Genomic DNA, 53,881 nt, shown 5'->3' with positions numbered 1-53,881 from the left:
GGATCGCCACGATCATCGCGCTGTTCCTGATGGGAGGGTTCGGCTTCGGCACGGTACCCGGCCTGCAGAGCCGCGTCATGCAGTACGCGGGCGGAGCGCCCACTCTCGCGTCCGGTGCCAACATCGGCGCGTTCAACATCGGCAACGCGCTCGGCGCCTGGGCGGGCGGAGTCGGCATCTCGGCCGGTCTCGGCTACACCTCGCCGATCTGGATGGGGGCGATCCTCACCGGCGTCGCACTGGTCGTGATGGTCGTGGCTGCGGCGCGTGCTCGTGCCGCCGGATCGCGGGATGCACAGCCACCGGCCACGGAGCCGACGCCGACCGCGTCGGTCCCCATCGGCTGACCTCAGCGCCTTCTCCGCCTCCTAGGCTGGCCCCATGACACCCGAATCGGCGGACACCGCGTCTCGACGCGTCGTGTTCCGCCGATTCGGCGGTCCGGAGGTGCTCGAGATCGAACGTCGCGCGGTCCCGCAGCCGGCCGACCGCGAAGTGCTCGTGCGGGTCGCCGCAGCGGGCGTGAACCCGGTGGACTGGAAGCTGTTCAGCGGACAGCCGATGCACGACCCCTACGAGCGAAGCCTGCCCTCCGGCAACGGCTACGACTTCTCCGGCACGATCGAGAGCCTGGGCGGCGGCGTGCACGGCCGGCAGATCGGCGTGCACGGCTGGCGAGTCGGCGACCGCGTCTTCGGCGGACTTCGGTACCACGCACAGGCCGACCACCTCGTGATCGACCCCACAGCGCTGGTACGGGTTCCGGACGGACTCTCCCTCGTCGAAGCGGGTGCCCTCAACGTCACCGGCCGCACGGCGGTCGCGAGCGTGGAGTCGCAGAAGATCGCTGCGGGCGATGTCGTGCTCGTCAGCGGCGCGGCCGGCGGCGTCGGCATCCTCACCGCCCAGCTCTGCGTGCTGCGGGGAGCGCGCGTGCTCGGCACGGCGGGCCCGAGCAACCACGCCCTGCTGCGTCGCCTCGGCATCGAGCCGCTCCTCTACGGAGACCTGCTCGCCGACCGGCTCAGGGCAGCCGTGCCCGAGGGGCTCACGGCCGTGCTCGACACGGTCGGCCACGGCACGGTCGACCTGGCACTCGCTCTCGACGTTCCCGCCGACCGGATCAACACGATCGCCGACTACGACGCCCGTGCGCGGTATCCGATCCGCGGCGTGGGTGGCGCCGACGCGGGCGCGCACGAACTCGCGATGATCGCGCAGCTGATCGCGGATGGTCGCATCGAGCTGCCGATCGATTCGGTGCACCCGCTCGATGACGTGCGGGAGGCGTACGCGCGGTCGATCTCCGGCCATGCGACCGGGAAGATCGTGCTGACCACAGCATCCGACTCCCCGCCCCGAGACGGATCCGGCTCCGGAAGCCGCCCCTGACGCCACCACCCCGCGAACGCAGAAGCGCCGCACCCTCCGGAGAGGATGCGGCGCTTCGTGGGTGCGGCGAAGGTTACTCCGCGGCAGCGATCTTCTTGGCGTCGTCCGTGTTGAGCACGCGGAACAGGATCGCCGCGATCACAGCGCCGACCACCGGGGCGACGATGTAGAGCCACAGCGAGCTCCACGCGAAGTGGCCGCTGACCGAGAGGCCGAGCGCGACGGCCGGGTTGAAGCCGCCACCCGAGATCGAGCCGACCGTTGCCGCACCGACGAAAACGGTCGCACCGATCGCGAGACCGTAGAACGAGTTGCCCGCGGTGTCCTTCGACGTGGCGGTGTTGAGCACGACCCACACCAGGATCAGCGTGAAGAGCGCCTCGACGAGGAAGGCCGGGCCGACCTCGATGACCATGGCTTCCTCGCCGACAGGCCATACGGCCATGCTGACGAGCGCGGCCACGGCACCACCGACGAACTGGGCGATGAGGTAGGCGATGAAGTCGGCGACGCTGAGGCCGCCGCGCAGGAACACACCGACCGAGACGGCCGGGTTGAGGTGGGCGCCCGAGATGTGACCCGTCGAGAACACGAGCACCATCAGGGTGAAGCCGATCGCGAGCGGGGTCAGCGGGCTGCCGCTGTTCACCGCCGCGATGATCGCGAGGACGAAGAGGAAGGTGGCGATCGCTTCTGCGAGCGCCTTGCGTGCCGTACCAGTCATGAGAGAGCCCTTTGTCTTGGGGATTCGGTAGAGAGGAAGCCACCCGTTTGCCCGCGCACCCCGGCCGACGCACCCCTCGTGCGGCACCGACGCTATCGCTGCACCTGCCGGAATATCGGGAGCCGCGCGGACTTTCTGTGAATTCGCTGAACTTGCGCGCGAGCGGCGATCGCAATGGCCGACGCCTGACCGCTCCCGGCGATGTCAACCCCGTGGCCCATGCTCCCGCGCACCCGTACCTTTCGAGGATGACCACCGAGACCGCGCCAGCCGCCGAGACCTCCACCCGGTTGCGCAGGGCGATCACCGGTCCACTCCTGTTCGCATTCATCCTCGGCGACGTGCTGGGTGCCGGCATCTACGCGCTGATGGGTGTGCTGTCGGCGAAGGTCGGCGGGATGCTGTGGGCACCGCTGCTCCTCGCCCTGTTGCTCGCCCTGCTCACCGCCGGCTCCTACGCAGAGCTCGTGACGAAGTATCCACGCGCCGGAGGGGCCGCCGTCTTCGCGGAGCGCGCGTTCCACAGTCCGCTGGTCTCGTTCCTGGTGGGCTTCAGCATGCTGGCCGCGGGCGTGACCAGCGCGGCCGGGCTGGCCATCGCGTTCGCGGGCGACTACCTGGGCACCTTCCTCGACCTGCCCACCATCCCGGTCGCGATCGCCTTCCTCGCCCTCGTCGGCCTGCTGAACGCCCGCGGCATCCGCGAGTCGATGGGTGCGAATCTCGTGATGACCGCGATCGAACTCAGCGGCCTGGTCATCGTCGTCGCCGTGGTCGCGATCTTCGTCGGTGGTGGAGGCGGTGACATCTCCCGTGTCACCGAAGCGCCGGAGGGGACGAGCGTCGCCGTCGCCGTGTTGTCCGGCGCGGTCATCGCCTACTACTCCTTCGTGGGGTTCGAGACCTCGGCGAACATGATCGAAGAGGTCAAGGATCCGCGGCGCACCTACCCCCGCGCGCTCTTCGGAGCCCTGTTCACCGCCGGTGCGGTCTACGTCCTGGTGGGCCTGGCGAGCTCGATCGCGCTCCCGCCCGCCGCCCTGCAGGAATCGAGCGGTCCGCTGCTCGCGGTCGTCGAGGCCACCGGTGTCAGCATCCCCTCGTGGCTGTTCAGCCTCATCGCACTCGTCGCCGTCGCCAACGGCGCCCTCCTCACGATGATCATGGTCAGCCGGCTGACCTACGGCATGGCCGAGCAGGGCCTGCTGCCCCGAGCCCTCGGCCGCGTGCTCCCGAAGCGGAAGACCCCGTGGGTCGCGATCCTCACCACCACCCTCGTGGCGATGGGTCTGACGCTGGTCGGCGATCTGGCGACCCTCGCCGAGACGGTCGTGCTGCTGCTGCTCGTCGTCTTCCTCAGCGTCAACGTGTCGGTGCTGGTGCTGCGCCGAGACCGCGTCGAGAACGAGCACTTCCGCGTGTGGACCTTCGTCCCCGTGCTCGGCATCGGCTCCTGCATCCTGCTGCTCACCCAGCAGCGTCCGGCCGTCTGGCTCTTCGGCGGGATCCTGCTCGCCGTCGGCGGCGCGTTGTATGTGCTGGCGCGGTGGGGTCGGAAGCACGCCGCGAAGAAGAACACCCATCCCGACGGCAAACCCGTCGACAACCAGGAGGACACCCATGAGCACGCCTGAGCACACGTCGGATGACGAGATGACGAGCGCCGAGAAGCGACACGACCAGCTGACCGCCGCACCGGATGCCACCGAGGCCGACGCCGCACCCCGCATCGAGGTCAGCGAGCACGACGGCAACACCCGCATCGACATCGCTGCGGAAGCGCCGGTGCGTCCGGGACCCGGCCCGGGCATGCCCGAGGCCGACTCCGAGACCGATCCCGAGACCGAAGACTAACGCGCCGGTCGGGCTCAGAGCGAGACGGGTGCTTCCGCCGCGCCGACGCGTTCCCTCGTACTCGAGATCGTCGCGAACCCTCTGGCGGAGAGGATACTCTCGGTGCGGCGCATGATGTCCTCCCCCGACACGGCGGTCAGCCCGTCCGCCGCCGGGATCGCCGATGTCGTGGTGGCATCCGTGATGAACTCCACGTCGAAACCCAGGTCGGCAGCGACTCGCGTCGTCGTCTCGCAGCACTGCTCGGTGCGGATGCCGCAGACCACGAGTCGACGGATGCCGTCGCGCTGCAGCCGTTCCTGGAGGTCGGTCGAGGTGAAGGCGTTGATGGTCGTCTTCGTGAGCGCCTGCTCCGACGCCAGAGGAGCCAGTTCGGCGATCACGCGCACGAATCCGTTGACCGGGTCGAACACACCACCGGTGCCCGGCTCGGAGTGCGTGATCCAGATCACCCGGTCTCCCACCTCGCGCGCATGCGCCACGAGGAGCGCGATGTTGTCGAGTACCGCAGGATTCGCGGTGCTCGCCCAGTCGTCGACGCGCTGGCGGAACGACTCCTGCGCATCGATGACGAGCAGGGCGGCGGCGGAGTGAGCGTTCATCCGCTCATCGTCGCCGCCGCGGCCAGCCGAGGCAAGGTGTCGAACGGCCGACGACCGCACGATTCCGGACAGTCCTAGAGCCAGCCCTTGCGCTTGAACGCCGCGTACAGGCCGAAGCCCAGCGCGATCATCATGCCGACCGCCATGGGATAGCCGAGCAGCCAGTGCAGCTCCGGCATGTGGTCGAAGTTCATGCCGTAGATGGTGCCGACGAGCGTCGGGGCGAACAGGATCGCCGCCCATCCCGAGATCTTCTTGACCTCGTCGTTCTGGCGGATGCTGAGTTCGGTCATCCGCCGCATCTCTTCGTTCTGGCGGCGCGCGACGATCGTCGACTCGACCGTGAGGGCGTTGTCGAGCACGGTGCGGAAGGTCGTCGCCCGATCGCTCACGCGCAGGGTGTGATCGAGCACGTCGCGGAGGTACCGCAGCAGCTCGTCGCTCACTTTGTACTTGTCCGAGCCCCGCAGCAGGGCCTCCAGCATTCCCGACAGCGGCTGCGTGGCCCGCTGGAAGTCGATGACCTCGCGGCCCAGGTCGTAGATGCGCTGCGTGGCGTCGGCGTCCTCTTCGAACAGCTGGCTCTCGATCTCGTCGATGTCGTTCTCGAGACCTGCGAGGACGGGCGTGTACTCGTCGACGACCTCGTCGAGGATGGCGTACAGCACCGCCTCGGGCCCATGGGCGAGGAGTGCGGGATCCCCCTCCAGCCGCCGACGCACCCGACCGAGGTCGGGGGACTCCGCATGTCTGATCGTCACCACGAAGTCGGGACCGACGAGCACATGCACCTCGCCGAACTCGACCTCTTCGACGTCGTCGAGATAGCGGGCCGGCCTCAGCACCATGAAGAGCACATCGCCGTAGCGTTCGAGCTTGGCGCGCTGATGGCCTGCGAGAGCGTCCTCCACGACGAGCGCGTGGATGCCGAACTCGTCAGCGACCTCGCGGATCTCTTCTTCGCTCGGACGGTAGAGGCCGATCCACCCCATGCCGCCGCGCTCCCGCATGCGCTCGAACGTCTCGCTGAGGGTCACCGGGTTCTCGGTGCGGACGCCGTCCACGTAGATCGCATTGTCGATGATCGCCATCGTCGCCCCTTCGCTCGGCTGCCGGTCAGACCGGATTCACTCCGCAGCGGGGGGAGCAGCGCACGGGATGGCCGCGTCAGTGATCGACTGGTGATACTGCTCTGCCGTGAACGGAAGACCGAACTCCGGGGCTGTCTGTCCTGATGCGGCCGGGGCTTTCGACGCGATCGCCGCGAGCTCCCAGGAGAGCCGCTGGGAGAACACGTCACCCGCCGTCGAGTCGTTGAGCACGACAGCCACGGTGAATCCTGTCGCCGGGTCGGAGTAGGCCGCCGTGGCGTATCCCGGCGTCCAGCCGTGCTGACCGATCATCGAGCCGACGAGGTAGCCGCCGCCGGTGGCCTGGTACCAAGAGGGGGCGCCGTCGGCAGCGGGAAGCGGGGTGCCGAAGCGGTCCGGCTTCTCCTTCTCGTCCTTGCGCAGCGCCTGCGCCGCCTCCGCCTGCGCGTAGCGGCCGAGGTCGGTGATGTTCGACACGACGCCGGAATCGGTGAACCCCGAGCTGGACGACAGCTTCGTGATGTCGACAGGCGCCGCACAGTCGAATCCGCCTTCGACGGAGTTGAGGAAATGACCGTTCAGCACCGGTCCCGTGCCGGGCTCGGCCGGCGTCGGGCCCGGAAGCGAAGTGCTCGAAAGAGCGAGGGGCTCGGTGACATACTCCGCGATCAGCTCCGATGCCGTCATCCCCGAGGCGCGCTCGAGCGCGAGGCCGAGAAGGAGGTACCCGGAATCCGAATCGCGGAACGTCGTGTGCGGTGCCACCCGCTCGCGTGCGAGGCCGTAGCCGGCGAGCTCCAACGGCGCCCACACCCGATCCGGCGTGTTCAGCCACGCCGACTTGACCGTCGGCTCGGAGGAGCCGACGCCGCTCGTGCCGTTGCACAGATCGAGGAGGGTGATGCCCGCTTCTCGCATGTCCGCGACGCCGGATACGTAGTCCGCGACGTTCGCGTCGAGTTCGACGACGTCCCTGTCGGCGAGAGCGTAGAGGACGTCACAGGTCATCAGCCGCGTCACGTCCGCGATACGGAATGACATGTCGGTCGACAGCTCTGCGCCGCCTTCGCGGTCTTGCGTGCCGATGCTCGCCACCCAGCTTCCGCTCCAGGGCGCCCACACACCGACGATGGCGCCGGAGGCCCCGGACGCGGCGATCGCGTTGTCGACCGCGGCCTGCATCGCGGCGACCGTGTCATCCGGGAGCGAGCCCTCCGCCTGGGCGGGTGGCGTGTAGGAGAAAGACTCCTCGGAGGAGCATCCGGTGAGGACAAGAGCGAGCACGGCCGCCGTCGCCGTTGCGGCGCGCCACCGGCGCGACGAGAGAAGCTGCATGGAAGGACCCCCGAAGACGTGTCTCCCGAGTCTAGAGCGCGGATGCTGAAAGTCGGCCCCGGAGCGGCATCCGAGCCGCGCGTAAGGTGGTGAGAGTGCCCCACACCTTCGATGCCGACGTGATCACCGCCGTCCTTCGCCACATGAACGGCGACCACACCGACGACAACATCCTCATCGCCAGGGCCTTCGCCGAGCCGTCGGATGCCGAGATCACGGATTCGGTGATGACCGGGTTCGACGGAGAAGGTGGAGTCTGGCAGGTCACACGCGGCGGCGCCGTCACCGAGCTGCGCGTGCCGTGGCCCGGTGGAGCGATCTCCGACCGGCCATCCGTGCGCCGCGAGGTCGTCGCACTCTACGACGCCGCCTGCGTCCGCCTCGGCGTCGAGCCGCGGCCACACGCCTGAGAGCCGCGGCCGCACGCCTGACGACTCCGACTTCCCTCCGGGGTTAGGCAACCCTTACACTTGCTTCATGCCCGAGATCCTCTCCTTCTCCGCCGCCCTGCGCGAGCGTTCGTCCGGATCGCACTCCCGCAGCGAGACCGCCGGCTTCATGTCCGACCTCCTGAAGGGCGAGGGTTCGCGCGAGGACTACATCTCCCTCGTCGCGCAGCACTACTTCATCTACGAGGCTCTCGAGGGCGCCGGCGAGCGGATGCGCCAAGATCCGGTGGCTGCAGTCTTCATCACCGACAAGCTCACCCGCCTCCCGGCCCTCGAGGCCGACCTCGAGTTCCTGCTCGGCCCGCAGTGGCGCGAGCAGATCGTGGCGCTGCCGACGACGCAGCGCTACGTCGATCGCATCCGCCAGGTCGGCGCCACGTGGGCAGGCGGATTCGTCGCGCACCACTACACGCGCTACCTCGGTGATCTCTCCGGCGGCATCTTCATCGGCCGCGTGATGGCTCGTCGTTTCGGTTTCGAGACCAACGGCATCGGGTTCTACCTGTTCGACGACATCGCCGACCCGTCCGCCTTCAAGGACGTGTACCGCGAGCAGCTCGACGCCGCGCCGTGGGACGACGCCGAGCGTGAGCGTGTGATCGACGAGGTGCTCCTCGCCTACCGCTTCAACACCGAGCTGTTCGAAGACCTCGACCGCGCCCGCGCCGCCGCCTGAGCGCGGGCTGTCACTGCCGGGGGTTCAGCTCTTCGGCAGTTCGGGAGTCGACGCCGCGAGCCACGCGTCGCGCATGAACCGGCGCACGTCTTCGTCCACCCGGATGTCGCGGGGTCGCAGCGCGCGCGACAGGTACAGACCCTCGAGTGAGGTCAGCCGGCTGAGGGCGACGTACGTCTGACCCGGCGCGAAGGCACCCGAACCGAGGTCGATGATCGCGCGTTCGTAGGTCTTTCCCTGCGACTTGTGGATCGTGACCGCCCAGGCCAGCCGCAGCGGGAACTGGGTGAACTCGGCGACCACGTCACGGGAGAGCTTCTTCGTGTTCTGGTCGTATGCGTACCGGAACCGTTCCCACACGGCAGGCTCGACGTCGACCTCCTCGCCGTCGATGTCGACGCGCACAGCTCCCCCGAGGATGCGTGTCACGGTGCCGATGGTGCCGTTCACCCAGCGGGGCGGCTCCCCCGACATCGCCGTGTCGTTGCGCAGGAACATCACCTGCGCGCCCACCTTCAGCTTCAGCTCGGACTCGGCAGGCAGCGAGGCCTCCCCCCGCCCGAAGTCGCCGCTGACCTCGGCGCGGGCGGTCTGCTCCTTACCCGGCAGCGCGACCAGGTGGCGACTGTTGATGCTGTTCACGATGTCGTTGCGAGTGGCGAGCGTGATCATCGGCACCTCGCCGGGCTCCGGCTCCGGAGGCGTGCGCGCACCCTGAGTGTTCAGCACCCCGGCGATCTCGGCGGTCACCCGGCCGTAGCGCACGGCGTTGAGCATCGACTTGAAGCCGTCGTCGGACTGCCGGTGGATCTGCACGAGCTCGCGCACGTGCAGCTCGGCGCGGGTATCGACCTGGAACAGCCCCTCCTGGTCCGAGATGCCGGATCCTCCGGCCCACACCTTCGCGTCGAAGAACCAGAACGATCGGTAGTGGTCCTGCACGTAGCGTGCTTCGTCGCCCCGGGGCGGGACGGGCGCCAGCTGATACGGGTCGCCGAACATGATGACCTGCACCCCGCCGAACGGCTCCCCCCTGCGGCCTCTGGCCTGGCGCAGCGAACGGTCGATCGCATCCATCAGATCGGCGTTGACCATCGAGATCTCATCGATCACGAGCGTCTCGATCGCGTTCAGGATGCGGCGGGTCGCGTCGTTCTGGTCGATGTCGGCGTCGCCGATCAGACCGATCGGCAGACGGAAGAGCGAATGGATCGTCTGGCCCTCGACGTTGAGCGCCGCGACACCGGTCGGTGCGCAGATCGCGATCTGCTTCTTCGTGTGCCACGCGAAGTGCTGCAACAGCGTCGACTTGCCGGTGCCGGCTCGCCCGGTGATGAACACATGCTCGCCGGTGTCCTCGATGAGCCGGAACAGCTCTTGCTGCTCCTCGGACAGGGCGGGAAGGGACACGGTTCTCACAGAGGCAGCGGACGGACAGGGCGCTCGTCCATGCTACGGCCCGGCATCCGCACACGGCCGCCGACGCTCGGCGTCCCCCCAGGACGCCCTTCTAGACTGACGCCATGGAGCGGGCACGTGCGAGCGCGCCCCGGCGTGCGCGCCTGGGGGTCGATCTGGCGATGCTCGCCGTCATCGGCCTGGTGCTCGTCGCAGCCCTCGGGGCCGGCGGAGCCACGCTGTACCAGCAGTTCTACGGTCCGTCCGCGTTCGTGGTCCGCTACCTCGACCTGCTCTCGAACGGTCAAGCCGCCGATGCGCTGCGCGTGCCGGGCGTCGCGATCGACCGCGAGACCCTCGACAAGGCCGGCATCGACCCGGCCGCATCCGAGGCGATGCTCCGTCGCGCAGCCCTCGCGCCGCTGACCGACGTGAAGGTGGAGTCCGAGAAGCCCGCAGACGGAGGCACCGCCGTCACCGTCAGCTACCACGCCAGCGGCCACCCCGGCACGAGCACATTCCTGATCGAGCAGGACGGCTGGGCCGGAGTGACCCCCAACTGGCGCTTCACCACCAGCCCTCTCGCCGTGGTGGATCTCACCGTGCGCGGTGCCGACAGGTTCGCGGTGAACGGGTTCGAAGTCGATCGGCGCCAGGTCTCGGTCGACGGCGCAGATGCCGTCGCCCTCGAGCCGCTGCCCCTGCTCGTCTTCACGCCGGGGCTCTACGCTGTGACCGTCAAGACACCGATCTCGACAGCATCCGGCCACGGGGTGCTCGCCGACACGCCTCTCGCCGTCACGCCGCTCGATGTGCAGACGCAGCCCACAGACGACTTCATCGAGGTCGTGCAGGAGCGCGTCGAGGAGTTCCTCACCAAGTGCACGACACAGGAGGTGCTCCAGCCGACCGCCTGCCCCTTCGGGCTGCGCGTCACCAACCGGCTCTCCTCATCGCCGAAGTGGTCGATCCCGGAGCAGCCCGAGGTCACGGTCACCCCCGACGGCGGCCAGTGGCAGATCCCGACGACAGATGCCGTCGCACACGTCGACGTCGAGATCCGCTCCCTGTTCGACGGCAAGACCCAGCCTCTGTCGGAAGACGTGCCGTTCCAGCTCGCCGGCACGATCGCGATCCTGCCGGACGGTTCTGCCTCGATCAGGATCGGGTCTCCCGGCGAACCACCCGTCAACTGACGCGGACGCGCCCCGGCCTCACCGGCCGTCGCGCTCGCGCCGTTGATCGCGCTCAGCGAGGGCGGCGAGCTTCGCGTTGTACTCCTCGAGCTCGGCATCCCCCGTCCGGTCGGCGTGCCGATCCGTCTGGCGCTGGAGCTTCGTGTCGCTGCGACTCCACTGGATCGCGACCGTGATCGCGAGGATCAGGGTGGGGATCTCGCCGATCGACCAGGCGATGCCGCCGCCGATGTACTGGTCCTCCATCGGAGAGGCGCCCCAGTCTCGTCCCATCGCCCCGAACCAGTCGGCGACCATGAGTCCCTCCTGCATCATGATCGCGATGCCGAAGAACGCGTGCATCGCCATGACGGCGATCAGGGTGATCAGACGACCGGGGTAGGGCAGCCGGTAGGGCACCGGGTCGGCGCCGATCAGGCTCATCACGAACAGATAGCCCGAGATCAGGAAGTGGATGACCATCCACTCGTGGCCGAGGTGCTCGAACATAGACCAGCGCACGAGGTCGGTGAAGTAGAAGGCCCACAGCGACAGGATGAAGATCGCCGCAGCGACGAACGGATGCGTGACGACGCGGGCGAACGGCGAGTGCACGGCCCACATGATCCACTCGCGACCACCTCGGGTGCCGTCGTCGCGCTTGTGGATCGCGCGCAGCGCCAGCGTGATCGGGGCGCCGGAGACCATCAACAGCGGGATCGCCATCGACAGCATCATGTGGCCCATCATGTGGATGCTGAACAGGTACTCCTGGTACGCGTTGAGCGGCCCGCTGGTCACCCAGACCAGCATCAGCATTCCGAGCACCCAGAACACGGTGCGATGGATCGGCCAGCGGTCGCCGCGCAGCCGCAGGCGTCGCACACCGGCGAGGTAGAAGAACAGGCCGAAGCCCGCAGCCACGAGCCAGAGCACGTCGAAGTCCCAGGCGGTGAACCAGCGCTCGAGTGTCAGCTCCGGCGGCAGCGTCGCGCCGGTGAGGATCTGCGCGGGGGTCTGCGCGAAGGCGGCGACCTCTCCGGTCGGCGGAGGCGTGCGCGCGAGCGCGGCGGCGGCACCGGAGGCGAGTCCCATCAGAGCGACCTCGCACAGGACGAGGAGCCAGAACCAGCCGGCCGCGCGCTGACCTGAGAGCTTGGGGATGAGGCGGGCGCGGTACCAGGCCCCCAGCAGTCCCATGCCGCTCAGCAACACGACCTTGGCGAGCACGATCCAGCCGTAGGGCGTGGTCCACAAGGCATCCCAGCTCCCGACGGCGACGATCGAGCGCGTGATGCCGGAGAAGGCGACCACGGCGAACGCCGCGATCGCGAGCGACGAATAGCGTGCGACGAGCCGTGCGGTGTCGACGTCGCCCCGCCCGCGCACGAGCACGAGAAGCAGCAGACCGCCGAGCCAGACAGCGGCGCCGATCGTGTGCAGCAGGATCGAGTTGACGGCCATGTTGTGCCCGGCGAGGTCGCCGGCGTGGCCCTGCGTCGCAAGCGGGAGGAATGATGCCGCCGCGAGCAGCGCGGTGATGAGCGTGGGGGTCCACGAACGCCACGCGAACGCGAGCACCGTGATGATCGCGCCGAAGATGGTGGTGATGAGCCAGGACTGACCCAGCGGCAGCTCCAGCAGGAAGCGGCCGAGCTGCGTGCCGAACTCACGCTCGATGCTGAGCTTCGGGTTGAAGGCCGCCATGAACGCGAGGAACCCGGCGAGGCCGGCAGCGACCGTGAAGACGGCAGCACCCACCGAGGCGATGTTCAGCGCCGCGTCGAAGGACCGCTCGCCGGCGCGGAGGCCGAACAGTGCGAGGACGAGAGATCCGAGCATGACCGCGCCCGAGACGTTCATGACGAGCTTGGCGACCGGCGTGCCCCAGAGCACGAAGGGCCCCGGGTCCTGCAGGAGCGGCGGCTTGGCGCCTCCGCCGACGAGGAGTGCCAGCACCAGCGCCACCAGGGCCGCAGCGAGCAGGATGATGACTCCGGCGACTCGATACGTCGAAATCCGACTCGTCGTCTCGCTGCGGGAACTCACCCCTCCAGCCTAGGCGCGTCAGACGGGGAGAAAGCACGAAGGCCGTCCCCGTCGAAACGGGAGCGGCCTTCGAAGAGGTGCGGTCTGATTACTTGACGGCAGCCTTGAGCTTGGAACCAGCGGTCACCTTGACGCGCTTGCCGGCCGGGATCTTGATCTCGGCGCCGGTCTGCGGGTTGCGGCCCGTGCGAGCAGCGGTGTCGACCTGCTCGAAGGAGATCCAGCCCGGGATGGAGACCTTGCTGCCCTTGGCAACAGCGTCGGAGACCGTGGCGAACAGCGAGTCGAGGACACCGGAGACGGTGGCCTGGCTCTGGCCCGTGGCGCTTGCGATGCTCGCGACGAGCTCGGTCTTGGTGATGGACTTGTCAGCCATGTCATCCTCCAGCGACGAGATCCCGTCGCATCGTTGTGGGTATCGGAGCGGATGCTCCTGGTCTAGCGACCGCCTCGAATGTACCAACCACCACCCTCATTTCCGCGTCATTTCGCGGGTTTTGGGCAATTACTGGGCGTGTCGCGTCACTTTTGTCACTCCAGTCACAGAAACGAGGGCGCTCAGCGGGGTCGGTGGGCCTCGATCACGGCGCCGGAGGTGCGCTCGAATGCCGGCGCAACGCGTTCCTCCCCGTCGAGATAGCCCCCGACGAGAGCCGCATCCCGCAGCAGCACGAGAGAAGCGGCGACCTCTTCCGGGCGCTCCAGCCCCGCCGTCTCGGCGACCTTCTCCAGCGTGGAGCGGAACCACTCCCGGTGCTCGTCGATGAGACGGCGCACGGAACCTTCGGCGTCCGGATACTCGGCGGCCGCGTTGATGAACGGGCAGCCGCGCGTGTGCCGCTCGCGGATGTCGGCGGCGATGCCCTGAACCACCGCGCCGAGCAGGGCATCGGGCTCGGTCACGGCTTCACCCGCCTCCGCGAACATCGCGCGCAGCATCTCGTCCTCGTGCGCGAGGTAGGCGAGCACGAGGTTCTCCTTGCCGCCGAACTGCTTGTAGAGCGTGGCGCGAGTGACGCCCGCCTCCTCGATCACACGGTCGACGCCGACCGCGTGGATGCCCTCCTCGTAGAAGAGGCGAGTGGCGGCGTCGATCAACCGGGTGCGGGCGGGGCTGGGGCGCTTCGTCGTGGTGTTCATGATTGTCCTTCCTCATCGTGGCATCCGAACCGCGGCTTCCGTTCGACGACTTCACGACTTTCGGGAATACGTTGCGGTAGATAGAACGTTCGGTCTACTATCAGCGTAACGCACTCCCGAGCAGCGGGAGCCGAACCAGAGAGAAGAAGATCATGAACAGCACCGACAAGACCCCGATCGTCCTCATCCACGGCCTGTGGATGACGCCGGCGAGCTGGAACACCTGGGCCGAGCGCTTCCGCGCCGAAGGTCACGAGGTGATCGTCCCGGGGTGGCCCGGCATCGACGACCGCTCTGTCGAAGACATCCGCCGCGACCCGTCTGCGCTCAAGGGCATCGGCCTGAAGCAGATCGTCGACCACTACGAGCGCATCATCCGCGCCCTCCCCGTCAAGCCGATCATCATGGGCCACTCCTTCGGCGGCGTCATCACCCAGATGCTCGCAGACCGCGGCGTCGGAGCCGCCTACGTGGGCGTGGCACCGGGACAGACCGCAGGCATCACGACCCTTCCGCTGTCGACGCTGTGGACCGGCACCCCGATCCTGTCGAACCCCTTCGGCCGCAACGGCGCGAAGCCCCTGTCGAAGCGCCACTTCCACTTCACGTTCGGCAACGATCTGAGCCGCGCCGAGTCCGACCAGCTCTGGGAGGAGTACGCGGTGAACTCCTACAACCGGGTGTTCTTCGAAGGCGTGGCATCCGCTTTCAACGAGAAGGGCGGCGTCACGCACGTCGACTACGCCCGCACCGACAGGGCTCCCCTCTATGTGATCACGGGCGAGATCGACCACGTCGTGCCGCCGGCCATCGGTCGCGCGATCACCCAGAAGTATCGCTCCACCGGAAGCCCCGCCGTCGTGGACTACAAGGAGTACTCCGGGCGCACGCACCGTCTGGTCAGCCAGGACGGCTGGGAAGAGATCGCCGATGACGCCCTCGGCTGGGCCGTCGCGCACACCACCACCCCCGTCGCGTGACGCGCGTCGCCCACACCCCCCACCCCCTCACCCACACCCACACCCACACCCTCACCCACACCCCAACCCACCCCCTCCACAACCCCAACCCACCCCCTCACCCACACCCACACCCCAACCCTCACCCTCCACAACCCCAACCCACCCCCTCACCCACACCCCAACCCTCACCCTCCACAACCCCAACCCGCATGGGGAGGAGATCTCGCTGATGGGCGGAGCATGCGGGCAAGGTGTTCCGCCCGACGGGGAGTTCTCCGCCCATCGCGGTCCGCGTGGACGCAGGGCTCATCGCGCAAGATGGAGGCGCTGAGCGATCGCGACCAGGATCCGGCTCTGCACGGACGCCCACTGGTTCATGAGCTGGTCATAGCCGATGCGGATCACGTGGTACCCGCGGAGCATCAGCTCGGCGTCGTGAGCGATGTCACTGGTGCGTTGGGATCCGACATGGTGTCCTCCATCGATCTGCACGACGAGTCGTTCGCCGATGAGGAAGTCGACCCGATGCCCGATGATCCACACCTGCGGCGTTATCGGCAGGTTCAGCCACGCCATCCGCGTCCGGAAGATGGTCTCGGTCCCCGCGTCAGCAAAGGGCCATGTCTCGAGCCTGCGGCCTCCCGGAGACCCCGCCCGTCTCCGCTGCCGCTCTCTGTTCACTGAATCGGGGCGGCTCCCTCTTGTGCAGGGGCACTCTTCGGTCGGACTTCCACCCGATGGGAGGCGACTGCCACCACCGGAGTCCGCCCATCGGGGAGGAGTCCGCCCATTGCGTGCACGGGTGTGCCGGCGATGGCCGGGGTACGCGAAAGGGGCGAGGATCCGAAGATCCTCGCCCCTTTCGGCTGTCTGCTGAGACTTACCAGCTGGACTTGGTGACACCGGGCAGCTCGCCACGGTGTGCCATGTCACGGAAGCGGACACGCGAGATGCCGAACTTCGTGAGGACACCGCGGGGGCGGCCGTCGATGACGTCGCGCGAACGCACGCGAGCCGGCGACGCGTTGCGCGGCAGCTTCTGCAGGCCGACGCGTGCGGCCTCGCGGGCCTCGTCGGTGGCGTTCGGGTCGACCAGGGTCTTCTTCAGCTCGGCGCGACGCTCGGCGTAACGCTCCACGATGACCTTGCGCTGCTCGTTGCGAGCGATCTTGCTCTTCTTAGCCATTGATCAACGCTCCTCTCGGAATTCGACGTGCTTGCGGATTACCGGGTCGTACTTGCTGAGCACGAGGCGGTCGGGGGTGTTGCGGCGGTTCTTCTTCGTCACGTACGTGTAACCCGTACCCGCCGTCGAACGCAGCTTGATGATCGGACGTACGTCCTGAGCCTTCTTGGCCATTAGAGCTTCACACCCTTCGCCTGGAGGTCTTTGACGACGTTCTCGATGCCGCGGACGTCGATCACCTTGATGCCCTTGGCGGACACGTTGAGCGTGATCTTACGACCGAGCGACGGAACGAAATAGGTCTTCTTCTGCACGTTCGGGTCGAAGCGGCGCTTCGTCCGGCGGTGCGAGTGCGAGACGTTGTGACCGAAGCCGGGAACAGCTCCGGTCACCTGGCACACTGCTGCCATGATGGTGACTCCTTCTATACCGTGAGGCCGGACGGCCCCACCCAAGATCCCTTGTCTGCACGCGACCCCGCCTCGCCGATCTCTCGGCAGCAGAAGGGGAAGCACGCGAACTGCGCACAGGAGTGTGCGCAGACAAAGAGTCAGTTTAGCACGGGTGACGGGCCGGTCGATCCCGGCGACTCAGACGTGAGGCCCTGCGCAGCCTCGGCCGCACCTCTCCCCCACCGGAACGGCGACACCGTCGGATCCGCCTCGATCCAGAAGCGCCAGGGGAAGGCATCCGTCCCCGCGACACCGGCGACGCCGACCCGCGGTCCACTCGCCACGTCGTTCCGCTCCTCGCCCAGCCAGAGCTCGGCCCGCGCTCCGTGCCGCTCCTCGCTCGCGACCGCGTCGATGCCGTCGTGCACCGGATGCCGCAGCCCCACCGCCTGACCCAGGCGACCGGGCCCGCGCGCGAGATCTCGAAGCGCGATACGACCGAGGGGCGGAACCGCCCCACGGCGCCGAGCCGCGGCATCCGCCCCCCACACGACCTCGCCCGCTCGCAGCAGCACGCCGTCACCCTGCCCCTCCGGCCCGCACACGACATTGACGCAGGAATGGATGCCGTGACTCAGGTAGACGTACAGATGCCCTGGCTCACCCCACATCGTGGCGTTGCGGGCCGTGCGCCCCATCCGCGCGTGCGATCCGGGGTCAGCGAACTCGCCCGTGCCCTGCCCGTGATAGGCCTCGACCTCGGTGATGCGCAGCCGCACTTCGACCGGAGCGGCATCGGTCGAGGTGCTGACGAACGTGCGCAGCTCACCCCCGAGAAGACGCGGCGCGACCTCGACCGCCGATGCGCTCAGGTCGCTGCGAAGAGCACGCCGCAAAGCATCCTGCGGCGGCACGTCGGAACCGCGGGGCATCTCAGAATCGCGGGGCCGTCTGGCACCAGGAGGCGTCGAAGCCGGTGAGGGCGACGATCTCCTCGCCCGAGACCATGTCGATCAGGTGCGTCTCGACCTTCTCCGGCAGCGGCAGCAGCATCCCGTCGTACGGGTTGTTCGCCAGGTCGGGCGCGACGACGACCGCTGCGTACTGGCCGCTCGGCGATGCGCACGCCTGCAGAATCGAATCCGCAGAGCTGACCTCGACCAGCGGAGTGGCTTTGCCGTCGTCGTCGACGCGGACGACCGCCTGACCGATCGGGAGCCCCGATTCGTCGCGGGCGACGACGTGTCGGAGTGTGCCGCCGGGGAACGGCGTGATCGATGTGGCACTGCCGTAGTCGGGATCGGATGCAGCGAGCGGCGCTTCCGACCCGTCGGCGAGGTTGAGCTCGACCACGGACCCGTCGAGGCGTTCGATGATCGCCGTGTAGGTGCCGCGGGAGATCCCCTGGATCATCGCCGCGAGACCGAGCGACTGGACGCCCGCATCGCTCGAGCGGTCGACGAGCGACAGCGCGCCGTCGAAGTCGATGAACAGCACGGCAGCGCTGTCGGGCACGAACTGCCAGACGAAGACGCTCGCTTCAGCGCCGGCGACCTCGATGATCTGCGGGTCGTCGTCACCGCTCAGCGACTGGGTGACGAGCACGCTCGCGCGTCCCTCGGTATCGCTCAGCTCCTTGTCGGAGTAGCTGTAGCCGACCAGGCCGCCGCGTTCGGAGACCTGGATCGCGCCCACGTAGCCGTCGCCGGGCAACTTCAGTTCGCGCTGCTTCTTGCCGTCGCGGTCCATCACGAGCAGTCGAGAGCCGTCATCCTCCTCCACCGAGACCACGAGCTGTGTGGAGGTCGCGCGGAAGTCGTTGATCTTGGCATGCTCGAAGACCGGAACAGCCTTCTCGCCGCTGAGGTCGGTGAGGAAGATCTTGTCCTTGCCGTCGACATCACGCCGTAGCAGGAAGATGTTGGACGCCGGTGTCTCGAAGCTCGTCGTCAACGTGGTCGTCGGGCCTCCACCGGCGCCCACGACGTCGGCGACACGGATCGTGTACGTGGTCGAGTCGTCGAGTGGCACCGTGAAGCGCACGCCGATCCCTCGACCGGAGGCGTCGACCGTGAACGGCACCGCAGGCTCGACGGTGACCTGTGACGGGTCGATGTCGGCGAGCGCCTGATTCGCGGTCAGGATGGCCCGACTTCCGGACGACTCGATCGCCTGCTTGGCGTCCACCTGCACATTGCTGATCCGCGGACCCTGCAGGAGGCTGGCGATGCCCAGTCCAGTTCCGACGACGACGAGGACACCGAGGACCGCGACGAGCGTGAGCACGAAACGGCGGGGCTTCACGGTCTTGCCGCTGGCCTGCTCTTCGGAGCGGAAACGAGGCGCTGGCGGCGCATACGCCTCGTCGGACGGGGCGGCCTCGGTCTCGGCCTCGGCCTCGGCCTCGGCGACAGGAGCAGCGCCGACGAATACAGGCTCAGGGGCGACGGGGACCGGCGGAAGCGTGGTGGCCTCGACGTCTTCGCGTGCCGCGACCTCGAAGGCGGCCATCTTCCTGGCAGCGGCCTCCTGCTCGGCGACCTCGCGATCGCCGGCCTCACGAACAGCAGCTTCCCGAGCAGCGGCCTCACGAACTGCGGCTTCCCGAACTGCGGCTTCGTCAGCGGCCGGCGCGTCTGCGTCCGGCTGTTCTGCGGGCGGTGCCCCCTGATCGGCGGGCGCAGCTGCGCGGGCGATCCGCTCGGCCTCTGCGGCCTCGGCTGCTTCCCGCGCTGCACGCATCTCCGCGCGGGTCTGCGGGACCGCCGGTACCTCGGGGCGCTCGTCGTCAGTACTCATACGGGTCTCCCGGCTCGTCGATCGCGACGACGTCGGTCGGTTCGATGTGGAGCTTGCCATCGGCATCCGCTCGCACGGTTCCGGTGACCTCCACCCACTGGCCGGTGGGGTACTCGCCAGGATCCACGGTGACCGGCAGGACCGCGGTCTGCGCATCGATCACACAGTGCGTGATGACCAGCCGGGTGAGGTTCACGTCGTCGTCGCCCGAACCACCAGGGGTCACGAATCCCGTGAGCTTCACGGCGGCTCCGTCGTAGGCGGCGGTGTTCGTCGACCCGGCGAACACGCTCGCCCAGTCTCCGACGCCGAAAGTAGAGGTGTCGGCCACTCCGAGGGCGACCGTGTCGGCACCAGCGAACAACGCGCTCTGCTCCCCCGCACGCGACATCGCGAGTTCGACCGACAGCGAAGCGGGAGGCAGCACGAGGGCAGCGACGACGATGCCCGAGGCGATCACGCCACCAGTGACGGCCGCGACTCCGGCGAACGAGCGGCGGGGGGCAGCCGTGCCATGGTCTGAGTCGGTGTCGTCGGCCGCATCAGCGACCGGTCCGTGATCATGTCCGTGGTCACCCTCTTCGCCGAGCGGCAGGGTGCACGACCAGATGGCTCCGGCCAGGGTCACGACCGCGGCGGTGCACGCGAACCAGACCGACTCCGGGCTGATGTAGAGGTTGAGGCGCCCGGTGAGACCGAGGCCGAGGGTCACCACCGAGATCACCGCAGCGAGCCCGACCCCCAGCCAGCGGGTGCCGAGTGCGCGTGCGCGCGTGGCTGTCTGCTCAGACAGCGCCATCTTCTCAGACAAGGACGTTCACCCCGATCCCGATCGCGAAGGCCGAGGCGAGGACGATACCTACGATGCCGACGAGAGTGCGGGTGGTGAACGTCGTGCGCATCAGCGCGAGCATCTTGATGTCGACGAGCGGACCGACCAGCAGGAACGCGACGATGGCTCCGGAGGAGAACGTCGAGGCGAACGACAGCGCGAAGAACGCATCGACGTTCGAGCAGATCGCCACGGTCATCGCGAGAGCCATCATCGCCACGATCGACAGCACCGGGTTCGACCCGATCGCCAGCAGCCACTCCCGTGGGATCAGCACCTGCACGGCTCCGGCCAGGGCCGAGCCGATCACGAGCGCGGGCATCACGGCGCGCAGCTCTACGAGGAACTGCGTGAGGCTGCGTCGCACGGGCGTGCCAGGTTCGTGGGTGACGCGGTCGCAGGTGTCGACGAAGCGCTGCGTGAGCATGCCGTCGGGGTCGGGGTGGCGGCTGTAGATCCAGCCGATCAGGTTCGCGATCAGGTAGCCGCCGACGAGGCGGGCGACCAGGATGCCGCCGTCCCAGCCGAAGGCCGCGTGCGTGGTGAGGATCACGATCGGGTTCACGATCGGTGCGGCGATGAGGAACGTCATGGCTTCGGCCGGTGCGAGCCCGCGCATCATGAGTCCACGGGCGAAGGGCACGTTGCCGCACTCGCACACCGGGATCAACATTCCGAGCAACGACAAGACCGCACGACGAGCCCACGCGCGCTTGGGCAGCCAGCGATGGATGACATCCGCCGGAAGCCACACCTGCACCACGATCGAGAGCAGCACGCCGAGGATCACGAACGGCAGGGCCTCGATGAGCACGCTCAGCGCGAGCGTGAGCCCGTCCTGTGCGCGGGTGGGCAGCGAGGCGGGGAACAGCTTCGGCAGGAAGGCGTCGACCAGGAACAGTGCGGCGATGATGGCGGCGCCGAGGCCCGCACCGATCCACGCCGATCGCGGCGAGGGTGCCGGGCGATGGGAGTGGCCGTGACGGGTCGCCGTTGCTGCCGAGGAGCTCACGCGGACGCGGCCCTCTCGGCGTCGCGCTTGTTCGCGCACGGGGTGCACAGACCGAAGATGTCGACCACGTGGGCGGCCTCGGTGAAGCCGTGAAGGGCCGCAGTGCGGTGCGCCCACTGCTCGACGTCTTTCGCCTCGATCTCGACGGTCAGACCACAGGACCGGCAGATGAGGTGATGGTGGTGGCCCTGCGTGGTGCAGGCGCGGTACAGCGCCTCGCCCTCGGGGCTCTGCAGCGAGTCGGCGTCGCCGGAGGCTGCGAGCCCGGCCAGCGCACGGTAGACCGTGGCGAGGCCGATGCCGGTGTTGTCGTCGCGCAGCGAGGCGTGCAGGTTCTGCGCGCTCACGAATCCGCGCGCGTCGGCGAGTGCTTCGCGCACGCGTTCGCGCTGCCAGGTGTTCCGCTGAGCCATACGAAGAGTCTAGGCCGCGGGGGTTGGGGAGGGCTGGGAGTGGATCTCAGGCCCGCACACGGCGAACCCGGGCCCGCGCCTTCTGCACGATCCAGCACACCACGTAGATCGTGAACGACAGGGTCGTGATGTACGGGCTCACGGGCAGCGTGCCGGCGAGGGCGAGCAGAATGCCGCCGACCGCCGAGACGAAGCCGAACAGCGCGGCCAGCAGCGGCACGGCGATGGGTCCGGCGGTGACGCGCATCGCGGCGGCTGCGGGCGTGACCAGCAGCGCCATCACCAGCAGCGCCCCGATGATGTGCACACTCACCGCGACGATCAGGCCCAGCAGCACCATGAACAGCAGGCTGACGGCACGGGTCGGCACCCCGCGCGCGGCGGCCGATTCCGGGTCGAGCGAGTCGAACCGCAACGGATTCCACATCACGAGCAGCCCGATCAGCACGACCATGCTGATGCCGATGAGCCAGCCGAGGTCCGGGCTCGAGACCGAGACGATCTGCCCGGTGAGCAGGCTGAACCGGTTGGCGCTGCGACCGTCGTAGAGCGAGAGGAACAGGATGCCGAGGCCGAGGCCGAACGGCATGAGCACGCCGACGATCGAGTTGCGGTCCCTGGCCTTGGCTCCGAGGATGCCGATCAGGATCGCGGCCACGAGCGCTCCGCCGAGGGATCCGGCCACGACACTGCCACCGAAGAGCAGGGCCGCCGCGGCTCCGGCGAACGACAGCTCGCTCACTCCGTGCACCGCGAAAGCCAGGTCGCGCTGCATCACGAAGACGCCGATCAACCCGCCGACGATGCCGAGCACGGCACCCGCGATGATCGAGTTCGACAGCAGGGCCACGAGCTCGCCGTAGTCCTGGAAGGAGAAGACGTCGCTCCAGTCGACCAGAGGCACCATGCCCAGCGCGACGCTCATGCCGCTCCTCCGTGCTCGTGATCGCCGTGGTCGTGGTGGGGCTCGGCATCCGGCACACCGACGACGACGAGGCGGTCGCCGGCGCGGAGCACGAACACCGGGGTGCCGTAGAGGTCGGTGAGCACGCGCGTCTGCAGCACCTCGTCGGGGGTGCCGAGGAGGAACCGTCCGCCGGCGATGTAGAGGATGCGATCGACTCTGCCGAGAATCGGGTTGATGTCGTGGGTGACGAACAGCACCGCCGCCTCCCGCTCACGGCGCTGGCGGTCGATGATGTCGGTGACTCCGACCTGGTTGGCGAGGTCGAGGTTCGACAGCGGCTCGTCGCACAGCAGCAGAGCGGGCTCGTCGGCGAGGGCCTGTCCGACCCGCAGCCGCTGCTGCTCACCGCCCGAGAGCAGCCCGACCCGCCGATCGGCGAAGTGCGAGGCGCCGACCGACTCGAGCAGCCGGTCTACCTTGGCCCGGTCGCCGCGGTGCGGGATGGGGAAGCCGAAGCGGCTCCCCTGCACCCCGAGTGCGACCATGTCACGAGCCCGCATGCTGGTGTCAGGGGCGAGCGAGCGCTGCTGCGGGATGTATCCGATGCGGGAGTTGCCGCGGTGCACGGGCTCACCCGCGACGCGGATCGTGCCCGAAGACAGCGGCTGCAGACCGAGGATGCTGCGCAGCAGGGTGGTCTTGCCCGACCCGGAGGGGCCGAGCACCGCGATGAACTCCCCCGGCTCGACCGTGAGGTCAAGGCCCGACCAGAGTTCGCGATCACCGCGGTGCAGCGACGCGTCGGAGATCTCGAGGACCGGATTCTCGCGCTGTGGGGCGCCGCTCACGACTTGACGGCGGCGGCGAGGCTCTGGATCGCGTCACTCATCCACTCAGAGTACGACGATCCGTCCTCGAGCAGCTCCGTGAAGGCGACGACGGGGATGCCGGCGTCCTTCGCCGCGGTCTCGACGCGCTGCGTCTCGGAGCCGCCGGTCTGCGCGTTGGTCAGCAGGGCAGTGACCTGGCCGCTGCCGATCACGTCGAGCGCCTGGAGCAGCACGGCCGGGGCGACGTCGGTGCCCTCCTCGACCGACTCGGCGAATCCTTCGGGGGTGACGTCGGTGAATCCGGCGGCTGCGGCGAGGTAGCCGGGCAGCGGCTCGGTGATGAAGACGTTCACGTCCGGCGCCTCCGTCTTGAGGGTCGCAAGCTCCGTCTCGAAGCCCTCGAGGTCGGCGGTGAGGGTGGCCGCGTTGGCCGCGAACTCCTTTGCACCATCGGGGTCGAGCTCGGTCAGCTCGTCGGCGATGGCCTCGACGACGTGGATCATCGTGTGCGGATCGAACCAGACGTGCTCGTTGAAGCCCTCGATGTGGTCGTGTCCTTCGTGTCCCGCCTCGTCCTCGGCGTGGTCGTGCGCCTCCTCCTCCGGGGCATCGCTCTCTTCGGGGGCATCGGTCGCCGACTCGTCCGCGTGATCGTGCTCGGCTTCGTCGTGTCCCTCGTTGCCGGGGAAGTCGTGGGAGTACTCGACGGCGGTGACGACGTGCGGAGCCTTCGCGTCCTGCAGCAGCGTGTCGATGAAGGCGTCGTAGCCGCCGCCGTTCTCGATCACGAGGTCGGCCTTCTGCACGGTCAGCCGGTCGCGGGCGCTGGCCTCGTAGGAGTGCGGGTCCTGCGAGGCGGAGGTGATGATCGACTGCACGTCGACGCGGTCGCCACCGATCGTCGCGGCGATGTCGCCGTAGACGTTGGTGCTCGCGACCACCGTGATGGTGCCGTCGTCGCCCTCTCCCGCAGCCGGGGTGGAGCATCCGGCCAGCGCGAGGGCGGCGACGGATGCGAGGGCGAGGGCGACGACGGGCTTCTTCATGCCCTCACTCTAAACGCTAATGAGAACCATTATCAAATCGGGTTCCGGGGTGGCTACCTGATCAGCTCGGCCGGGGCGATCCAGGCCGTCGCCTCGCCGGGAAGCGCAGAGCCCTCGAGTGGGGAGCTCGCCAGCACGGCGTCAGCGGCATCGGCCCCGAGGTCGAACGGCTCGGTGCCGAAGTTCGACACCACCTGCCAGCCGTTGGGGCGGGCGAAGCGCAGCACGTCGGCGCGTCCGGTCTCGATCCATTCCAGAGTCTCGCCGGTCTGCAGCAGGTGCCGCAGGCCCAGAGCCTCCCGGTACAGCGAGAGCGTCGACGCGGGATCGGCCGCCTCGACGTCGACCGCGTACTGGGCGAACCACTCCGGCTGCGGAAGGTGCGCACCCGCAGTCCCGAAGCCGTGCGAGGAACCGGCCACGGTCCACGGCAGCGGCACACGGCATCCGTCACGACCGAGGCCGTCGAAGTCGGCACCGCGGAAGAACCCGGGGTCCTGGCGCTGCTCCGGTGTGATCTGTGCCACCTCGTGGAGTCCGAGCTCCTCTCCCTGGTAGAGGTAGGTGCTGCCGGGAAGGCCGAGCAGCAGCAGGGTCGCAGCGTGCGCCCTGCGGAGTCCGCCCTCACGGTCGAGGCCCTCGGCAGGACCGCCGGCCTTGACCCATTCGGTGCCCTGCTTGACGGGGCGACCGTTCAGCGGCGGGAGTCCGTAGCGGGTGGCGTGCCGGGTGACGTCGTGGTTCGACAGCACCCAGGTGGTCGACGATCCGGTCGCCTGCGCCTGCTGGAGGTTGTCGGCGATGATGCTCCGGAACTGCGCGGCGTCGAAGTCGGCGACCAGCAGGTCGAAGTTGAACGCCTGCCCGAGCCCCTCGGCCGAGGCGTACTTCGCACGGCGCTCCGGAGTCTCGACCCAGGCCTCGGCGACGGCCGTGCGCGGCGGGTCGTACTCGTTGAAGACAGCGCGCCACTCGGCGTAGATCTCGTGCACGTCGTCGCGGTCGACCATCGGATGCGTGCCCGAGGTACGGTCCATCGCGTCGAGCTCGGCACGCGACGGCAACGGCTCGCTGAGGTCTTTCGTGAGCATGTGGGCGACGTCGATGCGGAACCCGTCGACCCCGCGGTCCGACCAGAAGCGCAGGGTCTTCAAGAAGTCGGCGCGCACCTCGGGGTGGTCCCAGTTCAGGTCGGGCTGCTCGACAGCGAAGTTGTGCAGGTACCACTGGCCGTCCGGCACACGCTCCCAAGCGCTGCCGCCGAACACGGAGTCCCAGTCGGTCGGCGGCTCGGAGCCGTCGGGGCCTGCGCCCTCGCGGAAGATGTAGCGCTCGCGCGCAGCCGAACCGCGTCCGGCGGCGAGCGCCTCCTGGAACCACTCGTGCTGGTCGGAGGAGTGGTTCGGGACGATGTCGACGATCACGCGGATGTCGCGGGAGTGCAGCGCCTCGACCATGTCGTCGAAGTCGGCGAGGGTGCCGAGCCTCGGGTCGACGCCCCGGTAGTCGGCGACGTCGTATCCCCCGTCGGCGAGGGCAGACGGATAGAACGGGCTGAGCCAGACCGCGTCGATGCCGAGGTCGTGGAGGTAGTCGGCCCGCGAGACGATGCCCGGGATATCGCCGATCCCGTCGCCGTTCGCATCGGCGAAGCTGCGCGGGTAGATCTGATAGACGGCCGCCTGACGCCACCAGGCGGCGTCTTCGGCGGTGCGGGTCTCGGCGAGAAGCGCGTCGGTCATGAGAGGAGAACTCCTTCTTTCTTTCGGTGGTCGGGTGCTTCGGTGTGAGTGTCAGCCCTTGACGGCGCCCTGCGTGACGCCTTCCATGACGAATCGTTGCGTGAAAAGGTACGCCAGGATCGCGGGCGCCATCGCCATCAGGTACGAGGCGAACGCGACGTTGTAGTTGTTGCTGAACTGGTTCTGGAAGAGGTTCTGCCGCACGGGCAGCGTCTGCAGCGCCGGATCGGCGATGATGAGCGACGGCATCATGAAGTCGTTCCAGGCGTAGAGGAACGCGAAGATGCCGACGGTCGCGCTCATCGGGGCGAGCAGCGGGAAGATGAGCTTCCAGAACGTCTGCCAGGTCGTCGCCCCGTCGATGCGCGCGCTCTCCTCCAGCTCGATCGGGATCGAGCGCAGGAAAGCGGTGAACAGCAGCACGCTGAAGCTCAGCTGGAACATCGTCGCGAGGATGATCACGCCGAAGGGGTTGTCGAGTCCGAAGCGTCCGGTCAGCTGGATCTGCGGGAGCGCCACGACCGGGAACGGGATGAACATCGCCGCGAGCAGGTAGAAGAACGAGTAACGGAACAGCCGCCGGTCCCAGTTGCGCACGATGGCGTAGGAGGCGAAGGCCGCCAGCACGATCGTCGCGACCACGGTGCCCGCGGTGACGAGCAGCGAGATGCCGGCGCCGACCGGGAACTTCGTGAGGTTCCACGCCTCGACGAACCCGTCGATGCTGAACGGAGCCGGCAGCGAGAACGCGTTGCCGTCGACGGCCTGACCCGTGGTCTTGAACGCCATCGACAGGGTGACGTACAGGGGCAGGAGCACGGTGACCGCGCACAGGATCAGAATGATCGTGCCCGACCAGTTCACCCGCTCCATGCGCACGCGGCGCTTCTTGCCCGAGGTGGGGATGGTGGTGAGTGTCTGCGTCGACATCAGAGTGCGTTCCTTCCGCGCGTCAGCGACAGCTGGAGGAGGGAGATGAGCACGGCGACGATGAAGAAGATGGTCGCGTTGGCCATCTGGTAGGCGTAGTCGCCGCCGTTGAAGCCCGCGATGATCGTCATCGCGACGCTGCGGGTCGAGGTGCCGGGGCCGCCGTTGGTGAGGCCGACGATGATGTCGTAGGCGTTCAGGAAGCCCTTGAACCCGAGGACCACGTTGATCACCACGTACCCCGCGACCAGCGGGAGCGTGATGCGGGTGAGCTGCTGCGTCTTGCTGGCGCCGTCGATGCTCGCCGCCTCATAGACCCCGCCCGGGACGGACAGAAGGCCGGCGATGTAGATGAGCAGCGTGCCGGGCACGGCCTGCCAGGCGGTGACGATGACGATCGCGATCCAGGCGAGGTCGGGATTGGCCAGCAGGCTCGTCTCGAGCCACGGGATGCCGGCTGCCGCACCCGCCGCCGGGATCGAATTGGAGAACAGGAAGTTGAAGACGTAGGCGATGATGATGCCCGAGATCACCATCGGGATCACGAAGATCGTGCGCAGGCCCGTCTTGAATCGGATGCGCGAGGTGAGCCCGACCGCGAGCAGGAACGCGACCACGTTCACGACGATGACCGTGGCGATCGAGAACCCGAACGTGAACAGGTAGCTCTGCAGGATCGACGGATCGCTGAACAGCGCGATGTAGTTGGTCAGTCCGTTGAAGCTCCACTCGCCGATGCCGATCGAGTCGGTGAAGCTGAAGAAGATGCCGATCACTCCCGGCACCGTGATCGCGAGGGTGAAGATCACCAGCGTCGGCAACAGGAACAGGTAGTAGATCGGCTCGACGCGACGCGTGCGCCGCCGGAGCTTTCGATCGCCGCCGGTGACGATGAGCGTCGTGCTGTCGCCGGTCGTGGTGGGGGTGGTGGTGCTCATGGCGCGGACTCCTCTGTCTCGCCGGAAGCGGATGCGGTGTCCTTCGTCGAGGGGATCGGAGCGCGGAAGGCGATGCGAGCCCAGTCCGCGTCCATGGTGCGCAGGATGGAGGTCGGGGAGGCCCCGAGCACCATCGCCTGGGCGTAGTTCATGATCGGAAGCGTCTTGGGTACGAGCACCGATGGCCCCTGATAGATCTGCCCGTTGTCGTAGTACTCGACCATCCCCTCGATGCGGGGGTCGTCGGGGGCTGGAGCACCCTTCGTCGGGGTGAAGCCGAGCTGCGAGGCGTTGTACTCCTCGATGTTCTGCGGCTCGTAGAGGAACTCGAGGAAGTCGCGGGCGGCCTCCTGATGGTGCGAGCCCTCGGGGATCATCACTGCGAGGTCCATGTTGACGCGCACGCCGAGGTCGGCAGGGTCGTCGGTCATCGGCAGCGGGAAGGTGCCCAGCTGCAGGTCGGGCGCGGTCTTCGCGATCTCACTGAAGGCCCACGGACCCTGCAGGTACATCGCGGCCTCGCCCTTGCCGAACGCGAGGTTACCGTCGCCGTAGCCGCGGCTCGGAGCATCCTCGTTCGTGTAGTCGTTCGCGAGCTGCAGCATCCGCTCCATCGGCTCGGCGAAGTCCTTCGAGAACGAGACTTCGGAGTCGGGGCCCACATCCGCACCTTCGGCCGCGAGCGCGTCGAAGAAGTCGATCACGTCGACCGAACCGCCGGCGGTGTAGTCGTACCAGCCCTGCCCCACGGTCCAGTCGTCCTTGAACGTGCCGTAGAACGGATCGATGCCGGCGGCTTTCAGCTGCTCGCACACGGCGAGCAGCTCGTCCCAGGTCTGCGGCACCTCGAGGCCCTGCGCCTGGAAGATCTCCTTGTTGTAGATGACGGATGCCGCCATCACCGAGTACGGCAGGGCGCTCGTGCGGCCCTCGCAGGATCCGTACTGATCCATGAGCGGCTGCAGGTCGTCGCGGATGTTCGCGGCGGCGTCGGTGCCTGCGAGATCGGTGAGCGCGCAGCGCTGCACGAACCGGGCGATCTCGTAGTTGTAGTTGGCGAGCATGATGTCGGGCGGATTGCCCCGCACGAAACTCGCCGAGACGACGTCGACACCCGAGGTGTCGATCTCGACCTTCACGTCGCTCTGCGAGGAGTTGTACTCGGCGACGAGAGCGGTCATGAACTCGATCGCCTCACGCTTGCTGAAGGTGAAGCGGATGGTCTCCGCTTCCGACCCGGGAGCACAGCCGGCGAGCGCCGTGCCGACCAGGGTGACCCCCAGGGCCGCGGCCACCGCTCGGGTTGCTCTTGTTCGTCTCTCAGACACCGTCGTCCTTCCGTCATGTAAATCCGAATACTAAATCTAGTGAGCGAATTTACTCTGTCGAACGGTACTCTCTCATTGGAAGACAGGGAGGTCAAGCGCAATGACAGAAGTCTCCGCAGACCTGGGCACCGGACGCGCGAGCGTCGGAGCAGTGCTCGACTTCGCCTGGACGGCGGGCGAGTTCACCGCGACCGAGGCGATGGCCGGCACCTCCCTGACCCGCTCGACCGCGATCGACGCGATCGACACCCTGGTCGGCGCAGACGTGCTGCGCGAGCTCCCGAACGCACGGGCCGCCGGCACCTACCGCTCCGGTCGCCCCTCGCGCCGCTTCGCGCTGGCCCCCGACCTCGGCGTCGTGATCGGGGTGGACGCGGGAGACACCCACCTCGCCGTCACCGTGGCCGACCCCCTCGACCGGACCCTCGTGCATCACCGCGTGGAGTTCGAGCCCTCGCAGTCGGCCGAGGAGCGACGCGCGACGATCCTCGCCCGCCTGGGCGATGCGCTCGCCGAGGCCGAGGTGACGCGCGACCAGGTGCTCGCACTGTGCGTCGGCGTCGCAGCGCCCGTGAACCGCGACGGCATCTCCCCGCCCCACCCCGACGGCTTCTGGGAGCGCACCAACCCCGGCCTGGCTGAGGCCCTGCACGACTGGGCCCCGGTCGTCCAGATCAAGAACGACGCGCAGCTCGCCGCCATCGCCGAAGGTGCAGAGGGAGCGGCGATCGGATGCCGCGACTACGTGGCCCTGCTCGCGAGCGAGCGGTTCGGCGGCGGCGTGGTGGTCGACGGACACGTGCTGCACGGTGCGCACGGCGGCGTCGGCGAGGGCGTCGTGTTCGACCACATCGTGGGTGTGGGTTCGGCGTTCGGGCTCCGCTACTCGGTGCAGGATCAGGTGCGTGCGGCGCTCGACTCCGGAGAGATCGCGCAGGACAGCGTGGTCGGCCGCCTCGCCGAGACCGACCGCATCGACCCGCGGCTCGTGCTGACCCTCGCCGCATCGGGCGACCCCGATGCCGTGCTGGTCACCTCCCGCGTCGGGGCCACCGTCGCCCGCATCGTCGGCGTGCTCGGCAGCATGTACGACCCGACGCGCGTCATCGTGTGCGGAGCGGTCGCCGAGAGCATCGAGCCCGTGTTGACCGCGGCCCGACGCATCCTTCCCGAGGAGCTGCACCTGCCGGCGCCGGAGATCCTGGCGTCGACGCTGGGGGCTGAGGTCGTCTCCCGCGGAGCCGTGGCGACCGCTCGCCGCGCGGCCAGGGAGCACGCGGTGCCGCGGCTCGCCGAGGAGCGCCTCCGCGCGAGCGCGTGACGCGGGTCAGTCCACCAGCAGTGCGGGCTCCTCGAGCACGGAAGCGACATCGGCGATGAAACGGCTCATGCCGTCGCCGTCGATCACGCGGTGGTCGAAGGACCCTGCCACCGTGGTCACCCAGCGGGGGCGTACCTCGCCGTCGACGACCCACGGCTTCTGACTGATGGTACCCATCGCCACGATTCCGGCCTCACCGGGGTTGATGATCGGGGTACCGGCATCCATCCCGAACACACCGATGTTCGTGATCGTGATCGTGCCGCCCTGCTGATCGGCCGGCGGGGTCTTGCCCTCGCGCGCCGTGAGCGTCAGGCGGTTCAGCGCCCGGGCCAGATCCTTCATGCCGAGGTCCTGGGCGTCCTTGATGTTCGGCACCAGCAGACCGCGCGGAGTGGCGGCGGCGATCCCGAGGTTCACGTAGTGGCGCACGGCGATCTCGGCACCGGCTTCTGTCTCGATCCAGGCAGCGTTCACCATCGGCGTGCGGCGCGCAGCCCAGATCACGGCGCGGGCCATGATCAGCAACGGTGAGACCCGGATGTCGGCGTAGTCGGGCGAGGCCTTGAGGCGCTTGACGAGCTCCATCGTGCGGCTGGCGTCGATCTCCTTCCACACTGTCACGTGCGGGGCCGAGTACGCGCTCTGCACCATCGCCGAAGAAGTGGCCTTGCGCACGCCCTTGACCGGGATCGACTCGGTGCGGTCGTCGCCGGCGGCAGAGGGCCGGGTCGCGGTGAGTCCTCGTGCGAGTCCTGCCGGAGCGGGCTGCGGCGCGGGAACGGTCTCCTCACGCACGGTCCCCCACTCGGGCGTCTCGATGTTGCGGAAGACACTCGCCTGCGAGGCGTGCTTCATGACGTCGTCCCTCGTGACTTCGCCGTCGGCGCCGGTCGCTGCGACCGTCGTGAGGTCGACGCCGAGGTCGCGTGCGAGCTTGCGGATCGGGGGCTTCGCGATCACGCCGACCGAGGAACGGACCGGACGCTCGGCCGGACGCTTGCGACGCGACGTGGCGCCACCCCCCGTGCCGTAGCCGACCAGCACCGAGCCGCCGCCCTCTTCCGCGGCGGGAGCAGCGGGAGCCGGAGCCGCCGGGGCACCGGCTGCTGGCTCCGTCACGAAAGTGATAATGGGGGTGCCGACCTCGACCGTCGCGCCCTCCTCGACGAGCAGCTCGCCCACCACACCGGCGTGCGGCGATGGCAGCTCGACGAGCGACTTGGCCGTCTCGATCTCGCAGACCACATCGTTGATCGCGACGGTGTCGCCGGGGGCGACCTTCCACGCGACGATCTCCGCCTCGGTCAACCCTTCTCCGACGTCGGGGAGGTTGAAGTTCTGCGTGCTCATGACGAGTCCTTTCGGCCGAGCGGGGATGTCAGTATGCCAGGGAGCGATCGACGGCCTCGAGGATGCGATCGGCATCCGGGAGGTAAGTGCCCTCGAGCTTCGCCGGCGGGAACGGGGTGTCGTAGCCCGAGACGCGCAGCACCGGAGCCTCGAGCGCGTAGAACGCACGCTCCATGACGGTCGCCGCGATCTCACCGCCGATGCTTCCGAAGCCCTGGGCCTCCTGTGCGTAGACCATGCGCCCGGTCTTGCGCACCGAGTCGAGGATGGGCTCGTAGTCGACCGGCGACAGCGAGCGGACGTCGACGACCTCACAACTCGTGCCCTCGGCCTCAGCGAGCGCGGCGGCCTGCAGGAGGGTGGTGACCATCGCGCCGTGTCCGACGAGCGTCACGTCGCTGCCGGAGCGCACGACGCGTGAGGAGTGCAGCGGAACGGCGGACGCGTCGAGCTCGACCTCGCCCTTCTGCCAGTAGCGGCTCTTCGGCTCCATGAAGATCACGGGGTCGTTCGACGCGATCGCCTCCTGGATCATCCAGTACGCGTCGTTCGGCGTCGACGGCGAGACCACGCGCAGGCCGGGAGTGTGCGCGAAGTACGCCTCCGGACTCTCCTGGTGGTGCTCGACCGCGCCGATGTGTCCGCCATACGGGATGCGGATGACGATCGGCATGCTGATCGCGCCCTCGTGCCGGTTGGTGAGCTTCGCCAGCTGCGTGGTGATCTGGTCGAACGCCGGGAACACGAATCCGTCGAACTGCACCTCGATGACCGGGCGGAACCCGACCATCGCCATCCCGATCGCCGTGCCGACGATCCCGGACTCGGCCAGCGGGGTGTCGAGCACCCGACGGTCGCCGAAGTCGCGCTGCAGGTGCTCGGTGACGCGGAAGACACCGCCGAGCTTGCCGATGTCCTCGCCCATGAGGAGGACCTTCGGGTCGTTCTCCATGGCCTTGCGCATGCCCGCGTTCAGCGCCTTGCTCAGCGGCATCGTCTCGAGAGTCACTGGGCTCCTCCTTCGAACGACGCTTCGTACTTCGCGCGCCAGGCCTTCTGCTCGTCGATCAACGGATGCGGCTCGCTGTACACGTGATCGAAGATCTTGTCGGCGCTGGGAGAGGTGAGCACGACGCTGCGAGCGCGCAGGTCCTCGGCCGCATCCGCAGCCTCGGCCTCCACGTCGGCGAAGAGCTCAGCCGAGGCTCCGCGCCCTTCGAGGAACGCCCGCATCCGGACGATCGGGTCGCGTCCTGCCCAGAGCTGCTCCTCGTCGCTGCCGCGGTACTTCGTCGGGTCGTCGCTGGTGGTGTGTGCGCCGAGCCGGTAGGTGACGGCCTCGATCGCCTGCGGGCCGTTGCCGCTGCGAGCCTCATCGAGAGCGGTGCGGGAGACCGCGTAGCTCGCGAGCACGTCGTTGCCGTCGACGCGGACGCTCGGGATGCCGTAGCCGGCGCTGCGCTGCACGAGCGGCACCCGCGACTGCGTCGACACCGGCACCGAGATCGCCCACTGGTTGTTCTGGAGGAAGAAGACGGTCGGCGCCTGGTAGCTCGCGGCGAAGACCATCGCCTCGTGCACGTCGCCCTGGCTCGAAGCGCCGTCGCCGTAGTAGGTGATGACGGCTTCGTCACGGTCGACGTCACCGGTCCCGGTGCGGCCGTCGAAGACGAGGCCCATCCCGTAGCCGGCAGCGTGCAGCACCTGGGATCCGAGTACGAGCGTATACAGCCGGGTATTGCCGTTCTTGGGGTCGGTGGGGTCCCACCCGCCGTGCGAGACTCCGCGCATCAGCTTGATGATGTCGACCGGATCGACGCCGCGGATGCGGGTCACGGCGTGCTCGCGGTACGACGGGAAGATCGTGTCCTGCGCACGGGCGGCACGACCGGAGCCGACCTGCGCCGCCTCCTGCCCACGGCTCGGCGGCCACAGCGCGAGCTGCCCCTGCCGCTGCAGGTTCGTCGCCTGGGTGTCGATGGCCCGGATGACGACCATGTCCCGGTAGAACTGCTCGAGCTCGGCATCGCCGATCGCTTCGATCAGGGGAAGGTATCGCTCAGCGGCGGCGGACGGAGCGTACCGTCCGGTCTCGTCCAGAACGCTCACAAGGGGTGTCTCGGAGGTGGTCACGCTCTCACGCTACCCGCGCCCGCATGCCCGGTCACGCATACCTAGGACGCCCTCGTAACTGCCCGGAAACCGGAGAATCACGCGCGCCCCAGCGAAGAACGGCGACTCAGCGGAGCGCGGCCGCGACCTCGAGCACGCGTTGGATCGAGGCTTCCTCCCCGACGGAGATGCGGATGCCATCGCCGGAGAAGGGCCTGACGACCAGGTCGGCAGCGACGAACGCGGCGGCCACTTCGTCGGTGCGCCCACCCGTGGGGAGCCAGACGAAGTTCGACTGGGAATCCGGAACGTCCCACCCCTGAGCACGGAGACCCTCCACGAGGCGGGTGCGTCGATCGACGATCACGGCGACGCGCTCGAGGAGCTCGGGCTCCGCGTCGAGGCTCGCGATCGCGGCGTTCTCGGCGGCAGACGTGACCGAGAGCGGGATGCCGGTGGTGCGCGCGGCATCCAGCACCTTCTCGTGCCCGATCGCGTAGCCGACCCGCAGCCCCGCGAGGCCGTAGGCCTTCGAGAAGGTGCGCAGCACGACGACGTTCGGATGCCGCTCGAACACTCGCTCGGCGAGACCGTCGACCGCGTCGGGCGCCGTCACGAACTCGGTGTACGCCTCGTCGAGGATGATGAGGATGTCGGAGGGCACCCGCGCGGCGAATGCGGCGAACTCCGCCGACGTGATGACCGGACCGGTCGGGTTGTTCGGGGTGCACAGGATGATCGCGCGGGTGCGGTCGGTGACGGCGTCGGCCATCGCGTCGAGGTCGTGACGGGAGTCGGCCGTGAGCGGCACCTGCACCCCGGTTGCGCCCGCGACGAGCGGGAGGCTCGGGTACGCCTCGAAGGAGCGCCAGGCGTAGATGACCTCATCGCCCACGGATGCGGTCGCCAGGATCAGCTGGTGCAGGATCGAGACACTGCCTGAGGCCACGTGCACCTGGTCGGGGTCGACCCCGTAGCGAACCCCCAGCCGCTTGCGCAGGCGGGCGGCCGTCGCATCCGGGTAGCGGTTGATCGGCGTCGTGCGCTGCAGCGCCTCGAGCACGGAGGGCAACGGATCGAACGGGTTCTCGTTGCTGGAGAGCTTGAACGCATCGGGGCCTGCCTGCTTGCCCTGGCGATACGGCGCGAGGGCGGCGATGGCTGGTCGGATGCGGGGCAGGATCGGCTCGGTCACGAGGTCGAGTCTACGAGGGAGCACCGGGCGGCGACGGGCTCGGACACGGCCTATCGAGGCGCGATGGGCGGTGGTACCATTCTGGTATGGCGATGACGGTGCGACTCCCGGAAGAACTCGATGCGCAGCTCGAGGCGATCGCGCGCGCCCGGCACACTTCGAAGCACGCGGTGATCATCGAGGCGGCGACGCGGTTCGCGAACAGCGAGTCGAAAACAGACCGCGTGCTCTCGATAGCCGACGAGGTGACCGAACGCTACGCCGAGACGCTCAAGCGACTCGAAGACGCCTGAGCGATGGCGACGGAATACATCGAGCCGGAGCAGGCCCTCGCCCTGATAGCGAAACTCGGACTGCACGTCCGTGACGAGGGGTTGCTCTTCTCCGCGCTCGCTCGCCCCTCAGCGGGGATGTTCGGAGTCGATGCCTATCCGTCCTTCGCGGAGAAGGCCGCGGCGCTGATCAGTTCGGTCGCACAGAACCACGCGCTGTTCGACGGGAACAAGCGGATCTCCCTGTACCTCACGTTCATCTTCATCCGACTCAACGGATACGAGGTGACGTTCACGAACGACGAGGCATTCGACTTCGTTCTCGACGTCGCACAGAGCCGTTTGGATCTGAACCAGATCGCACGGGTCATCGCCGCACACATCGTGGAAGACACCGCAGGCTGACACCCGCGGGCGTCCGTGGGACACTGGTCGGACCATGCGCTTCATCATCCGAGTCGTCGTCAACGCGTTCGCCCTGTGGGTCGTGACACTGATCCCTGCCCTGCAGGTGGTCGTCACCGCATTCCCTCCCGGCGAGACCTTGCAGCTGGTGTTGACGCTGCTCGCAGTGGCCGCGATCTTCGCGCTCGTGAACACGATCATCGGCACGGTCGTCAAGATCGTCGCCTTCCCGCTCTACATCATCACGTTCGGGCTGATCGGCTTCCTGATCAACGGTTTCCTGCTGTGGCTGACGGCCTGGATCACGAGCGGCTTCGGCTGGGGCCTGACGGTCGGCGACTTCTGGTGGGGCGTGGTCGCCGCGCTCATCATCTCGGTGATCAACGGCATCTTCGGCTTCATCCTGCGCCCGCAGAACAAGAACTCCCGCCGCGACTGAGCCGGCGCCTCACTTCACTGGGTCGAGGCGAAGGGAACTGATCTCTGCGAGGAACGTGAAGTCACGGTCGCTGTGCAGGAGCGGCAGTCCGCGGCGGATCGCGACTGCCGCGATCAGGCAGTCGATCATGCTCCGGATCGGATGCCCGTTGACCGCCGAGGCACGATAGAGGTCGGCGGCGTCCCGGAAGTCGGTCATCGGGGCGAGGGCAGCGAGGAGTAGCCCGTTGGCGAGCGCCTCCACTCTCGCCAGTTCACGAGGCCTCCGGGCTCCGGCCAGCAGCTCCATGATCACCGGCTCCGTGATCGCGATCTCCGCGCCGGCGGTGATCAGCGCATCCAACCGCGCTACGACCGGCGACTCGACACCGCGAAGGTAGGCGATCCATGCGGATGAGTCGACGAGGATCACTCCGCACTCCACGGATTCTGCGGATCATCGCGCATCGCATCGAAGTCGCCACTCCATCCCGTTCCCTTCAGCCCGAGGAGGAACTCCTTCGTCAGAGGAACCCCGACCAGTCGACGAAGCGCGAGATCGACCGCCTCCTTCTTCGTGGCGAGGTCGTACCTGCGCATGACCTCGCGGACGAGATCGTCGTCGAGATCGATGTTCGTGCGCGCCATGCACAGACCATACACCTCTGATACACCAACCATCAGGGTCACCCCGTCCGCTCGGCGTGGAACTCCGTGCGCTCGACCTGCACGGCCTCTCCGAGCTCCTCCCAGTACTCGTCGACGGCCTCGGCGCGAGGATCGTCAGACGCATCCACCATCTCCGCCGTCTCGATGTAGGTCTCGAGGGCGTGGGTCTGCAGCGTGAGGTCTTGCAACCCGTCGCGCGGATCGCCGACCCGCGACGCGGTGAAACTGTCGGGCGATCCGGTTCCGTCGATCGACCCGCCAGCGGCGAGCGTCGACACGATGTCGTCGGTGTGCCGGAGCTGGATCAGGGTCTGGTCGTCGCCGAGGGTCGGCTCCGTGGGGCTTCCCGCCGTCATCAGGGTCGAGACCGCGAACTCACTCTCCATCGCGAGGCGGGCGGCGATCATCCCGCCCTGGGAGTGGGCGACCACATCGACCTGGTCGCCCGGCTCCGCACCAGCGGCCGCGAGCGCATCGAGGGTGGCCTGATACGACGCGGATGTTCGCCCCTGGTAGAGCTCGATGTTCGCCTTCATGTCCCACGGCTCCGACTCGCCTGCCTGCCATGGCAGTGAGTTCTGGGTCCCCTCGACGTAGGCCACGTAGCGGGTCGCGCCGCCGACCATCGTGTACTTCTCGACCGCGACCTGCGCATTCACCCCCGGCATCCTTCTGAACGCGGCGGCGAGGCCCGTCGGCGCGCCCGGATTCGATGTCGCCACCGGCGTCACGCTCACGCCCTCGGCCGCTCCTTTCAGAACCATGCCGGAGCGGACCTTTCCGAGCCCGGAAGCGATACCCACCAACGCACCGCCCAAGAACAGCGGCGGGAGCGCCCCCGCCGCGTCGTACTGATCTCCCAGCCCCTCGAACCGGCGCCTCTCCCACCCCGCCACCAGCCAGTCCGCCATGGTCCCGATCCGCTCATCGTCGGCGACCAGCCTGTCCACGCGCGCCTGGACGGCGTTGGCTGCCGCGGCATCGGTGAGGGCGAGCGCCTCAGCCTGCGCCCGCAACTCGACCACCTCGAACGCATCCGCCATCAACAGCGCGCCCGTACAGGCGTTCTCGACTTCTGTGCACAGGGCACCGACTCGCGCACCGTTCCGCTGCAACGCGTTGACATCTACTCGGGGTGGCGGCTCCGGAGAGGAGGCGATGAGAGCCTGCGCGCGGGTGACCGCTTCACGTGCTTCGTCATACTGCGAGGCCACCGCGCGCATCCGATAGCCGACATCGCGCAGTTGCTCGGTGTCGACGGCGATCGCTCCACCGTGGTCGATCTCCAACCCCCCGGCATTCGTCGGTACTCCGCTGCCGGAGATCACGTTCATCCCTCCGCCCCCTCTCCCAGCTCCCACTCGCGAACCTTGAGGTTTCCGATCTCGACTGCGGTTTCGTCACGGAGGCGCGCAAGCAGTTCGTTCAGCGCGCGAAACCCCTCGGACTGCCAGTCCGAACTGTCGACGAGCGCGACCAGGGTCGATCCCGCCTCTTCCAGCGTCGAGATGGCAGCGCCGATCTCGTGGCGCGCCAGGGAACTCCCCCAGAGCTGTGAGGAACCGCCGGCCTGGTCCTGCGCGAACGAATACATGGCCCCAGCATCCGGGATCGCGGGCATCTCGCCCGGCACGAATCCCACGACCGGTGGAGAGACGGACGCCCGCTCATGGTGTGCAGAGGATCGCGCGGACCGAGCCGCGCTGTGCAGGATGCCCGAGGCCGGGCAGAATGTATCTGTGACATCCCCGGATCCCTTCCGCGTGATCTTCGTCTGTACGGGGAACATCTGCCGCTCTCCCATGGCCGAGGTCGTCTTCCGCGACCTCGCGGAACGCCAGGGACTCGGCTCGCGCATCGTCTCGCGCAGCGCCGGAACCGGAGACTGGCATCTCGGCGAACGCGCCGACCACCGCACGATCGATTCACTCGCCCGCCACGGCTTCGACGGCTCCCAGCACCGCGCCAAGCAGTTCACCGCCGCCGCCTTCGCCGACAACGATCTCGTCGTCGCCCTCGACCGCACGCACGAGCGAATCCTGCGGGAATGGGCGCACGACGAAGACGAAGAAGGCAAGGTCACACTCTTGCTCGCATTCGACCCGAACGCGACGACCCACGACGTGCCCGATCCCTACTACGCGGGCGCGGAGATGTTCGATTCCGTGCTCGGTATGATTGAGGCGGCGACTCGGGGCCTGTTCCGACAGCTCGAACCCGCTCTTCGTCTCCCCCGCACGCCCCGCATCTGAGGGGCCCGATCAGGAGGAACTCCCCTGACTTTCCAGCCCTCGCTCCCGCCGCAGCCCCTGAGCCCCCTCGACGGTCGCTACCGCGGCGCCGTCACCGGCCTCGCCGACTTCCTGTCCGAGGCGGGCCTGAACCGGGCACGCGTCGAGGTCGAGGTCGAGTGGCTGATCGCCCTCACCGACCGCTCGCTGTTCGAGACCTCCCCGCTGTCAGACGCCGACAAGGAGCGCCTGCGCGCGCTCTACCGCGACTTCGGGCAGGCCGAGATCGACTGGCTCGCCGAAAAGGAAGCCGTCACCCAGCACGACGTGAAGGCGATCGAGTACCTCGTGCGCGACCGGCTCTCGACCCTGGGCCTCGACTCGATCGCCGAGCTCACGCACTTCGCCGCGACGAGCGAAGACATCAACTCCGCCTCCTATGCCCTCACCGTCAAGCGTGCTGTCGAAGAGGTCTGGCTTCCCGGTCTCGACACCGTGATCGCGAAGCTGCGCGAGCTCGCCGTCGAGCACGCCGATGCCGCGATGCTCTCCCGCACGCACGGTCAGCCCGCCACCCCGTCGACCATGGGCAAGGAGATCGCCGTGTTCGCGTGGCGTCTCGAGCGCGTGCGCAGCCAGATCGCGGCATCCGACTACCTGGCGAAGTTCTCCGGCGCGACCGGCACCTGGTCTGCGCACCTGGCCGCAGACCCCGACGCCGACTGGCCGACGATCGCCCGCGAGTACATCGAGGGCCTGGGCCTCGGCTTCAACATCCTCACCACCCAGATCGAGTCGCACGACTGGCAGGTCGAGCTCTACGACCGCGTGCGTCACGCCGGCGGCATCCTGCACAACCTCGCCACCGACATCTGGACCTACATCTCGCTGGGCTACTTCGCGCAGATCCCGGTCGCCGGGGCCACCGGCTCGTCGACGATGCCGCACAAGATCAACCCGATCCGCTTCGAGAACGCCGAGGCGAACCTCGAGATCTCGGGCGCCCTGCTCGCATCGCTCGGCCAGACGCTCGTCACCAGCCGCTTGCAGCGCGACCTCACCGACTCCACCACGCAGCGCAACATCGGCGTGGCGTTCGGGCACTCGCTGCTCGCGCTCGACAACCTGCGCCGCGGCCTGAACGCCATCTCGCTCTCGCGCGACGTGCTGCTCGCCGACCTCGACGTGAACTGGGAAGTGCTCGCCGAGGCCATCCAGACCGTCATCCGCGCCGAGGTCGTCGCCGGACGCTCCACGATCACAGACCCGTACGCACTCCTCAAGGAGCTGACGCGCGGTCACCGGGTGGGCGCCGCAGACCTCGCCGAGTTCGTGCAGGGCCTCGAGATCGGCGACGCCGCCAAGCAGCGCCTGCTCGCACTGACTCCCGCGACCTACACGGGCATCGCCGAGCGCCTCGCCCGCTGAGCTCGAGCCCGCACCGCGCGCCCCTGCCGCGCGCGGCGAGTGCACGGCTTGCTGCCGAGTGCACGGGATGTTCACGCGCGGATCCCGTGCACTCGACTCGTTCCCGTGCACTCGACGCCACCGCACGGACGAGCTAGGGGGCGGACTCTCCGGAGTGCTCCTCGACCTTGTCCTTCGGCATGAACGCGGCGGCGATAAGAGTGAGAACCGCGGTCACGGCGACGGCGACGAACACCCAGACCGACGCGTGGATGATCGTGCCTGGATCGTCCGGACCGACGCCCTGTGCGATGACGGCGTTGGAGATCGCGCCGAACACGGCGACGCCCACGGCGCTTCCGGCTGAGCGCGCGAACGCATTCATTCCGGTCACCGCCCCGCGCTCGCCCCACCCGACCGAGGCCTGCGCAGCGATCAACGTCGGTGCCGCGCTCCACCCGAGCCCGAACCCGAGCACGAACGCGATGCCGGCGATCACGAACGGGTTGGGCCACGACGCCACGGAGGCCAGGGTGATCGCGGCGACCGTGGTGATGCTCATGCCGATCAGCGTGGTGCGGCGGAAGCCGATCCGCAGGTACAGGCGCCCCGCGTTCGCGGCGGCGAGCGGCCAACCGAGGGTCAGCGCGGCGACAGCGAGACCGGAGAGCAGCGGCGCGATGCCGGTGGATCCCTCGAGATAGGCGGGCGCGAAGCTGGTGACGCCGAGCATCAGCGCGCCGATGCCGAGCGACACGATCGTGGTCGTCAGGATCAGCGGACGAGCCGCGAGACGCAGATCGACGATGGGCTCGGCCACCCGGCGCTCGACGAATCCGAAGGCCACCAGGGCGATCACTCCCACCCCGAAACAGAGCGCACTCTGCGCGGAGAGCCACGCCCAGGCGTTCCCGCCCTCCAACATGCCGAGGATGAGCGCGGTCAACCCGATCGTGAGCAGCACCGCTCCCCCGTAGTCGATGCTGTGCTTCCGGGTCTGCTTCTGCTCCTTGTAGTTGCGCAGCAGCATCCATCCGGCGATCAGACAGAGCGGGATGTTGATCCAGAAGATCCACCGCCAGGCGTCGAGCTGGGCGAAGATGCCCCCGAGTGCCGGGCCGACGACCGACGAGATCGCCCAGACGCTCGCGACGTAGCCCTGCACCTTGGCGCGTTCGGCGACCGTGTAGATGTCCCCGACGATGGTCATCGACATCGGCGCGACGGCACCGGCGCCGATGCCCTGGATGATACGGAACACGATCAGCGCCGGCATGCTCCACGCGAACCCGCAGAGGATCGATCCGAGGAGGAACAGAGCGATACCGAGGAGGATGATCGGCTTGCGGCCGACGGTGTCGGCGAACCGGGAGTAGATGGGGACGCTCACGGCCTGCGCCAGGAGGTACACCGAGAACAGCCAAGGGAACTGCTGGTAGCTGCCGAGATCGCGGACGATGCTGGGCACCGCCGTCGCCAGGATCGTCGCGTCGATCGCGATGAGGCCGGTGGCGAGCATGAGCGCCCCGAGGATGGGCCCTCGCTCCGACCGGAGTCCGATGGAGGCGCGGTCGACGGAGGCAGTCACTATAGGGACAAGCCGATCCACCGCAGCGGTATTCCGGATCCGTGGATGTCGGCACCACCCACGACGGTGCCGACATCGGTCGACGCCGGCACCGTCATCGACACCGTCGGGCTCAGTGCGCCGGGCCGAGGTCGCGCATCGGCTTGCCGTTCTTCGGGTTCCCGGGCTTCACCTTGCGCCGCTCTCCGTTCACGACCACGATCACGTTGCTCATGTTCGGCGCCCGGTCGGCGACGACGTCGTAGGAGACGACTCTCCCATCCCGCCACTCGCAGTCGACGCGGTAACCGCCGCGAGCACGCAGGCCCTCGAACGATCCGGCGACGGCCCAGTCGGCGGGAACGGCGGGCAGCAGACGGATGACCTCGCCATGACTCTGCACGAGCATCTCGGCGATCGCGCCGACGATGCCGTAGTTGCCGTCGAGCTGGAACGGCGGATGATTCGCCCAGAGGTTCTGGAGGATGTTGTACGTGAGCAGGCCACGCACCATGATCCCTGCTCGTTCGGCATCGCCCAGGCGCGCGAAGAGGCCTGCGCGCCACGGCCAGGTCCACGAGCGGCGACTGTCGCCCGAGACCGTGGCCGCGGTGAACGGCACCCCTTCCTTCTCGCCGCACCGGGCCTTCAGCGAGACCAGTGCCGCCGCGGAGAGTTCTGGGGTGTCCGGCGTGATCTGGCGTCCCGGATACACGGCGAACAGGTGCGAGGTGTGCCGGTGGATGTCGTTCGGGTCGTCACGGTCGGTCTGCCATTCCTGAAGCTGGCCCCAACTGCCGATCTTGTTCGGCGCGAGCCGCTCCTGCATGTCGGCGACTGTCTTCTGATACTTCTTGTCGGCGCCGAGGGCCTTCGCGCACTCGAGGTAGTTCTGGAAGAGGTCCCAGATGATCTGCTGATCGTGCATGACGCCGTCTTCACGAGGGCCGTGCTCCGGAGACCAGCCCATCGGCGCGACCAGCGTGCCGTCGGGGAGCTCCTTCAGCTGGTCCTCCCAGAACTGGCAGATCTCCTTGATCAGTGGATAGGCGAGGTCGCGCAGGTACTTCTTGTCCTGCGTGAAGGCCCAGTGCTCGTAGAGATGCTGGGCGTACCAGGCGCTCGCGATCGTGTTCCATTCCCACGCGTTGCCCCCGAAGATGCTCTGCGAGGTGCGCGCGGTCCACCCCCGCACGTCGGCGCCGAAGGCGTTCCGCGTGGCGACCCTGCTGGGCACGGCCACTTCGCGGATGAAGGTCGCCAGCGCCTCGTGCGACTCCGGGAGGTCGGCGGTCTCCGCTCCCCAGTAGTTCATCTGCACGTTGATGTTCGTGTGGTAATCGCTGGCCCAGGCCGGCTGGTTGCTGTTGTTCCAGAGTCCCTGCAGGTTGGCGGGCAGACCACCGGGCTTCGAGGAGCTGAGGAGCAGATAGCGGCCATAGCCGTAGAGCGTCTGCTCGAGGATCGGGTCGGCCTCGCCCTTCCCGTAGCGGAGCAGCCGGCGGTCGGTCGGCATCGCCATCACGGCGTCGTCGGTCTGACCCCACTCGACCTTCGCACGCTGCATGAGGTCAGTGACCTGCGCGGTGTGCGCGGCGCGGAGCTTCTTCCAGGAGCGGGAAGATGCTGCGTTCAGCGCCTTCTCGATGGCGGGCTGTGGAGCGCTGCCTCGCCAGCCGTGCGCGGCGCTCAGCCGATAGTCGGTGCGGGCGTCGAGCAGCAGCGTGATCGCCGAGGCGCCCGAGACGCGCAGCCCGCCCTCTGCGGCGACCACCTGTCCGTCGGTATCCGCGATGCGAACGACAGCCGCGTGCGTGAGGTTGTTGGCCAAAGTGCCGGAGAAGCTGAGCCGCCGGCCGTCCGCATCTGCCGTGGTCGCGACGCCGTCCTGCTTCGAGGCCATGGTGATGAGCGCACTCAGCGCGCCTGGTCGATCGGAAGTGAACCGCACGGCGATCACGTCGGCATCGCGACTCGCGAACGCCTCGCGCAGCACCGTGCCCTGCGCGGTCGCGAAGTGGGTGCTGTGAGTGCCGTCGGCGATGTCGAGCGCCCGCCGATAGTCGACGACTGCCTTGGCTCCTGCCGTGCTGAAGCCGTTCCCGGTGAACGCGATGCCTCCGAGCCGGATCGCGCCCGGCGCGGAGAACGCGATGCGGTACATCGTGTAGGCGGTGGAATTCGCGAACGAGAACACGCGGCCGATGCCGCGTTCGGGGAATGTCTCGCCGACTCGGGTGTCGAGCGTCTTCCAGGCCAGCCCATCGTCCGAGCCGGAGACGACCCAGTCGCGAGGATCCTGTTCCGGCGCATCCGGAGCACTGGTGAGCACATAGCCGCCGAGGGCGAGCTTCGCACCGAGTTCGACCTGCCACACCGCGCCCGCACCCGTCGCCGGCACCGCCCACACAGTGGTGGGGTCGGCATCGATGCTGCCGACGAGGGAGTCGGCGTGTCCGCTCGGCGAAGAGACGTACACCGCGCTCCCCTGCGCCAGGTCGACACCGCCGAGTGCGATCTCACCCACCTGGAAGTGACTGACGCCCGCCTTCGGAGAGAACACGAACCGGTAGTGGGCGTACGCCGTGGTGTTGGCGAAGGTGAAGCTCTTCGTCTGGAGTCGCTGCGGGAACGGCGCCTCGGCACGCGAGTCGAGTGCGACCCAGGTCGCGCCATCGGTGGATCCCTCCACCCGCCAGTCCTGCGGATCACGAGCGGGGACGTCGTTCGCGCTCGTGAGCGAGTAGGAGGCGACGGCGATCGGCTCCGCGAGGTCGGCCTGCCAGATCACCTCGGCCGGTGGCGCGATCAGGCACCACTTCGTCGCGGGATTCCCGTCGTACGTCTTCTCGACGCTCTCGCCACCCGACACCTCGTACGGTCCGCCGGGAGATGTGACCTTGGTGCGCGCGCCGAAAGCGACGGTGACCTCGCCGAAGTCGCGGAAGGAGCCGAACCCGGTGACGCTGGTGTCGTAGGCGCCGTCGGGTTGTCCCGCAAGCGCGTTGTCGTAGTCGTTGACGCCACCCCAGAGGCTCTGCTCACTGAACTGGATCACCTCGGCATCCGGGTTCCCGAACAACTTCGCGCCGAGTCGGGCGTTGCCGATGGGAAGCGCCTGCGTCTCCCAGTTCGTCGCGGGAGTGCCGTACCAGAGCGCGTGTGGCGACAGCTGCGGTCGAGGGATCGGTCCTGCCGCTGCCGCGTGCACCGGCGCGTTCGCCGAGAACGAGCTCGCAGCAGCCGGCCGAGCCGCCAGGAACTGAGGGACGAGCGGGGCGAGGAGGACGAGACCGCCCACCTGCAGTGCCTGTCGACGGGAAATGGGGTCGATCATCACAGCAAACCTCCGGAGCATCGTTGATCATCTGGTGCCGTGCGCCCCCGCCGGTGATGAAGGCGGGCGCGTCAGGAGCCAGTGTGCGACACAAGACATCGGATGTCTAGAGACGATCGGCCAGAGGGTTCGCCGAAAGTATCCTCACCCGCAGCGACGGCGGGTCGCTTTAGTCGGATGTTCGGATGATCACGCTGCGGAGAGCGAGTGCTCCACCGCCCGCAGATCAGGAGGATGCGGGGCGACCGGGCGCCTCGGCGTCGGGGTTCTCTTCTTCGGGCTCCGGGTCGTACAACACCGGACGATCGATCGTCTTGGTGACATCGGCCGGATCGACGGCGAGGATCAGCATCGCGAGGATCAGCAGCGTGACGATGAACGCCCCACCGCCGACGACGAGGCCGAGGGCGAACGGGGTCAGCCCTTCATATGAGCCGTTCGCGATCAGGGTGTTCACGCGCAGAGTGAAGGCACCGGTGGAGACCAGGGTGACGACCATGGCGAAGACGCCGCACCCGAGCGCGATGAGGAGCAGGTGCAGGGGCCGCAGGATGTCCCGACGGGTGGGCTTCTCGTCGCTCATCGCTCTCCTCCGTGCTCCACAGGGGAAGCGCTGTCGTTCGGTTCGGAGGCCGCGGTGACGGCATCCACTCGCTTCGGCGTGAGGCCGGCGATGCCGAGGAACACGGCGAGGATCGCCGCGTAGCCGCCGAACATGCCGACACCGAGGATGATGCCGGAAAGGATGAACGTGCCGGCCTTGTCGATCGTGTACTCCTGCAGGAATCCGGCCGGGATCAGCAGGAGGACGATGCCGAGCAGAACTCCCAGCGCCCCCACCGTGATCGCGTCGCGCGACAGTGCGTCGCCGGATCGACGGGCTCGGATGCCGGCGAGCAGCTCGATGCCACCGCTGATGATCGCCCATCCGGACACGACGATGAAGAACAGGTCGTCGGAGCGCCAGGCCGGGATGCCGCTGACCATGCCGGCGATGACGCCGACGGCGGCGAGCAGCACGTACGACCAGCGCGAGCCCGCAGGCAGCACCAGCCAGGCAGCGAGCACCTGCACGAGAGCGGTGGTGAAGACGAAGCCGCTGAAGACGGCCAGACCGACGGGGGCGGAGTGATCAGACGAGAACGTGATCATCAACGCGGCGACCGCGGCGAACAGCGCGCGCAGCAATTGCACGTGGCGCATGGTGAATGCGCGAGCAGGGGCAGACATGACGGTCCAGAGTCCTCCGGGGTGTTCCTCCCAGTCTACGCGGGGCTGCGGAGCCGATGCGCCGGGAGGCGTGCGGAGGGAAGTTTCGTGAAGCCCGGCGGATCTCCCCAGATCGATTGCCGGGCTTCACGACATACGCAGCAAGGGGGGCATCACTGCGTCAGGCCGGTGATCGCAGGGTCGGGCACCCTGCCTGCGAAGACGGCCAAGTGACCCCACATGCCCACCCGGTCCCCTGAGGTGCACGCGTGCGGTCGTATGCTCACTCTAGAGCGCTGATCTTCACATACCGGAGGGGGTCTGTGATGAGTTTCGAAGATGACGCGCGCAGAGCACGACCCGATGCGTTCGCGAGTGCCCTGCGCGACGCGATAAATGCGAGGCCTGTGACGCTGTCCGGGCTGCAGCGCCAGCTCAAAGCCAGAGGCAACAACGTCTCGATGGCCACGCTGAGCTATTGGCGCTCCGGCGCACGACGGCCGGAAGGCGCGCAGTCGCTGGCCGCGCTGGCCGACATCGAGGAGCTCCTCGGCCTCGACGAAGCGGCATTGACCCGACTTCTCCGCTCCACGAACCGCACCGGCCCTCTCGGACCGAACCAGTTCCCGATCGACGAGGAGGAGCTCGAGCTGGCGGTCATCGAGGCCTTCCGCGCCCTCGGTGCGGATTATCCGGACACCTCTCGCGAACTCACGACCCACTCGGTGACCGATGTCGGCGCCGATGGCAACGTCGCCTACAGCATCACCCGCAGCATCGTTCAGTCCACGGTCGGCACGATCACGGCGATCCCGTTCCTGGAGATCACTCCCGGCGTCCGCACTCCACCCCCCGTCCTGAGGGCCGTATCGGGGGGAAGGATCGCCGCGCGATACTCGCATCCGGACGGCGAAGTGCACGGCGTGCTCTTCGAGCTCGACGTTCCGCTGACCGCCCCTGAGACCGCGATGGTCGAGTGGTCTGTCGAGTATCCGCCCGACTATCCGGAGACCCGCGACACGGGCCACGCGTTGGCGCAGAAGGCGCGAGAGCTGCTGGTCTGGACGCGCTTCCATCCGGATGCGATGCCGGACTGGTGCGAAGAGCATGTCGAGACCCCGAACGGCGTGACCGTGACCCCGGTACCGCTCACCCGCGGAACGTCGGTGCACCTGGTGCGCAGGGCGTTCGGCCCTGGCGCCCTCGGACTGCACTGGGGCTACGGCCCCCGAGAGGATCAGCCGGGCTGATCGCCGGTCGCGACCGGACGGCCAGGATTGTTCGACCACTGGCTCCATGAACCGGGGAAGACCTTCGCCTCGATGCCGACCTCGTGCAGGATCAGGGCGGTGTGCGCGGCCGTCACGCCGGAACCGCAGTACGCCGCAACAGCAGTGCCCGGCGTCACACCGGCCTCGGCGAAGTTCGCCAGCACGGTCTCGCGGTCGAGGATGCGGCCTTCGGCGTCGAGATGCAGCATGGTCGGGACGTTGCGCGCACCGGGGATGTGGCCGGCCACCGGATCGAGCGGCTCGGTCTCGCCGCGGTAGCGCTCCGGCGCCCGGACATCGAGCAGCACACCGGATGCCGGGAACGCGGCGGCTTCGTCGATCGACAGCGCATCGGCGCCGACCTCCTCGAGCACGACGTCGCCGGGCTCGGGCGTCACATCATCGGTCGCGACCTCGAAACCCTCGGCCTTCCAGCCACGGATGCCGCCGGCGAGCACGCGCACGTCGACGCCGGCCTGGCGCAGCAGCCACCAGGCGCGCGCCGCCGCCGTGCCCTTGGCATCGTCGTACGCGACGACGGTGTCACCTGCGTGCACACCCCACCGACGCGCCGCGTTCTGGAGGGTGGCGGTCGACGGCAGCGGGTGCCGTCCTTCCGAAGCCTCGCCGTGGGTGGAGAGCTCGGTGTCGAGCGAGGCGAAGACGGCTCCGGGGATGTGTCCGCTCAGGTAGTCGTCGTGTCCGGCTGCCGGCCGGTCAAGCCGCCACCGCACGTCGATCACGCGCACCGGCGCGCCCTGGGTCAGAAGGTCGTTCAGCTCGACGGCACTCACGAAGTCGCTCATGCTGCGAGGCTACCGACTCGACGGTGGCATCCCGCGCGTCGTCGTCTTCTTCCGTCACGATTCGGCCGATGACCCCGGCCCACTAGGCTCGATCCGGCAACGTCGAGAAAGGGCCAACGGATGCCCGTTCGCTGGATGCGCTTGCGCCCGCAGGAAGCCGCGCTCATCGCGATCACCGCGGTCTGGGGCGGCACGTTCCTGCTCGTGCACTGGGCGATGGAGCACGCAGGTCCCTGGTTCTTCGTCGGCATCCGGTTCCTGATCGCCGGGCTCATCAGCGTCGTGATCTTCCGTCGCATGCTGCGCGGGATCCGCTGGCGCGACATCGGCGCGGGCGTCGCGATCGGCGTGATGATCTACCTCGGCTACGGCCTGCAGACGCTGGGCCTGCAGACGATCGACAGCAGCACCTCTGCCTTCATCACCGCGATGTACGTGCCGCTGGTGCCGCTCGCGCAGTGGGCCGTGTTCCGCAAGCGCCCACCGGCCATGGCATTCGTCGGGGCGGGGCTGGCGTTCGTGGGGCTGCTGTTCATCGCCGGCCCCGACGCCTTCGCTCTGACGCTCGGCGCGGGCGAGATCGCGACCATGATCAGCACCCTGCCGATCGCCGCCGAGATCATCCTCATCAGCCTGTTCGCGGGGAAGATCGACCTCGGCCGCATCACGGTCATCCAGCTGCTGACCGCGGGTGTGCTGGGACTGCTCACGATGCCGGTGGTCGGGGAGGGCGTGCCGGAGTTCTCGTGGATCTGGGTCGGCTGCGCGGTCGGGCTGGGAGCTGCGAGCTGCCTGATCCAGCTGACGATGAACTGGGCGCAGAAGTCGGTCTCGCCCACCCGCGCGACCATCATCTACGCCGGAGAGCCGGTGTGGGCAGGCGTCATCGGCCGTATCGCCGGTGAGCGCCTGCCCGCGACCGCGCTCATCGGCGGCGCACTCGTCGTGCTCGGGATCCTCGCGAGCGAGCTGAAGCTCGTGCGGCGAAGGCGCCGGGAGGAGAACCACGCCGTGGGCGGAGAATCTCCGGTGAGCTCTCCGCCCGACGCGTAGATCTCCGCCAGACGCGTAGATCTCCCCGCGCCGACGTCAGACCGTGAGCAGTACCTTCGTGGCGCGACGCTCATCCATGGCCCGATAGCCCTCGGCGGCGTCATCGAGTGGAAGGGTGAGGTCGAACACCTTGCCGGGGTCGATCTTCCGGTCCCAGATGAGCTGGATCAGTTCGGGGAGGAAGCGCCGCACCGGAGCCGGGCCGCCGTGCAAGTGCACGCCGGAGTAGAACAGTTCTTCGCCGGGGAGCGCGACGTCGTGCGAGACGCCGACGTAGCCGACGTGGCCACCGGGGCGGGTGGAGCGGATCGCCTGCATCATCGACTCCTGGGTACCGACCGCCTCGATCACCGAGTGCGCGCCGAGTCCGTTCGTGAGCTCCTTGACGCGCGCGACGCCCGCATCACCACGCTCGGAGACGATATCGGTCGCGCCGAACTCACGGGCCAGAGCCTGGCGGTCGGCGTGCCGGCTCATCGCGATGATGCGCTCGGCGCCGAGTTCTCGTGCCGCAAGGATGCCGAGGAGTCCCACGGCTCCGTCACCGACCACCGCTACGGTCTTGCCCGGCCCGGCCTCGGCGGCGACAGCGGCGAACCAGCCGGTCCCCAGGACGTCGGATGCCGCGAGCAGGGAAGGGATCAGGTCGGCGTCGGGCTGACCGGGGGTGGCGACCAGCGTGCCGTCGGCGTGCGGCACGAGCGAGTACTCGGCCTGGGTGCCGTATCGGCCCATCGGGACGACGTGCACGCAGCGGGACTGGTAGCCCGCCTGGCAGATCTCGCAGGTGTTGTCGGACGCCATGAACGAGCCGACGACGAAGTCGCCGACCTTCAGCGTCTGCACCTCGGAGCCGATCTCCTCGACCACGCCGACGTATTCGTGACCCATCGGGGCGTGGTCGACCTCGTTGGCGCCGCGGTACGGCCACAGGTCGGAGCCGCAGATGCAGGTCGCCGCGATGCGGATCACGGCATCCGTCGGTCGCGTGATGGTGGGCTTCTCGCGCTCCTCGACCCTGACGTCGCCGGGGGCGTACATGACTACTCCGCGCATTCGTGATGCTCCTTCTTGTCGTAGGTCTCCAGTCAACGCCGCTTCCGTTCGAAGTGGGAGGGCCTGAGGGAACCCCTCGAAATCGGCGCATCCGGGAATACTCGGACGGAGCGCGCGTTGCACCCGGCATGATTGAAACTTCAACCGTCGCTCCGGTCGCCACGGAACGCACCCGCGTCCGTGTGCCGCTGCGCTTCGGCGACGGCTTCTCCACCACCGCCGATGTGGTCACGTTCGATGGTCTCGTCGACGGCCGCGAGCACCTGCTGCTCGGCCTCGGAGACTGGCGTGCTGCCGTCGAACGCGCCGTCGACGGCGGGGGCGCTCCCCTCGTGCGCCCGCACAGCGAGTGCCTCACCGGTGACGTGTTCGGGTCGGAACGCTGCGACTGCGGCCCGCAGCTGCGCGAGGCCGTGGAACGCATCGCGGAGGAAGGCGGCTTCCTGCTCTACCTGCGCCAGGAGGGGCGGGGCATCGGCCTCTACGCCAAGCTCGACGCCTACGCTCTGCAGGACGCGGGGCTCGACACGTACGAGGCGAACGTCGCCCTCGGTCACGGCGAAGACGAGCGCGACTACACCGTCGCCGCCCAGATGCTGAACGCGCTCGGCGTCGACGGCATCCGCCTGCTGAGCAACAACCCCGACAAGGCCGTGCAGCTCGAAGCGCTCGGCATCCGCGTCACCGAGCGCGTGCGCACCGAGGTGCACCTGTCGGAGGCCAACTCCCGCTACCTGCAGGCCAAGCGGGACCACACGGCGCACACGCTCGACCTGTCCGCAGCGTGACACTCCAGGAGGACACCATGATGGCGGAGCAGCAGCATCCGCGTCGTCTCGACGACACCGAGATGCAGACCTGGCTCCCCGTCATCCGCTTCGTCCAGCTGCTGCCCCAGGTGCTCGACCGCACGCTCAAAGAAGAGGTCGGGCTCAACCACGCGCGCTACGCCATCCTCATCACGCTGGCGGGTCAGGGCGAGGGCGCCGTCACCATGACGGAGCTCGCCCGCATCGCGGGCCTCAGCCGATCGAGGCTGAGCCATGCGCTCGACTCGCTCGAGCAGCGCGGCTGGGTCGAGCGCACCTCCTGCAGCACCGACAAGCGCACCCTCTCCGCCGCGCTGACACCGGCGGGGCGGGAGATGCTGCGCACGGCCGCCCCCGTGCACGTCGAGCAGGTGCGGGAGCTCGTGCTCGATCCGCTCACCGCCGAAGAGCGCGCGCAGCTCGGTGCGATCCTCGGCAAGCTGCTGCCCGGCGTGACCGCGGCGCTGTAGGCCCCGTCCGATCAGGCCTCGGGAACGGGGCGCCCGAACGCCTCGAGCGTGATGTCTTCCGGTGCGGGGCCGCGACGCACGTCCGTGTCGAGCGCGTCGATCGATGCGAGCTCAGCTGTCGTGAGCTCGAAGTCGAACACGTCGAAGTTCTCCGCGATGCGTGCAGGACGCACCGACTTCGGAAGGGCGGAGCGTCCCTGCTGCAGATGCCAGCGCAGCATCACCTGAGCCGGCGACTTGCCGTGCGCGGTGCCGATCGCCAGAAGCGTCGCGTCGTCAAAGGCGGAAGCGCCGTTCGGACGGTACGCCGTGATCCCGCCGATCGGCGACCATGCCTGCGTGCGGGTTCCGGCTGCGGCGTCCGCCGCCTGCACCGCGCGCTGCTGGAAGTAGGGGTGCACCTCGATCTGGTTGACCGCCGGAACGATGCTCGTCTTCTCGCCGAGCTGCGCGAGATGCTCGACCATGAAGTTGCTGACGCCGATCGCGCGGACCCTGCCGTCGGCCAGCAGCGTCTCGAGCGCCTTGTACGCGCCGAGAGTGAGGTCGAATCGCTCTGGGAGCGCCTGGTGGAGGATCAGCAGATCGAGCGTGTCGACGCCGAGCTTTCCGGTCGACTTCTCGAAGGCATGCAGGGTCTCGTCATATCCGTAGTCGCTGATCCACACCTTCGTCTCGATGAAGACCTCGTCGCGCGGGATGCCGGTTCGGCGCACCGCCTCGCCGACCTCGCGTTCGTTGCCGTAGGCGGCTGCCGTGTCGATCAGGCGGTAGCCCGTCTCCAGCGCACTGACGACGGCATCGACCGTCTCTTCGGGAGCTGCCTGGTAGACGCCGAAACCGAGAGCCGGCATCGCGACACCGTTGTTGAGAGTGAGTTGCGTGGTCATGCCTCCAGTGTGCGCCCGCTCGATCCTGCGAGGGAGGGCCTGGCATCACCTCCCTTCTCGCCCGCGGACGGCGTAGCGTCGGAGGATGGACACCCGCAGCGAAGTGCGCGAATTCCTCTCCACGAGGCGCGCACGCCTCACCCCCGATCAGGCAGGACTGCCCGCGTTCGGCGGCAACCGTCGTGTACCGGGGCTCCGCCGCGAAGAGGTCTCGCTGCTCGCGGGCGTCAGCGTCGACTACTACACCCGGCTCGAGCGCGGCGATCTGTCCGGCGCCTCGGAGAGCGTCCTCGATGCACTCGCACGCGCGCTCCAGCTGGATGAGGCAGAGACAGCGCACCTGTTCGACCTCGCCCGCACCGCGAACTCCTCCCCTCTGGCGCGCAAACCACGCCGGAAGGCCGAGGTGCTGCGGCCCAGCATCCTGCGCCTGCTCGATGCGATGGCCGAGGCGCCCGCTGCCGTGCGGAACAACTACTTCGACTACCTCGCCACGAACGCGCTCGGCCGGGCGCTCTATGCACCGCTGCTCGCGGAGCCCCACCCGAACAGCGCGCGCTTCGCCTTCCTGAACCCGGCCGCGCAGGACTTCTACCCCGAGTGGGAGCGCAACACCCAGGAGCTCGTGGCGGCGATGCGCGGAGAGGCAGGGCGCAATCCCTACGACCGGAAGCTGAGCGACCTGGTCGGTGAGCTGTCGACCCGCAGCGAACGCTTCCGCACACTGTGGGCGGCCCACAACGTGCGCTACCACCGCTCCGGCATCAAGCGCATCAACCACCCGGTGGTGGGCGAGATGGAACTCACCTACGAGGCGTTCGAACTGCCC

At 68.3% G+C, this 53,881-nt stretch carries 58 protein-coding genes (2 of these 58 running past the window's edge); 19 read left to right on the top strand and 39 right to left on the bottom strand.

What is annotated here, in order from left to right; all coding sequences use genetic code 11:
• On the top strand, positions 1–347 hold the 3' end of the coding sequence (locus ACIQTX_RS02990; RefSeq protein WP_402968678.1) for an MFS transporter. It extends 865 nt beyond the left edge of the window; 347 of the gene's 1,212 nt are visible here — the last part of the coding sequence; its start codon lies beyond the left edge, outside the window; its stop codon occupies positions 345–347.
• Between the two features lie 34 nt (positions 348–381).
• Complete coding sequence (locus ACIQTX_RS02985) at positions 382–1,392, top strand: NADP-dependent oxidoreductase (protein ID WP_402968675.1); 1,011 nt, start codon at positions 382–384, stop codon at positions 1,390–1,392.
• 73 nt (positions 1,393–1,465) lie between these two features.
• Here the strand turns inward: ACIQTX_RS02985 and ACIQTX_RS02980 are convergent, their stop codons facing one another.
• Complete coding sequence (locus ACIQTX_RS02980; RefSeq protein ID WP_402968672.1) at positions 1,466–2,116, bottom strand: MIP/aquaporin family protein; 651 nt, start codon at positions 2,114–2,116, stop codon at positions 1,466–1,468.
• Between the two features lie 248 nt (positions 2,117–2,364).
• Here ACIQTX_RS02980 and ACIQTX_RS02975 point away from each other — a divergent pair, with 248 nt between their 5' ends.
• A complete protein-coding gene (locus tag ACIQTX_RS02975) occupies positions 2,365–3,750 on the top strand; it encodes an APC family permease (protein ID WP_402968669.1) in 1,386 nt (461 codons plus the stop codon).
• Positions 3,737–3,970 carry a multidrug transporter gene (locus ACIQTX_RS02970; protein ID WP_402968666.1) on the top strand — a complete coding sequence of 78 codons (234 nt, stop codon included), beginning with the start codon at positions 3,737–3,739 and terminating at the stop codon, positions 3,968–3,970. Before ACIQTX_RS02975 ends, ACIQTX_RS02970 begins: the two co-directional genes overlap by 14 nt.
• Before the next feature lie 14 nt (positions 3,971–3,984).
• On the opposite strand, the gene ACIQTX_RS02965 is transcribed toward ACIQTX_RS02970, so the two are convergent.
• The 3 genes from ACIQTX_RS02965 to ACIQTX_RS02955 form a co-directional block, all read right to left on the bottom strand.
• Positions 3,985–4,572: an isochorismatase family protein gene (locus tag ACIQTX_RS02965; RefSeq protein WP_402968663.1), complete on the bottom strand. Its 588-nt coding sequence runs from the start codon at positions 4,570–4,572 to the stop codon at positions 3,985–3,987.
• Between the two features lie 74 nt (positions 4,573–4,646).
• The gene (locus ACIQTX_RS02960; protein WP_105526000.1) at positions 4,647–5,663 is read right to left on the bottom strand and encodes a magnesium and cobalt transport protein CorA; all 1,017 of its coding nucleotides are present in this window, start codon (positions 5,661–5,663) and stop codon (positions 4,647–4,649) included.
• Positions 5,664–5,699: 36 nt separating this feature from the next.
• Positions 5,700–6,998, bottom strand: coding sequence for a serine hydrolase domain-containing protein (locus ACIQTX_RS02955; RefSeq protein WP_028500989.1), 1,299 nt, complete (start codon positions 6,996–6,998; stop codon positions 5,700–5,702).
• A gap of 95 nt (positions 6,999–7,093) precedes the next feature.
• Here ACIQTX_RS02955 and ACIQTX_RS02950 point away from each other — a divergent pair, with 95 nt between their 5' ends.
• Positions 7,094–7,408 carry a DUF2470 domain-containing protein gene (locus ACIQTX_RS02950; protein WP_402968658.1) on the top strand — a complete coding sequence of 105 codons (315 nt, stop codon included), beginning with the start codon at positions 7,094–7,096 and terminating at the stop codon, positions 7,406–7,408.
• 67 nt (positions 7,409–7,475) lie between these two features.
• A complete protein-coding gene (locus ACIQTX_RS02945; RefSeq protein ID WP_028500991.1) occupies positions 7,476–8,123 on the top strand; it encodes a heme oxygenase (biliverdin-producing) in 648 nt (215 codons plus the stop codon).
• A 24-nt stretch (positions 8,124–8,147) separates the two neighbouring features.
• Here ACIQTX_RS02945 and ACIQTX_RS02940 read toward each other — a convergent pair whose 3' ends face one another.
• Positions 8,148–9,533 carry a DEAD/DEAH box helicase gene (locus ACIQTX_RS02940; RefSeq protein ID WP_028500992.1) on the bottom strand — a complete coding sequence of 462 codons (1,386 nt, stop codon included), beginning with the start codon at positions 9,531–9,533 and terminating at the stop codon, positions 8,148–8,150.
• A 113-nt stretch (positions 9,534–9,646) separates the two neighbouring features.
• Between ACIQTX_RS02940 and ACIQTX_RS02935 the strand changes: the two genes are divergently transcribed.
• A complete protein-coding gene (locus ACIQTX_RS02935) occupies positions 9,647–10,717 on the top strand; it encodes a hypothetical protein (RefSeq protein WP_036273508.1) in 1,071 nt (356 codons plus the stop codon).
• Between the two features lie 18 nt (positions 10,718–10,735).
• On the opposite strand, the gene ACIQTX_RS02930 is transcribed toward ACIQTX_RS02935, so the two are convergent.
• The 3 genes from ACIQTX_RS02930 to ACIQTX_RS02920 form a co-directional block, all read right to left on the bottom strand.
• Positions 10,736–12,745 carry a cytochrome c oxidase assembly protein gene (locus ACIQTX_RS02930; protein ID WP_402968654.1) on the bottom strand — a complete coding sequence of 670 codons (2,010 nt, stop codon included), beginning with the start codon at positions 12,743–12,745 and terminating at the stop codon, positions 10,736–10,738.
• Between the two features lie 88 nt (positions 12,746–12,833).
• Positions 12,834–13,121 carry an HU family DNA-binding protein gene (locus tag ACIQTX_RS02925; protein WP_017203554.1) on the bottom strand — a complete coding sequence of 96 codons (288 nt, stop codon included), beginning with the start codon at positions 13,119–13,121 and terminating at the stop codon, positions 12,834–12,836.
• 182 nt (positions 13,122–13,303) lie between these two features.
• Entirely contained in the window at positions 13,304–13,885 is a 582-nt protein-coding gene (locus ACIQTX_RS02920) for a TetR/AcrR family transcriptional regulator (protein ID WP_402968650.1), read from the bottom strand.
• Between the two features lie 152 nt (positions 13,886–14,037).
• Here ACIQTX_RS02920 and ACIQTX_RS02915 point away from each other — a divergent pair, with 152 nt between their 5' ends.
• Complete coding sequence (locus ACIQTX_RS02915) at positions 14,038–14,865, top strand: alpha/beta hydrolase (RefSeq protein ID WP_402968647.1); 828 nt, start codon at positions 14,038–14,040, stop codon at positions 14,863–14,865.
• A gap of 288 nt (positions 14,866–15,153) precedes the next feature.
• Here ACIQTX_RS02915 and ACIQTX_RS02910 read toward each other — a convergent pair whose 3' ends face one another.
• The 16 genes from ACIQTX_RS02910 to ACIQTX_RS02835 form a co-directional block, all read right to left on the bottom strand.
• Positions 15,154–15,423, bottom strand: coding sequence for an endonuclease domain-containing protein (locus ACIQTX_RS02910; protein WP_402968644.1), 270 nt, complete (start codon positions 15,421–15,423; stop codon positions 15,154–15,156).
• A gap of 304 nt (positions 15,424–15,727) precedes the next feature.
• Positions 15,728–16,033, bottom strand: coding sequence for a 30S ribosomal protein S14 (gene rpsN / locus ACIQTX_RS02905; RefSeq protein WP_017829734.1), 306 nt, complete (start codon positions 16,031–16,033; stop codon positions 15,728–15,730).
• Between the two features lie 3 nt (positions 16,034–16,036).
• Entirely contained in the window at positions 16,037–16,207 is a 171-nt protein-coding gene (gene rpmG, locus ACIQTX_RS02900; protein WP_028500995.1) for a 50S ribosomal protein L33, read from the bottom strand.
• On the bottom strand, positions 16,207–16,443 hold the full coding sequence (gene rpmB / locus ACIQTX_RS02895; RefSeq protein WP_017203559.1) for a 50S ribosomal protein L28: 237 nt from the start codon (positions 16,441–16,443) through the stop codon (positions 16,207–16,209). Before rpmB ends, rpmG begins: the two co-directional genes overlap by 1 nt.
• Positions 16,444–16,583: 140 nt before the next feature.
• Complete coding sequence (locus ACIQTX_RS02890) at positions 16,584–17,357, bottom strand: DNA-3-methyladenine glycosylase (protein WP_402968640.1); 774 nt, start codon at positions 17,355–17,357, stop codon at positions 16,584–16,586.
• Position 17,358: 1 nt separating this feature from the next.
• Positions 17,359–19,224: a hypothetical protein gene (locus tag ACIQTX_RS02885; protein WP_402968637.1), complete on the bottom strand. Its 1,866-nt coding sequence runs from the start codon at positions 19,222–19,224 to the stop codon at positions 17,359–17,361.
• Positions 19,214–20,023 carry a TIGR03943 family putative permease subunit gene (locus ACIQTX_RS02880; RefSeq protein ID WP_402968634.1) on the bottom strand — a complete coding sequence of 270 codons (810 nt, stop codon included), beginning with the start codon at positions 20,021–20,023 and terminating at the stop codon, positions 19,214–19,216. Before ACIQTX_RS02880 ends, ACIQTX_RS02885 begins: the two co-directional genes overlap by 11 nt.
• 4 nt (positions 20,024–20,027) lie before the next feature.
• Complete coding sequence (locus ACIQTX_RS02875) at positions 20,028–21,068, bottom strand: permease (RefSeq protein WP_028500998.1); 1,041 nt, start codon at positions 21,066–21,068, stop codon at positions 20,028–20,030.
• A complete protein-coding gene (locus ACIQTX_RS02870; protein ID WP_028500999.1) occupies positions 21,065–21,481 on the bottom strand; it encodes a Fur family transcriptional regulator in 417 nt (138 codons plus the stop codon). Before ACIQTX_RS02870 ends, ACIQTX_RS02875 begins: the two co-directional genes overlap by 4 nt.
• 46 nt (positions 21,482–21,527) lie before the next feature.
• Positions 21,528–22,388, bottom strand: a complete 861-nt coding sequence (locus tag ACIQTX_RS02865; protein ID WP_402608531.1) for a metal ABC transporter permease — start codon at positions 22,386–22,388, stop codon at positions 21,528–21,530.
• 14 nt (positions 22,389–22,402) lie between these two features.
• Complete coding sequence (locus ACIQTX_RS02860; protein ID WP_402968630.1) at positions 22,403–23,236, bottom strand: metal ABC transporter ATP-binding protein; 834 nt, start codon at positions 23,234–23,236, stop codon at positions 22,403–22,405.
• Positions 23,233–24,264: a metal ABC transporter solute-binding protein, Zn/Mn family gene (locus ACIQTX_RS02855; RefSeq protein WP_402968627.1), complete on the bottom strand. Its 1,032-nt coding sequence runs from the start codon at positions 24,262–24,264 to the stop codon at positions 23,233–23,235. The genes ACIQTX_RS02860 and ACIQTX_RS02855 overlap by 4 nt, the downstream gene beginning before the upstream one ends.
• Before the next feature lie 53 nt (positions 24,265–24,317).
• Positions 24,318–26,006: a glycoside hydrolase family 13 protein gene (locus ACIQTX_RS02850; RefSeq protein ID WP_402968624.1), complete on the bottom strand. Its 1,689-nt coding sequence runs from the start codon at positions 26,004–26,006 to the stop codon at positions 24,318–24,320.
• Between the two features lie 51 nt (positions 26,007–26,057).
• On the bottom strand, positions 26,058–26,936 hold the full coding sequence (locus tag ACIQTX_RS02845; RefSeq protein ID WP_402968621.1) for a carbohydrate ABC transporter permease: 879 nt from the start codon (positions 26,934–26,936) through the stop codon (positions 26,058–26,060).
• Positions 26,936–27,874, bottom strand: coding sequence for a carbohydrate ABC transporter permease (locus tag ACIQTX_RS02840; protein ID WP_402968618.1), 939 nt, complete (start codon positions 27,872–27,874; stop codon positions 26,936–26,938). Before ACIQTX_RS02840 ends, ACIQTX_RS02845 begins: the two co-directional genes overlap by 1 nt.
• Entirely contained in the window at positions 27,871–29,202 is a 1,332-nt protein-coding gene (locus ACIQTX_RS02835; protein ID WP_402968615.1) for an ABC transporter substrate-binding protein, read from the bottom strand. Before ACIQTX_RS02835 ends, ACIQTX_RS02840 begins: the two co-directional genes overlap by 4 nt.
• A 100-nt stretch (positions 29,203–29,302) precedes the next feature.
• Between ACIQTX_RS02835 and ACIQTX_RS02830 the strand changes: the two genes are divergently transcribed.
• Positions 29,303–30,523: an ROK family protein gene (locus ACIQTX_RS02830; RefSeq protein ID WP_402968612.1), complete on the top strand. Its 1,221-nt coding sequence runs from the start codon at positions 29,303–29,305 to the stop codon at positions 30,521–30,523.
• 6 nt (positions 30,524–30,529) lie between these two features.
• Here the strand turns inward: ACIQTX_RS02830 and ACIQTX_RS02825 are convergent, their stop codons facing one another.
• The 4 genes from ACIQTX_RS02825 to ACIQTX_RS02810 form a co-directional block, all read right to left on the bottom strand.
• Entirely contained in the window at positions 30,530–31,876 is a 1,347-nt protein-coding gene (locus ACIQTX_RS02825; protein WP_402968609.1) for a dihydrolipoamide acetyltransferase family protein, read from the bottom strand.
• A 28-nt stretch (positions 31,877–31,904) separates the two neighbouring features.
• A complete protein-coding gene (locus ACIQTX_RS02820) occupies positions 31,905–32,870 on the bottom strand; it encodes an alpha-ketoacid dehydrogenase subunit beta (protein WP_036273701.1) in 966 nt (321 codons plus the stop codon).
• 11 nt (positions 32,871–32,881) lie between these two features.
• Positions 32,882–34,009, bottom strand: a complete 1,128-nt coding sequence (locus ACIQTX_RS02815) for a thiamine pyrophosphate-dependent dehydrogenase E1 component subunit alpha (RefSeq protein WP_402968606.1) — start codon at positions 34,007–34,009, stop codon at positions 32,882–32,884.
• A 106-nt stretch (positions 34,010–34,115) separates the two neighbouring features.
• On the bottom strand, positions 34,116–35,183 hold the full coding sequence (locus ACIQTX_RS02810) for a histidinol-phosphate transaminase (RefSeq protein WP_402968603.1): 1,068 nt from the start codon (positions 35,181–35,183) through the stop codon (positions 34,116–34,118).
• 86 nt (positions 35,184–35,269) lie between these two features.
• Here ACIQTX_RS02810 and ACIQTX_RS02805 point away from each other — a divergent pair, with 86 nt between their 5' ends.
• Genes ACIQTX_RS02805 through ACIQTX_RS02795 form a run of 3 tightly spaced genes read left to right on the top strand, consistent with a single transcriptional unit; the run spans position 35,270 to position 36,299 of the window.
• The gene (locus ACIQTX_RS02805) at positions 35,270–35,476 is read left to right on the top strand and encodes a ribbon-helix-helix protein, CopG family (RefSeq protein ID WP_017829758.1); all 207 of its coding nucleotides are present in this window, start codon (positions 35,270–35,272) and stop codon (positions 35,474–35,476) included.
• A 3-nt stretch (positions 35,477–35,479) separates the two neighbouring features.
• Positions 35,480–35,860 (top strand): type II toxin-antitoxin system death-on-curing family toxin, encoded by a 381-nt coding sequence (locus ACIQTX_RS02800; RefSeq protein ID WP_402968600.1) that lies wholly within the window; start codon positions 35,480–35,482, stop codon positions 35,858–35,860.
• Positions 35,861–35,894: 34 nt separating this feature from the next.
• Positions 35,895–36,299, top strand: a complete 405-nt coding sequence (locus ACIQTX_RS02795) for a phage holin family protein (protein ID WP_028501024.1) — start codon at positions 35,895–35,897, stop codon at positions 36,297–36,299.
• A 9-nt stretch (positions 36,300–36,308) separates the two neighbouring features.
• Here ACIQTX_RS02795 and ACIQTX_RS02790 read toward each other — a convergent pair whose 3' ends face one another.
• Genes ACIQTX_RS02790 through ACIQTX_RS02775 form a run of 4 tightly spaced genes read right to left on the bottom strand, consistent with a single transcriptional unit; the run spans position 36,309 to position 38,567 of the window.
• A complete protein-coding gene (locus tag ACIQTX_RS02790) occupies positions 36,309–36,710 on the bottom strand; it encodes a PIN domain nuclease (RefSeq protein WP_402968597.1) in 402 nt (133 codons plus the stop codon).
• The gene (locus tag ACIQTX_RS02785) at positions 36,707–36,925 is read right to left on the bottom strand and encodes a type II toxin-antitoxin system VapB family antitoxin (protein WP_402968594.1); all 219 of its coding nucleotides are present in this window, start codon (positions 36,923–36,925) and stop codon (positions 36,707–36,709) included. Before ACIQTX_RS02785 ends, ACIQTX_RS02790 begins: the two co-directional genes overlap by 4 nt.
• 38 nt (positions 36,926–36,963) lie before the next feature.
• Entirely contained in the window at positions 36,964–38,280 is a 1,317-nt protein-coding gene (locus ACIQTX_RS02780) for a hypothetical protein (protein ID WP_402968591.1), read from the bottom strand.
• Entirely contained in the window at positions 38,277–38,567 is a 291-nt protein-coding gene (locus ACIQTX_RS02775) for a hypothetical protein (protein WP_402968588.1), read from the bottom strand. The genes ACIQTX_RS02780 and ACIQTX_RS02775 overlap by 4 nt, the downstream gene beginning before the upstream one ends.
• A 91-nt stretch (positions 38,568–38,658) precedes the next feature.
• Between ACIQTX_RS02775 and ACIQTX_RS02770 the strand changes: the two genes are divergently transcribed.
• Complete coding sequence (locus ACIQTX_RS02770) at positions 38,659–39,198, top strand: low molecular weight protein-tyrosine-phosphatase (protein ID WP_181156843.1); 540 nt, start codon at positions 38,659–38,661, stop codon at positions 39,196–39,198.
• A gap of 24 nt (positions 39,199–39,222) precedes the next feature.
• On the top strand, positions 39,223–40,605 hold the full coding sequence (gene purB / locus ACIQTX_RS02765) for an adenylosuccinate lyase (protein ID WP_402972935.1): 1,383 nt from the start codon (positions 39,223–39,225) through the stop codon (positions 40,603–40,605).
• Between the two features lie 133 nt (positions 40,606–40,738).
• Here purB and ACIQTX_RS02760 read toward each other — a convergent pair whose 3' ends face one another.
• The 4 genes from ACIQTX_RS02760 to ACIQTX_RS02745 form a co-directional block, all read right to left on the bottom strand.
• Positions 40,739–42,172, bottom strand: a complete 1,434-nt coding sequence (locus ACIQTX_RS02760; protein WP_028501030.1) for an MFS transporter — start codon at positions 42,170–42,172, stop codon at positions 40,739–40,741.
• 112 nt (positions 42,173–42,284) lie between these two features.
• Positions 42,285–45,488 (bottom strand): glycosyl hydrolase family 95 catalytic domain-containing protein, encoded by a 3,204-nt coding sequence (locus ACIQTX_RS02755; RefSeq protein WP_402968583.1) that lies wholly within the window; start codon positions 45,486–45,488, stop codon positions 42,285–42,287.
• 226 nt (positions 45,489–45,714) lie between these two features.
• On the bottom strand, positions 45,715–46,071 hold the full coding sequence (locus tag ACIQTX_RS02750; protein WP_402968580.1) for a hypothetical protein: 357 nt from the start codon (positions 46,069–46,071) through the stop codon (positions 45,715–45,717).
• Positions 46,068–46,718 carry an acyl-CoA synthetase gene (locus tag ACIQTX_RS02745; RefSeq protein ID WP_402968577.1) on the bottom strand — a complete coding sequence of 217 codons (651 nt, stop codon included), beginning with the start codon at positions 46,716–46,718 and terminating at the stop codon, positions 46,068–46,070. Before ACIQTX_RS02745 ends, ACIQTX_RS02750 begins: the two co-directional genes overlap by 4 nt.
• Before the next feature lie 305 nt (positions 46,719–47,023).
• Here ACIQTX_RS02745 and ACIQTX_RS02740 point away from each other — a divergent pair, with 305 nt between their 5' ends.
• Positions 47,024–47,947, top strand: coding sequence for a hypothetical protein (locus tag ACIQTX_RS02740; protein ID WP_402968574.1), 924 nt, complete (start codon positions 47,024–47,026; stop codon positions 47,945–47,947).
• Here the strand turns inward: ACIQTX_RS02740 and ACIQTX_RS02735 are convergent.
• Positions 47,935–48,774 (bottom strand): sulfurtransferase, encoded by an 840-nt coding sequence (locus ACIQTX_RS02735; RefSeq protein WP_402968572.1) that lies wholly within the window; start codon positions 48,772–48,774, stop codon positions 47,935–47,937. The two genes, ACIQTX_RS02740 and ACIQTX_RS02735, sit on opposite strands and share 13 nt — an antisense overlap.
• Before the next feature lie 120 nt (positions 48,775–48,894).
• Here ACIQTX_RS02735 and ACIQTX_RS02730 point away from each other — a divergent pair, with 120 nt between their 5' ends.
• Entirely contained in the window at positions 48,895–49,827 is a 933-nt protein-coding gene (locus ACIQTX_RS02730; RefSeq protein ID WP_402968570.1) for a DMT family transporter, read from the top strand.
• 36 nt (positions 49,828–49,863) lie between these two features.
• On the opposite strand, the gene ACIQTX_RS02725 is transcribed toward ACIQTX_RS02730, so the two are convergent.
• Positions 49,864–50,883, bottom strand: coding sequence for a zinc-dependent alcohol dehydrogenase family protein (locus ACIQTX_RS02725; protein ID WP_402968567.1), 1,020 nt, complete (start codon positions 50,881–50,883; stop codon positions 49,864–49,866).
• A 128-nt stretch (positions 50,884–51,011) separates the two neighbouring features.
• Between ACIQTX_RS02725 and ribA the strand changes: the two genes are divergently transcribed.
• Both ribA and ACIQTX_RS02715 read left to right on the top strand, forming a co-directional pair.
• On the top strand, positions 51,012–51,671 hold the full coding sequence (gene ribA, locus ACIQTX_RS02720; protein WP_402968564.1) for a GTP cyclohydrolase II: 660 nt from the start codon (positions 51,012–51,014) through the stop codon (positions 51,669–51,671).
• 17 nt (positions 51,672–51,688) lie between these two features.
• On the top strand, positions 51,689–52,162 hold the full coding sequence (locus ACIQTX_RS02715; protein WP_402968561.1) for a MarR family winged helix-turn-helix transcriptional regulator: 474 nt from the start codon (positions 51,689–51,691) through the stop codon (positions 52,160–52,162).
• An 11-nt stretch (positions 52,163–52,173) separates the two neighbouring features.
• Here ACIQTX_RS02715 and ACIQTX_RS02710 read toward each other — a convergent pair whose 3' ends face one another.
• Positions 52,174–53,052: an aldo/keto reductase gene (locus ACIQTX_RS02710; RefSeq protein WP_402968558.1), complete on the bottom strand. Its 879-nt coding sequence runs from the start codon at positions 53,050–53,052 to the stop codon at positions 52,174–52,176.
• Positions 53,053–53,137: 85 nt separating this feature from the next.
• Here ACIQTX_RS02710 and ACIQTX_RS02705 point away from each other — a divergent pair, with 85 nt between their 5' ends.
• Positions 53,138–53,881 carry the 5' portion of a helix-turn-helix transcriptional regulator gene (locus tag ACIQTX_RS02705; RefSeq protein WP_402968555.1) on the top strand. Its footprint extends 153 nt past the window's final position, so the window shows 744 of its 897 coding nt (coding positions 1–744); the start codon lies at positions 53,138–53,140; its stop codon lies off the right edge, out of view.

This window comes from Microbacterium sp. NPDC090281 (genome assembly GCF_044769635.1).
Taxonomy (GTDB): Bacteria; Actinomycetota; Actinomycetes; order Actinomycetales; family Microbacteriaceae; genus Microbacterium.
Note: the sequence above shows the minus strand (reverse complement) of the source record. Positions and strands in the feature narration are given on the sequence as shown.

Excerpts from the sequence above, each read along its gene's own strand:
- ACIQTX_RS02925 (WP_017203554.1), bottom strand. The coding sequence starts at position 13,121 with ATGGCTGACAAGTCCATCACCAAGACCGAGCTCGTCGCGAGCATCGCA.
- ACIQTX_RS02935 (WP_036273508.1), top strand. The coding sequence starts at position 9,647 with ATGGAGCGGGCACGTGCGAGCGCGCCCCGGCGTGCGCGCCTGGGGGTC.
- rpmG (WP_028500995.1), bottom strand. The coding sequence starts at position 16,207 with ATGGCCAAGAAGGCTCAGGACGTACGTCCGATCATCAAGCTGCGTTCG.
- ACIQTX_RS02850 (WP_402968624.1), bottom strand. The coding sequence starts at position 26,006 with ATGACCGACGCGCTTCTCGCCGAGACCCGCACCGCCGAAGACGCCGCC.
- ACIQTX_RS02755 (WP_402968583.1), bottom strand. The coding sequence starts at position 45,488 with ATGATCGACCCCATTTCCCGTCGACAGGCACTGCAGGTGGGCGGTCTC.
- ACIQTX_RS02945 (WP_028500991.1), top strand. The coding sequence starts at position 7,476 with ATGCCCGAGATCCTCTCCTTCTCCGCCGCCCTGCGCGAGCGTTCGTCC.
- ACIQTX_RS02920 (WP_402968650.1), bottom strand. The coding sequence starts at position 13,885 with ATGAACACCACGACGAAGCGCCCCAGCCCCGCCCGCACCCGGTTGATC.
- ACIQTX_RS02870 (WP_028500999.1), bottom strand. The coding sequence starts at position 21,481 with ATGGCTCAGCGGAACACCTGGCAGCGCGAACGCGTGCGCGAAGCACTC.
- ACIQTX_RS02820 (WP_036273701.1), bottom strand. The coding sequence starts at position 32,870 with ATGCCGCTGAGCAAGGCGCTGAACGCGGGCATGCGCAAGGCCATGGAG.
- ACIQTX_RS02800 (WP_402968600.1), top strand. The coding sequence starts at position 35,480 with ATGGCGACGGAATACATCGAGCCGGAGCAGGCCCTCGCCCTGATAGCG.
- ACIQTX_RS02710 (WP_402968558.1), bottom strand. The coding sequence starts at position 53,052 with ATGACCACGCAACTCACTCTCAACAACGGTGTCGCGATGCCGGCTCTC.
- ACIQTX_RS02725 (WP_402968567.1), bottom strand. The coding sequence starts at position 50,883 with ATGCGCGGAGTAGTCATGTACGCCCCCGGCGACGTCAGGGTCGAGGAG.
- ACIQTX_RS02880 (WP_402968634.1), bottom strand. The coding sequence starts at position 20,023 with ATGGCGCTGTCTGAGCAGACAGCCACGCGCGCACGCGCACTCGGCACC.
- ACIQTX_RS02915 (WP_402968647.1), top strand. The coding sequence starts at position 14,038 with ATGAACAGCACCGACAAGACCCCGATCGTCCTCATCCACGGCCTGTGG.
- ACIQTX_RS02885 (WP_402968637.1), bottom strand. The coding sequence starts at position 19,224 with ATGAGTACTGACGACGAGCGCCCCGAGGTACCGGCGGTCCCGCAGACC.
- ACIQTX_RS02795 (WP_028501024.1), top strand. The coding sequence starts at position 35,895 with ATGCGCTTCATCATCCGAGTCGTCGTCAACGCGTTCGCCCTGTGGGTC.
- ACIQTX_RS02780 (WP_402968591.1), bottom strand. The coding sequence starts at position 38,280 with ATGAACGTGATCTCCGGCAGCGGAGTACCGACGAATGCCGGGGGGTTG.
- ACIQTX_RS02745 (WP_402968577.1), bottom strand. The coding sequence starts at position 46,718 with ATGTCTGCCCCTGCTCGCGCATTCACCATGCGCCACGTGCAATTGCTG.
- ACIQTX_RS02985 (WP_402968675.1), top strand. The coding sequence starts at position 382 with ATGACACCCGAATCGGCGGACACCGCGTCTCGACGCGTCGTGTTCCGC.
- ACIQTX_RS02825 (WP_402968609.1), bottom strand. The coding sequence starts at position 31,876 with ATGAGCACGCAGAACTTCAACCTCCCCGACGTCGGAGAAGGGTTGACC.
- ACIQTX_RS02735 (WP_402968572.1), bottom strand. The coding sequence starts at position 48,774 with ATGAGCGACTTCGTGAGTGCCGTCGAGCTGAACGACCTTCTGACCCAG.
- ACIQTX_RS02715 (WP_402968561.1), top strand. The coding sequence starts at position 51,689 with ATGATGGCGGAGCAGCAGCATCCGCGTCGTCTCGACGACACCGAGATG.
- ACIQTX_RS02955 (WP_028500989.1), bottom strand. The coding sequence starts at position 6,998 with ATGCAGCTTCTCTCGTCGCGCCGGTGGCGCGCCGCAACGGCGACGGCG.
- ACIQTX_RS02775 (WP_402968588.1), bottom strand. The coding sequence starts at position 38,567 with ATGCCCGCGATCCCGGATGCTGGGGCCATGTATTCGTTCGCGCAGGAC.
- ribA (WP_402968564.1), top strand. The coding sequence starts at position 51,012 with ATGATTGAAACTTCAACCGTCGCTCCGGTCGCCACGGAACGCACCCGC.
- ACIQTX_RS02890 (WP_402968640.1), bottom strand. The coding sequence starts at position 17,357 with ATGCCCCGCGGTTCCGACGTGCCGCCGCAGGATGCTTTGCGGCGTGCT.
- ACIQTX_RS02980 (WP_402968672.1), bottom strand. The coding sequence starts at position 2,116 with ATGACTGGTACGGCACGCAAGGCGCTCGCAGAAGCGATCGCCACCTTC.
- ACIQTX_RS02865 (WP_402608531.1), bottom strand. The coding sequence starts at position 22,388 with ATGGTGCCTCTGGTCGACTGGAGCGACGTCTTCTCCTTCCAGGACTAC.
- ACIQTX_RS02770 (WP_181156843.1), top strand. The coding sequence starts at position 38,659 with ATGCCCGAGGCCGGGCAGAATGTATCTGTGACATCCCCGGATCCCTTC.
- rpmB (WP_017203559.1), bottom strand. The coding sequence starts at position 16,443 with ATGGCAGCAGTGTGCCAGGTGACCGGAGCTGTTCCCGGCTTCGGTCAC.
- ACIQTX_RS02855 (WP_402968627.1), bottom strand. The coding sequence starts at position 24,264 with ATGAAGAAGCCCGTCGTCGCCCTCGCCCTCGCATCCGTCGCCGCCCTC.
- ACIQTX_RS02975 (WP_402968669.1), top strand. The coding sequence starts at position 2,365 with ATGACCACCGAGACCGCGCCAGCCGCCGAGACCTCCACCCGGTTGCGC.
- ACIQTX_RS02910 (WP_402968644.1), bottom strand. The coding sequence starts at position 15,423 with ATGGCGTGGCTGAACCTGCCGATAACGCCGCAGGTGTGGATCATCGGG.
- ACIQTX_RS02840 (WP_402968618.1), bottom strand. The coding sequence starts at position 27,874 with ATGAGCACCACCACCCCCACCACGACCGGCGACAGCACGACGCTCATC.
- ACIQTX_RS02965 (WP_402968663.1), bottom strand. The coding sequence starts at position 4,572 with ATGAACGCTCACTCCGCCGCCGCCCTGCTCGTCATCGATGCGCAGGAG.
- ACIQTX_RS02785 (WP_402968594.1), bottom strand. The coding sequence starts at position 36,925 with ATGGCGCGCACGAACATCGATCTCGACGACGATCTCGTCCGCGAGGTC.
- ACIQTX_RS02970 (WP_402968666.1), top strand. The coding sequence starts at position 3,737 with ATGAGCACGCCTGAGCACACGTCGGATGACGAGATGACGAGCGCCGAG.
- ACIQTX_RS02730 (WP_402968570.1), top strand. The coding sequence starts at position 48,895 with ATGCCCGTTCGCTGGATGCGCTTGCGCCCGCAGGAAGCCGCGCTCATC.
- ACIQTX_RS02805 (WP_017829758.1), top strand. The coding sequence starts at position 35,270 with ATGGCGATGACGGTGCGACTCCCGGAAGAACTCGATGCGCAGCTCGAG.
- ACIQTX_RS02830 (WP_402968612.1), top strand. The coding sequence starts at position 29,303 with ATGACAGAAGTCTCCGCAGACCTGGGCACCGGACGCGCGAGCGTCGGA.
- ACIQTX_RS02960 (WP_105526000.1), bottom strand. The coding sequence starts at position 5,663 with ATGGCGATCATCGACAATGCGATCTACGTGGACGGCGTCCGCACCGAG.
- rpsN (WP_017829734.1), bottom strand. The coding sequence starts at position 16,033 with ATGGCTAAGAAGAGCAAGATCGCTCGCAACGAGCAGCGCAAGGTCATC.
- ACIQTX_RS02845 (WP_402968621.1), bottom strand. The coding sequence starts at position 26,936 with ATGTCGACGCAGACACTCACCACCATCCCCACCTCGGGCAAGAAGCGC.
- ACIQTX_RS02740 (WP_402968574.1), top strand. The coding sequence starts at position 47,024 with ATGAGTTTCGAAGATGACGCGCGCAGAGCACGACCCGATGCGTTCGCG.
- ACIQTX_RS02750 (WP_402968580.1), bottom strand. The coding sequence starts at position 46,071 with ATGAGCGACGAGAAGCCCACCCGTCGGGACATCCTGCGGCCCCTGCAC.